Source organism: Hoyosella sp. YIM 151337, assembly GCF_026041215.1.
GTDB lineage: Bacteria > Actinomycetota > Actinomycetes > Mycobacteriales > Mycobacteriaceae > Hoyosella.
The window spans coordinates 1-52054 of sequence record NZ_JAPEIQ010000024.1 but is presented as its reverse complement, the minus strand read 5'-3'; the positions used below and the strand labels follow the sequence as shown (position 1 = coordinate 52054).

The following is a 52054-nucleotide window of genomic DNA, read 5'->3' as shown; positions in this document are numbered from 1 at the left end:
AACCAACCGAGGGGGTCAATTTTCAGTTGCCGAAAAGGGGTCAAGATTCAGCCGCCGTTGACAGCGGCGTGTGCCCCTCCCGGTCAGTACGTGCTGTAGCCGAGCGTTTCGGCGGCTCGTTCAATCAGTGACCACACCAGCGGATGAGACAGAGGCCTCGAAAAATCAGGTGCAGACGGTATCGCTGCTGCGGCCCGGTCGTACAGCACCGGCATGGATTCACCTGTCATCGTGGACGGCGCCCACAGCCCATCGAGGTCGTCCCACTGTTGGTGAATGGCACGAGACCAAGCCCGGCAGGTCGGCCGCGGGGCCGCCGTGAGCGCGTATGCGGCGTTGTTTCTGACTGCCCAGCTCTGCGTGAGATCAAGTAACTTCAGCGGCCGGACCGGCGTCCACGAAGTCAGGTAGGGCGCACCGGTCATGGTGTTGACCCTGCGGGTGGTCTGAAACACCTCCGCGACCGCGGTGCGCACACTGCATGCGGTGTACATGATGCCGAAACCAGGGTGGATTCCGCGTTGCGGCGGGTGCGGGTCATAGCGCGAGGTCACTACTGGACCGAATTCGCGAAACATGTTCCACGGCAGGACATGGGCTCCGCGGGTTCGGTGGATTCTCCACACTGGGTCGGCGTACTCGATGATGTCACCGTCGTTGCGGACTAGCGGCGTATGCGGTTCGCGAGGAACCTTCGGTTTTACCACCGATTCAAGTCTTCAATCATGCTGACGATGACGCTCGGGTCGCGGCCAGCAGCAAGCCACTGCGCTGGCGTGTGGCCATCGATAAATTCGTGCGGGCTGGTCATCATCGCGGCGATATCGAGGGGGTGCGCATCATCCGGGATCGCCGCAACGATCTCAGCCAGCCCTGGAAGTAAGGCGTTCCCAGCGAACTGCCAACTTGGAATGCGGAGCCGTGAACCCACTTTGAACGACCACAGGGCATCCTCGTGGATGCGGCGTGAAATCCCCGACGGGTCGACCCCTAGCTGCTGCGCTGCCTGCGTCCGGCTCAGGGAACTGGCAACGAGATCCTTAACAGAGCTGGCGACGGCGACGGCGTGCCGATGCTGTTCGTGTACGGGATCCCATTGCGCGAGCACCTCATTGGTGCCCTCACCAGCATGCTGGGTGAGATATTCCAGTTCGTGAGCGGAGAGCGGCGCGGAGCCGGGATGCTGAAGCGATCGCAGTGCTGCGTCGAGCTCGCCCGCCAAGTCTTGCTCCGTCAAACCCACGTTGTACCGGTCAAGCACATCCTTAATTGCCGACATCGGATCGCACCTCCAACTAACTTCTACGCACAGTATCGCACACAAGTGCGCTATGGTGCGAGAGCATGTGCGAAGGTAGCGTCGACGCACGAGAACCGCACCACGAGATAAAGTCGCTGGGTACGGTTGTGCGTATCCCGGAAGCTTGCCGAGGCCCGCTGGTCGAGGTAGGTCCAGAACAGTAGAACGAGGGTCTGTCCGTTCTAGTGTGGGACTGAGGATGGTCATCGCGCTGCAGGGTGGGTGGTTTCATAGTGATGACGCCGTGGATGCAGAGCGGCGAAATCGAACATCGCGCACTCGCCCTGGACCGCATATGAAGGTGCGTGCTTGCTGGTATTCGCGGATGCCGTGCGCGGGATATCGATTCAACACGCACAAAGAGACTGCCTGGAAAACGCACCTCTGCTGCCCAGAAAACCTGCAGGCCAGCTGGTGAAAAGCATCTCCCCCGCTTCTATTCAAGGCTCTTGAGTCTGAGAATTGATGATAATGCGGATTTATCATCAATTCCCGTGCACTGGTTAATCTTTCACGGTGACGACTGATTACTCCAGTGCTAATACGTCACGTGACGGATAAGGCTCTGCTGGGTCGGTCGATTGTCAGAGTCGAAAGCTACAGTCAGGCAAGATAATCCCCTACTGCCAGAGAGGGTGCCGGGCCTGCTCGTGACTACACTCGACCGGCCGCCAGCAGGCGGCGCAGCGCCTGATGTCCTGTCGGATGAAGCGACCTTCCGTGCTGAATACGGGGCGCGCATGCGGCAGGCGCTGCGTGCCCCAAACACCCACCGCGCCTACAACTCCGACCGCATGCACTTCGAGACCTGGTGCGAAGAACGAGGAATAACCGCGCTGCCCGCCGGAGAGCAAACCCTGATCGGCTACCTTCTGTATTGGGGCGATCCGGCCGTAACTCGTCACTGCGACGACGTGCTGTTGAGCCCAGTAACACTCGCCCGCCGAATCTCGGGCCTGAAAGCCTGGCACGCTGCGACCATGCAACCCTGGCCCCAATACCGCAGCGGTGAAGACAATCTCATCGCCTACACGCTCGACTACATCGCCCGCGCACAGAAGGCCACGCCAGTGCGTGCACGAGCACTCTCCCTCAAAAAACTCGACGCCGCCGCGCGCGCGTTACCCGCCACTCCCCTGGGCCGGCGCAACAAAGCCATCCTGCTCACGGGGTTCTACGGCGCGTTCCGCCGCTCCGAACTCATCAGCATTGATCTTGCCGACGTGACCTTCGATGACGACCACGACGACGGGATGATCCTTCACCTCCGCGCATCCAAGACGGACCAGAAGGGCTGCGGCAGGTATATTCCCATTAACTACCAAGCCAGTGACACGTGCCCCGTCATGGCGGTGAAACAGTGGCTGCAAATACGCGGCCAGCGGCCGGGACCCTTGTTTACGAATATCGGTGGAAGCCGGAACGGTAACCGTGCTGCCCGCCTCTCCCCCGCTACCATCACTCACATTGTCAAAAACGCAGTCCACGCGATCGGTGAAGACACCAGCACTTATAGCGCCCACTCGCTGCGCTCAGGATTCGTTACCACCGCGGCGATGAAGGGCGTCCCTGTCAGACTCATCCGTCAGCAGACCGGCCACGCGTCCTACGAAATGCTCGACCGCTACATCCATACCACCGCCAACCTCACCGACAACGCCACTCGCTACCTGCGGTAATCGTTAACCCAAGAGGCACATGCACGGGCATCAACCTGGTACTGCGCCCGTCGGCTGTGTGACCAATGTGCCGTGTCGAAGCACGCCCTGGAAACGCTCTCGTCAACCCGCCATGTCACCGACCGCAATTATCGTCAGAGACAAGGCACTGCTAGAGCGATGGAAAAGCACATGTAGTACGCCCTTTTGCGGCCAGCTGACAGACATTAGCTAAGCCAGCTGTTTTGGCCATATGCCGTCGCTGGATACGTTTGAGCAAGACGCCCTGCCACGGGCTGGCGTACGTCGCTAGCAATCCACCGATAATTGGGTCGGTACAGGGTAATAGGTACTTCGTCTAGGTAGGGGTTCTGTCGCGGCGCAAAAAAGGAAATGCGTCATACTTTCCCAAAGGACGTAGGCGAGACGATTAAAACGGTGCGTCACCGGTGCGTACAACGAGCCTGGAGAAGGGCGTAGAAAAGGTCTATAACGCGCCGCGTGAATGGTCGTGGGAACGACCAGGCACAAAGACGTAGTAACGCAAAAGGTCATAGTGGGTAGCAGGCGTTAAACAAGGCGGTGTAACTGAGTCGGTGCAGGGGCGGAACAACGGGCCTAGTAAGACCATACGTATACCCATGCGAGTGGGATTAGCAAGGACCATTTGATGCGCCCACGGCGAAGATGTACACCGGGGCCGGACATGCCCCTAAAACGGGTCACCTGGCGATACCATCCTACGACCGCTACTGCCGCAGATTTCAAATACCTTGCAGGACAGCATCAGAACCGTGTCACACGACGATATCTAAACCCGCGAGCAGTAGCCTCCAAGGTATGACCACACAGCCCTTGCGCAGTGTCCTTGTAGCGAACCAGAAAGGTGGCGTTGGGAAGACCTCCATCGTCACTTCGGTGGCGAGTATGGTGGCTGCGACTGGACGCCGCGTCCTTATTGTCGATGCTGATCAGCAGGCCAACGCCACTGTCTCCGACCTGGGCGTGGAAGGTGATGGTGGGGGAGCGCTGAGTATGGCGCTGCAATACGCCCATCCGTTGACGCCGCTGAAGGATGTGCGGCCTAATCTGGATCTGATTGCGGGTGGGACCGCGCTCGCGCTTGTTGGTGCTGCGGCGAACACGGCGGCGCATTCGGGTATCGATATGCGCGCCAACCTCCTTCAGGTGATGTCGGCTCTGCAGGAGCGAGAGAGCTATGACCTGGTGCTGGTTGACTCGGGTCCGGGGGATGCGCCGTTGCTGGATGCGCTGCTGGGCAGCTGTACGTATCTGGTGGTGCCCACTAAGGATGATGATGCCAGTCTGTCTGGTGTGGAGTTGCTGGCCCGTCGCTATTTGCGGGCGCGGCGGGACGGTGCGGCGATCGAGCTGCTCGGTGTGGTGCTGTTTGATGTGAATCCGCGGGCGACGGTGCGCAACAGGGACGCGATGAGCCAGATTGAGGATCTTCTGGAGGGAAGTAATGCGGAGCCGTTCCAGACGATGATCCGCTCGGATCGTGCTGCTGCGGTGGATCTGCGGACCAGGCATCTGACGCCGTCGGAGCTGGTTGCTGCCGCCGAGGAGCATCAGCGCACCCGGATTCAGCAGTTGCGCACGAAGATTGCGGGGGAGCGGCGCATGTGGTCTCGTGATCCGTCTGGTTTGGCGTCTGATTATCAGTTGCTGACTCGGGAGATCTTGCAGCGGATCGCGGAGCGGGAAACCGCTGCGGTTCCGGGTGGTGTGTCATGAGCAGCACTAAACGGCGTGGCGCGTTTGATCCGAATGCGCTTGGCGGGGATATTGATTCGCTGCTGCCGCAGAGTCCGCCGCGGCCGACACCGATACGGCCCGTGCAGCCCGGCCCGGCACCGGATGATCCTGCACCGACGGGCGTGAGTGCACCACCGGTACCGGCGGTCCGGTCGGCACGGTCTGCGCCGCCGGAAGCGGTGGTGGCGCCTGAGGTGTATCAGACACTGCGGAAGCTGACCATGCGGGAACGCCAGGAAAAACCGGACCGGGCACGCTCCTACGGTCAGGTTGTCCTCGACGCGGTCGAGGCCCACGCAGAGGATCTCGCCTCGCACTGGCGGGAAACCACAGCGGCCCCGGCTGCGAGCCGGTTGTTCCGGCGGGTTGACCCGTCCCAGCCGCGGCGGCGCCGGCACGCGAGTTCTCCGGCGCGGATACCGCTGGCCGGGATCATCCCCGAAGACCTCCGCCAACTCGACACCCTCGCGGCCGAGTGGGGAGCGGGCAGCCGCAGCGCACTCGTGGAAGAAGCCCTGCGCCGCTACCTCAAAATCAGCCACAAATAGCTGGTTATGCGCGTCGAGGAAATTCCGGATGAGACGCTCGGGTCTGCCAGTGAGATGCTGAGTGATGTTGTGGACAGGACACTGGACCGTCTTGCTGCCCGGGTAACAGGTAATCCCACACCGGGCAGCGAAGAGTGGTATGCGCAATGGCGCCACCGCAATACGGAGGATGGATTACGTAGCCGCAGAAGGCATCTCCTGGCGAGGATTGCCATCGCAAAACTCGCTGGGGTGAATTCGTCAGCGGATCTCGCCCAAGCGAGAGCCTGCGGCATACCGGAGCAAGCGATCAGTGCCGCTTGTGGCCGCACACACTGCGCTTCAGGCAAGCGTTCACAAGCTTCCCAGACCCGGCCGAAGACTAACTCTCAGCAACTCGCCATCTGGTAGCAGAATGAATCCCCGGGTGAACTTCAATTGCCGTCGCTGCCTCACAGTAGTGCGGGAGAAATTCGCGCTAACCGGCCTTGGCCTGAAGAGCGGGGTTTAGAACAGCCAGGGCATCTCGTCGTGCCCGAAGTCGTGGAAGTCGCCGAACTTCCCGGCATAGAACGCGAGTCCGGTGCCGTCGCGCCACTGGAGGTCGATGATCGAGCCGTAGAAGACACGGTGGTCTCCGATGTCGTGTGCGCTGTGCACGACGCAGTCGAAAATCGCGAGCGCGTCTTTGATGACAGGCAGTCCAGAGGGGCTAGTTACGAAGGGCATGCCCTCGAAGCGTGCACCGCCGCGGGTAGCGAATCGGCGAGCTATCGCTTCTTGGCGGGAGCTGAGAACAGAGACACTGAAGGCACCTGCATGCTCAACTGCATCCGTGGTGCGGCTGCCATGCGTGAGTGAGATCAGCAAGATCGGCGGGTCGAGGCTGATCGATCCGAGCGAGCTGATCGTCATTCCGCACGGTTCACCGGTGCCGTCGTCAGCGCTGACTACGGCTACGCCGGTGGTGAATCGGCCCATGCTGCTGCGCAAGTCCATCGGTGTGGGTGCAGCGAATTGTGGGTTTGCCATGATGGCCTACTTGCTGTGGTAGCGGACTTCGAAGGTAACGACGCCTTCGTCGGAGCGCCAGGGTCCGTGGGGCATCCCTGGTGGGCGGCAGGCATACTCACCTGCCCTGAAGGTCTTTCCGAGGGTGAGATCGACGAACGAACCCTCCAGGATGTAGACCTCTTCCCAGAAGTCGTGTTTCTGGACGCCCATGGGGGTGGAGTCTGCGCCTGGTTCGTAGCGCAGGATCCGGGTGGCGACGCCACTTTCGGGGTCCTTCGAAAGGATGCGTTCGGTGATCTTTGGGTCGTCACCGGGGCAAACGGTGTACTCGATGTCTGTGACGGGGAAGAATTCGTATTCAGGTTTAGCCATTAGTAATCCTTTCGGGTGTTGTTAGGTTCAGACGGTTTCGGGCTTGTACGAGTTGAGGAAGTCTTCGACGTCCTGTAGCGGGCCTTCGTAGCCGAAGTTTCGGTAGCTGTATGCGCCTTTGACGACGAATGGGGCTCCGGCATAGAACATTTCGTACTGCTGATGGCGTCCGGCGAACTCAGAGCCGATGATGTCCCAGGCGAGCTTGAAGAGTTTGACTCGCTCTTCAGACGCAACACCGGGCGATTGAACATAGCGCGCGATATCAGTTGAGGTGAGCGGGCTTTGCAGATCTTTGACACTGGCCGGTAGCTGCAATACGCCACCACCGACGAGGTCGCGGAGTATCGCGATGACACGGGGGTAAATCTCCGACTGCAAACCCATAGAGCCGTAAAGGGCCCGCTTACCTGGCAACCATTGTCCGGCGCTGTCGGGTTCCGCCATGTATTCCGCAGCGAGCACGGCGGATTCGACGCCGGCGACGAGCGCGGCGAGTTCACCAAGTTTTTCCTGAACGCTGGGGATCTTGTCGACCCCGTTGACCTGGGTTACGCGACGGGCCACTCCTGCGATGAACTTGAGCTTGGTAGCGAAGCGGATTTGCGCCTGCCAGTTACCCAGGACGTGACCACCAGTGTCGAAGAACTGGCGGCGAACCCCGTCGGTGTCTCGGTTGACGAACACCCGCTCCCACGGGATGAGGACGTCATCAAAGACCACGAGGGCGTCTGGCTCGTCGTATCGCGTGGTAAGCGGGTAGTCGAACGAGCTGGTCGCTGCTGGGGCGTACGGACGTCGGCAGTACAGTTTTACTCCCTCGGCTGCAGGCTTGACCACGAAGGAGATCGCGAAGTCACGGTCGTCGGGGCCGAGTGGCTTGATGCAGGACACGAAGATTTCGTCGGCGATCGCTCCGCCCGTGGCGAGCATCTGTGAGCCGCGCACGATGATGCCTTCGTCCGTTTCACGGACCACGCCGACTTGCAGGTAGTCGCCTTCCCAGCCGGACGCGGTCGTCGCACGGGACACCTGGGGCGGGATGATGGCGTATGACACGTACAGGTCTTCCCGCAGGATTCGCTGGTGGAAGTTGACCATGTTGGCAGAGAAGTCACGCTCGCCCCCGGCGAATACCTCGGGGTGCGCGGCAAACGATGCGAGGAACGTGCCGACATGGTCGGGGCTGCGGCCCACCCAGCCGTGCGTATGCCGGGCCCATTTTTCGATCGCTTCACGCCGCTCGCGCAGCTCGTCGAGTGAGCGCGGGATGCTAAACACCTTGTTTGCGGTCTCCCCTGTTTCTGGAGCGGTGTATTGCATACAGTTCGCCGGGTCCGCGGCGATGTCGTAAAGTTCGGCGATCGTTTTGATCACCGGCGCGAAGGCGGGGTGGGTGCTGACGTTGTCGACTTTCTCGCCGTCGATGAGTACTACCCGCCCGTCATTCAGGGCCTCTGTGTAATCGGATCCGGTGCGCATGTCATTCTCCTTCGGTGATGTATGAGTGGCTGATGGTGCGGCCGTCAGGGAGTGCGATCTCGAGATCCCAGCGGCGCCCTGGGGTGAACTTGCCGTTAAGTAGTGGCAGAGTTCCGGCGAACAGGATGAAATCCTCACCGTCGTCTCCGACGCGGGCCTCGCGGAGCTGCAGCAGATCTTGTGGGCTGCGCAGTCCGGCGAGTGTGCCGTCCTGGTAGAGCGTGCCGTCGACCCAGCTGCGTGCCCGGCACGCATCCCAATCAAAGGTGTTCCAATCTTCGATATTTATGATTGCGCGGCCGAGTGGTTTGGGACAGGCACGCTTCGAATCGCCGATGTCGATCGTTTCGAGCTGACGGTCGGTGTGGTCAGATCCCACACCCAGATAGAAGCTTCCGCCGGCGCGGATGATCACCGGCTCGACTTCGCCCGAGGTGTTCGGCTCGCCGATCGGTACATGTGAAGCGGTGGTCACTGATTGGGCGGAGACGGGGTAAAACATCGGCACCTGATCCGGTGGAGCGACGCCGATCGCGGCTAGTTCATCGATGTGATGCTGCACGGCTGCTTCGTCTCGCCCGGTGTAGCCAGCGATCAGCGCGTGTGCGTCGTGCAGCTTGACCGGGCCGTCGAGAGTCACTACTCCCAGACTGAGTGTACTGATGGTTGTTTGTGTCATGCGGGGACCTTTCGTGCATTGAGAATGGTGCTGTCAGGGAAGCTGTCTTCGAGTACCGGAAGTTCGGCGTGTGAGCGGTCGATGAGTGAGGGGTCGATTTCGGTGATCAGGACGGATTCCTCGGGGCCGGCTTCGGCGACCACGTTGCCGCTGGGGTCGAGGACCCGGCTGTTCCCGGCGAGTTCGACCCGGCCGTGGGTACCTGAGGCGTTACAAGCGATGACGAAAACCTGGTTATTGAGAGCGTGGGCGGATGTCAGCAAACGCCACTGCTCACGCCGCGCTGCGGGCCACGCCGCGGGGACGATCACGAGTTCTGCTCCGGCGTTGACGAGCTCGGGCCATAGATCTGGCGAGCGAAGGTCAGCGCGCATTGTGGCTGCAACTTCACCCATGGGCCTTGCTGCGGTGTGGAGCGGAAGTCCTGAGTCGAGGATCCGGGCTTCGAGTGTGTTGAAGCCGAATGAGTGGGTTTTGCTATAGAAATGGACGATCTGCCCGCGTGGATCTATCAGCACCGCTGTGTTGCGCAGCGTGCCATGGCCGGTATCTTCGATGATGCTGCCCGCGTGGATATAAGCTTCGCGGGCAGAAGCAATCCTTCTTAGCGTCTGGATCGTGGGGCCGTCGAATGTTTCTGCGGCGCTGCGGTACTGGCCGAAATGATGAAATCCGACTGTCCACAGTTCGGGCAGGACAATAAGGTCGGCGTGCGAATCCATCTCGCTAAGCGTTGTGCGGACACGCTCGACTCGATGTGCCGGGGTTTCGGTGTCCGGGCTGGATAGCTGGACTAGTGCGATCTTCATCGCGGTTCTCCGTGAGGTCAGATTTGCTGCTGGGTCATGGACCGCAGTGTGGTGGTCAAGTGCTGACGCACAGCCTCGGCTGCGCGCTGCGGGTCTTGCGTGCGGATCGCTTCCGCGATAGCGCGATGCTCAACGAGGACCTGCTGTTTGCGTGCTTTGTCACCGAGGATGATGCGCACACCCATGCGCATCTGCCGATCACGCAGCGAGCTGTAGAAGTCAGTCATCAGCGGGTTCCCGGCGGCACGGATGATAGTGGTGTGAAATTCAAGATCGAGAGCGATGAAATCGACTGGGTCGATATCTTGTTCCTGTTCCTCGAGCAGATGAAACAGCTTCTCCGGCACCATTCCAGGATCGGGTGTCACTTGGCTGACCGACCATTCCTCCACCACCTGCCGTGCCTGCATCACGGCCCGGACATCGCTGTCCGTCAGCGCCGGGATGTATGCACCTTTGTAGGGGATACGGCGAACGAACCCTTCCGCTTCGAGTCGCATCAGGGCTTCACGAACTGGGGTGCGTGAGAACCCTGATGACGCGGCTACCTGGGCTTCGGAAAGGAAAAGTTCCTCCTCGCGGGGCAAGGTGATGATCGTGTTCTTGAGCCACTCGTAAGCGAGTTCAGGTGCGGTCGCTCCAGCGGACTTGAGTGTCGACATGATCTTTGCCCTTCGTTGGGTTGGGGCAACGCCTGAGAGGCGTCGCCTTTTGGTGGCCGGTCATCACATGGGGCGCGGCGATGCTGCTGCTGCCGTGAGCTGGGGTTATTCTCTGCTCCTTCCGCCTCGTCGCGGAACCCCTCTGAATTCGTGTCGGCAGGTCACGGCTGCGCCTTCTCCCAGTGTGCGCAGTTTTTCAGCACGGGGAGCGTCTGGCGCACTGTGTCCACGCGCGCAGCATCGATGTCAGCGATGAGCAACTCGTTGCCGGTCCCTGCGGTGGCCAGATCGAGGCCCGCGGGATCGACGATCGCGGAAAGTCCGATGCCTGTGGGTGCGCCCGAGACTGGGTCCTGCCCGACGGTCAGCGGATCTGGCTGGTCGCAGGCCACCACGTGACATGTGGAGTCGAGGGCGCGCGCACGGACGAGCGTCGACCACTGGCGGGCTTTGTCAGGGCCTGCGCCCCAGGACGCCGGGATAACGACCGTTGTGGCACCTTCCCTGGCGTAGTACTGAAACAGCGTTGGAAATCGCAGGTCATAGCAGGTCGCGAGCCCGAGCCGGATGCCGTCGCACTCCACCATCTGCGGTTTCGATCCCGGCTCCACCGTGTCCGACTCGCGGAAGCCGAAGGCGTCATAGAGGTGGATCTTGTCGTAGGAGCTGTCCACTCCGCGCCCCACGGCCAGCAGGGTGTTGCGGACTCTGGGTCGGCTGGAGGCTGAGGCGCGTGCGGGGGTGAACATCCCGGCAATGATCAGCACTCCGTGGTATTCCGCGATCTCACGTACCTGCTGGGCCCACGGGCCTTGGGGAGACTCGGCGATGGGTGCCAGCGGGTTCCCGAACGCGCACTGCATCGCCTCGGGGAAGACTACGACGGCGGCGTCTTGGTCCGCCGCTCGGGCGGTATACGCGGAGATCAAGTCCAAGTTCCGCTGGGGGTCCCCAGTGCTGAGTACCTGCGCGGCAGCGATTCTCATTGCTCTTTCCCTTCTCGTGCGGCGCGCGAGCGCCCGAAGTCGTCGAACTCGAGAAGCAGCGATACCAGCAAGCCTCCAAGCAGCGCCCAGAATGGAGCCGATATGCCCAGGATGGTGACGTTGGCCAGCCCGATGATCATGGCCACCAGGGCGCCGAGCCGGAACGTCGTTGTCGCGAATGCTCCGCGGAAGGCCGTGAGCAGCACTCCCAGCATTGCCAGGCCCGCCAGGGCAGTAATGAGGGCACTGGGCAACGTGGTCACCATCGTCACCGCAACAGAGGCGAACAGGCCGAAGGTGACGAAGATTGATCCGTTGACCAAGACTGAGGCGTACCGGTCTTCACGTCGGCGCCCGGCCTCCGGCGAGCCGCAGATCGCCGTCATCGGTCCCGCAATGGACGCGTTGTGCCCCCCGAGCCAGGCCACCGCGAGACTCGCGGTACCGCTGATGACGGTGATGCTATTGACCGGCGGGCGGTAGCCTTCAGCGATGAGAACCCCCATGGACTGGATGTTCTCCGCCTGAATCACCAGAGCGAGCGGGATCCCTACTCCCAGCATGACGAACAAGTTCCATTCCGGCGCGGTCAGCTCCGGGGTTACCCACACAGCGCCCGTACCACCGGCGTCCATGCCGCCGGTGATCAGCACCGCCGCCACTCCGAAGACCAGCGCTCCCACCACGCCGGGCACCTGCCGGACAAAGCGGCTCAGCACGACGTAACCGATCAGCGCAGCCGCGACCACGATTGGCGCAGATGCCGTGGCATCGACCACGTTGACGGCGTAGCGGATCAGCACCCCGCCGATCATCGCCATGAGGATCGGCATCGGTATCCAGGCCACCAACGTCCGAACCCACCCCGTCAGCCCGAGCACGAGCACCAGCACACTGGCCACCAGATACGCCCCGATCATCTCCGCCAGGGAATAGGAATCCAGGCTAGAGACCACCAGAGCGGCCGCGGGGATGGACCACGCACCCACGATCGGTTGCTTGTAGTAGAGCCCCATGATGAAGGAGATCAAACCGCCAACCACATAAACTGCGGAAACCCAGGCGACTGTCTGGCCTGGCGTTAGCCCTGCACTATCAGCACCATCGACAATGATCAACGCAGGACCGGTACAGCCGAACACCGCCGAAACGATCCCGGCGCCTACGCTGGAAATGCTCAGGCTCCTGCGCAGCGAGCGGATGCTCTCGCGTGGCCCGGGGCCCCGCTCGATCAGCCGGTCGTCCTCCAGAACGCCTTCTGAAATGGTGTCTGAGCGATTCATCGTCATCGTGCAGTCACCGCCAAGTTGTTGAACTCAAGCCAAGTACCCATGAGCGATCTTCTCCTTCGCAATGGTGAAGTGATGAGCGATCACAGGAAGTCCTTCCTGATCAGCCACGAAGGGATACAGGGGCCTCGGTCCTTCGTGTTCTGCATCACTACCGCAATCGTAGACTGCTTGTATACAAGCTGTCTATGGGTTGCATCCAAATTGCTGTGGAAGGCGTAACTCGCATAGGGCTTTCAAACGTGTGGGTACACGCGAGCTGACAACTCCGCACCACCCTGCATCTGGACCGATGTCTGCGGCCGGCGGGTTGCTTCTGTTAAGGCGATTACCGGCCGGAGGGTTGCTAGATAAGCTCCCTGCCGCGCTTGAGTGGAAGTGATTGCCCTAGTCGAAGCGTGGTGCCTGCGACTTCTGAGGGAAGGGTGCGGCTCGTTACCTCCGTTCCTTGCAGGACCTGTTAAGGAAGCGGTATTTCGAGGGCGGTTTGCGGTGCCGAGTATGGGAGAGCGGCCGCTGCCTCATCGGCGAATGGGTTACTAAGGATTTCGTACTCTTATAGAGTACGATTGGCGTAGTGATACTGGGGGTGAGGTGTGGTGGCGGAGCGACGGCATGGTCTTCCGGCGGAGCTGGCGAGGTTTCCGCTGAGCACAATGCGTCCGCAGGACGCGGCATCCGTGTACGCGCATCCGCGGCCGCAAGTGGCGCGTCTTGTCCGTAACGGTGATCTGTATCAGCCTGCCCGGGGGTTCTATGTGGTGGTACCGCGCGACAGGGTGGACACAGCGTGGCACCCCGAGTTGGAGGCTGTTGCAGCAGGGATCGCCACCGCACAGTTCGGTGAGGGTGTCCCGGTTCTGATGGGTGTTTCCGCGGCACGCCTGCATGGTGCGATACCGAGGGCGCTGGCCACCGCCGTGGTGGCTGTCCCGCGGCAGCACAAATCAATTCGATTGATGGACCGGAGGGCTGTTATCCGGTTCGTGGCGCGGGACACGGAGAAGCTCGATGCAGAGCTGATGCGTACGGAGCTGGGCCCAGTTCTTGCTACCACGGCCGAGCAGACCCTGCTTGACCTCGCGCACCGGCCAGGACTCGGTGAAGCAACACATGACGTGCCAGCAGCGATCCGTTTTCTCTGGCAACGCAGCGACCCGCACACGCTCGACGAGATAGCTGCCAGCCAGCGCCTGAAAGCGGCTCTTACGCGGGCGGAGCAGATGGCGTCTCAGGGGTCTGTGCATGCTGCGCCGTGACGAGCTGGCGCAGGTCGCGGCACAGTTTGGGGTAGCCGATAGCCAGGTGGAACGTGACTATCTGATCTCGCTGATTCTTGCTCATCTCAGCGACATGTACGCAGACAGCCTGCTTTTCATTGGCGGTACGGCCCTATCACGCACGCATCTCCCGCAGGGCCGGCTGAGCGAGGACGTTGATCTGGTCGCACTGGGGAATCGCGGTCAACTCGCTCAGCAGATTCAGCGCACGCTTCCGCGCGCACTGCGGCGGGCCTACGGCTCGACGCAATGGTCACCAGGTCCCGCAGACGTGCGCGACACGCAAGTGGCCAGGCTCCAGGCAACAGGCACCACAGTCGGCGTGCGGGTCCAGCTTCTGAGCCGCACGGGTATTGCGGACTGGCCGACGGAACAACGGCAACTGCACCAGCGCTACACCAATGCTCCATCCGCTCAGCTGCGTGTGCCCACGCGCGCGGCTTTCGCCGCGTGGAAAACAGTCGCATGGTGTGACCGCCGCGCACCGCGTGATCTCTGGGATCTGTGGGCACTCAACAGGATGGGTGCCATAGACAGAGAGGCTGCTCATCTTTTCCGGAGCTATGGGCCGACAAACACGCTGCCAGCCCCATGGCGATTCGAGACCGCTCCCAGTGAGGATGAGTGGCAAACACAGCTGAGTCAGCAAACACAACTGGAAATAACGGCAGCACAGGCGTTGCGCGAGGTGCGCATCGCCTGGAGCGCGAGTGCTGATTAGGGAAGCAAGCCAGGAATGCGGGCGTGCGTACAGCAAGCGGGGGAGGAGCGCACCCCACCGGTCCAATGCGCCGCAGTTACCGCCCTGGCCGCCGAGTGCAGATCCTGTTCCTCAGCCAGCTTTCGCGCCGAAACCGGCCAGAGACAAGACAGCCCTCGCCGCACTAGCCGGTCACCGGGGCTTCCCGGAGGCCGGGGACCGCTTGGACCGGCGGGGTCAGATTCGTCAAGCAGAAACTAGCGCCTGACTACGGGTGGCATGGCCGGACGGCTGGCGAAGACGAGAACGTGGGTAAATGTCTACCGTGCCCGGCTGATCGACCCCGGGCTGATCCATCCCGCAGGTCACGGTCTTGCCCCGTTCACTGCGCCGTACATGCGTGACCGCGCGCAGGCGCACGAAGCCGCAGCACGGGTGAACCGCCACCAGAAGACGGCAACCAGGCACGCAGCTGATGGATCGTCCTGAGGCGCCCGCCCGCGACAACGTCACGCAACGTGACCTGAATCGTCGGCGCTGCGCAGCAGAACAGTAGTGACCCGGCGCAAAATGTGCGTTAGTATCCGTGAAGGGCTATTCGAATACTGTTTCAGCACAACATAATTCGATTTTTCGTGGATAACGGTGATTATTCATGATTAATTGGTAGGGTGGCGAGCATGGCCGAGCCCGCTTCCCCGCCCGCACACCAGGTGTCGCTGCGAGGGTGGGCGCGGCGGTTCCTCGACAGCATCGCCTCCGGCAAGCCCTCCCCGCACACCCTCGTCGCGTACCAGCGCGACCTGGACACGATTATCGAGCTGCTCGCCGCCGAAACCCACTGTCAGCCTGACCTTGTCGGTGTTGATGCGATTACCGTGACGGCGCTGCGCGGCGCGTTCGCCGCCTACGCCGTGCGGCGGTCCGCGGCGACGGTGCGGCGGACATGGTCGGCGTGGAACCGGTTCTGCGGCTTCCTGCTCACCGAGAACGTGATCCCGGGCAACCCGATGCAGGCCGTGAACCGCCCGAAGACCGCGAAGACCCTGCCGCGGTCCCTCCCCGACGAGGCGGTTGCCCGCCTCGTGTCCACGCTCGCGGAAAGCACGCAGGCCCGCGCGGATGACTGGCCCGAACGCGACTTCGCGATCATCGCCCTCACCCTGCTGTGCGGGCTGCGCTCCGCCGAACTGCTCGCGCTCGACATCCGCGACCACCAAATACATCCAGACGCTGTGGGTGAGTTGCGGATCCATGTGCGCGGCAAAGGCCGCAAAGACCGGATCGTGCACACCTCTCCCCCACTCACCGCGCTCCTCGAGGACTACCTCACCACCCGCACCATTAGGGTCGGCACCACCCGCAGAGCCTCAGCCGATGCGCCCGTGTGGGCGCGGTTCAAGGCCGGTGATCCGATGTTTGTGAACCTCACCGGACAACGCCTGACCCAGGGAACGCTGCAGTACCGGGTGCAGCGCGCCTACCGCCGCGCCGGCATCGAAGCCGAACGCACCGCCGGTGCCCTCACCCACGCCCTGCGGCACACCTTCGCCACCACCATGGCCCGCAACCCCACCATCACCGTGCATACGCTGGCGAAAATGCTCGGCCACGAATCCATCGCCACAACCCAGCGCTACACCGAAGCCGCCGGTACCATCACCCGCCACGCCGCCGCCACTAACCCCCACTACAAGCTGATGTGAGACGTGCGGAGAGGTCAGCGCCAGCAGCTCGTGGCCGTGCGCTATACCGGTGAAACCGTTCAGGCGGCAGGTGTCGTTGGGGCCGACTGAATGACGCTCCGGTGTCTTTGCAGCAGATAGCACACGGGCAAAACGCGACTGGAGATGACGCGCATGCAGGTCACATCCACTTTGTCGTAGCTCGGTGATCTAATGGATGCAGAGGTTGCGCAGCGTTCTGCACCGGGCTTTCTACTGCGGCCTCCGGAAAGAAGAAGGAGGCGCGTCATGACGTCGAACACCGACATACAGCAGGGCCGGCTCAGAACCCTCGCCGAGCGCCTGGAATCGTGGAAACGCGGCGACCGGGCCCGCGGCTGGGTGCACCGTGTCAGTGCTGCACGAATCCCGCCGATTCAGCAGACTCCCTGTGGATAACCGAAATAGCTCTCACCTGCCGAATTACATGGATGTCACCCCTCTGATAGTAGTATCGGAAGGAGAGTAAATCCCCGTAAGGGGGTGGTTACTCAGGGCACTTCGTGCCGACAAAAGCAGCTCAATACGAGCCGGGGCCGCGCTCAGGCCGATCCTGGCGCCCTCCAGCTGGCCCGAGGCTGCCTGAACCACCCGAAGATGCCTCCCTGGATTCGCCGTCACGGAAAATACGCCTGGGCCAGAGTGCTCGCTCCGTTCGCGGCCGCGCAGTGGGACGCCGACGACATCGCCGAAGCACTGCGCGACTACGCCATCGGGCACCACGTGCTGTCCAGCCCACGTAACGCGCTGGGATACCTCCGAAGCATTCTCAACACGTTCGAGCTGCCAGACCGCCCCGCCGCGATCATCCGCGCCGAAGCCGCCGCCCGCGACGCCGAACGCAGAGCCAAACAGGAACAACTGCGCGCCGAATGGGCCGCTCGCAGAGCCAGCGCGGCCGACGAAAATTCACCAGGCAGACTGGCCGCACGGCAGGTCATTAAGGAGATCCACAAGCGACCGAAACGGTGGCGCTAACGACGCGGCACCCTGCTTTTCCGGTATCCATCACGACGCCGCGCCAAGATCGAAGGGTGCGGAGCCGGTATGCCTGCGCCAGGCCATACCGGGGTTTTGCCGCAGCGTTCGGCGTGTGGGGTCAATACCCAAGCAGAGACTGGCGCCATTTCCATGCCAGGGCTAGCGCAGTGAGTAGTGCCTTGGCGAGCGCGCTTTGTGTGGAAAGCGGTGCGGGTTAGGTGACTTTGGTGGCGGTGTCGGCGATTTCTCCCACGAGTTTTTCGATAACGTCTTCGAGCATGGCCGCACCGATTGTGTCGGTGGTGTCGTTGCTGGTGACGAGCGCGACGTGGGTGCCGAGTGATTGCATATCGCTGAGGACGTCGTCGAGACTGGTGGTCGCGGTTACGCGGGTGATCTGCCGGATGTGTTCTGCGGGCAGGACGGTGTGGGTGTCGAGGTCGAGGATGTCTTTGATGTGGACGTATCCGGTGATGGTTCCGGTGCTGTCGGTGGTGGGGATGCGGGAGTAGCCGGTGGTGATGCAGGTTTGCTGCAGCTCGCCGATGCGGGTATCGATGGGGGTGGTGACGAGACTGTTGAGGGGAACCATGATTGAGGTGACGGTGTCCTCTGCGATCGCGACTGACCCTGCTAGCAGGGTATGGGTGCTTGGGTCGAGCAGTCCTTCGCGTTTGGCTTCGTCGATGATTCCGGCGACTTCGTCGGCGGTGAAGGCGGACGCGACTTCTTCGCGGGGTGTGACGCGGAGCAGGCGCAGGACGAGGTTCGCGATCGAGTTGATGACGATGAGCAGTGGTTTGAATAACAGCACGATCGCGTATAGAGGTGGGCCGAGCAGCAGTGCTGATCGTTCAGGACCGGCGATCGCGATGTTTTTGGGCACCATTTCCCCGATTGTCATGTGCAGTGACAGCACGATGGTCAGCGCGATCGCGAGCGCGATGGGGTGCAGCAGTGCGGAGGGGACACCGAGCGCTTCGAGGGGGACTTCGAGGGCGTAGGCGACAGCGGGTTCTGCGACGGCACCGAGACCGAGTGAGCACATGGTGATGCCGAGTTGCGCACCGGCCATCATGAGTGACACGCGTTCGAGGGCGCGCAGGGTGATCCGTGCGCGGCGGCTGCCCGCGGCGGCGCGGGGCTCGATCTGGGTGCGCCGCGCGGCGATGAGCGCGAACTCGGCTCCGACGAAAAAGGCGTTCCCCAGCAGCAGAGCGATACCGATGACCATTCCGGTGATATCAACCATGCTGGTTCTCCGCCCGCGAGCCGTGTGTTGTGGGGTGCGTAGCAGCGGTGTGTATCCGGCTGAGACGGACGCGGGCGATCCGCCGCCCGTCTGTCTGGGTTACGCGAATCCGCGCTGTGATGGGGGTGGGCATGCCGTCGCTGTCGCGTTCGGTGAGATCGGCCGCGCTGAGGTCGACGGTGTCACCGGGTTGGGCGAACCGGGCGAGTTGTTCGGTGATCAGACCGCCTAGGGTGTCACTGTGCTCAGCTTCGGGAAGCTCTATGCCGGTGATGTCGGCGGCCTCGTCGGGGCGGATCAGGCCGGGAAGCGACCATGAACCGTCCGCGAGGCGGCGGGGCCGCCCGCTGGGGCGGTCTTGCTCGTCGTCGATTTCTCCGAGGACTTCTTCGACGAGGTCTTCGAGGGTAACGATGCCTGCGGTTCCGCCGTATTCGTCGATGACCACAGCGAGTTGCAGTCCGCTGCGTAATTCCTCGAGCACACCGCCGAGCCCCATCGAGGCGGGGACCGCGCGGACACCGGTCATGATGTCGGCGGCAGTGACGCGCGACCGCTGCTGCGGGGGCACGGCGAGCGCGGATTTGAAATGCACGACACCGGCGATGTCGTCGACCGAGCGGCGCTGGACGGGGAACCGCGCGTGACCGGTCGCGGTCACCATTGCCAGGATGTCGTGCACCGGTGTGGTGGTATCGATGAAACTGACCCGCGGGCGCGGGGTCATCACATCGGCGGCAGTGCGCCGCGCGAAAGCCGAGGCCTCTTCCACACGCCGGGCGACCGCCTGGTCGAGCAGCCCTTGCTGCGCTGAGCGCACAGCAAGGGCGCCAAGTTCCTGAGCGGAGCGGGCCGAGGCGAGTTCCTCACGCGGCTCGATGCCCAGCGCGCGCACGATCCGGTTCGAGATGCCGTTAAGAACCATGATCAACGGTTTCGTGACGGCGGTGAAACCACGCTGAGCCCCGGCCACGGCGCGGGAGACCCGCCACGGCTCGGAGATCGCCCAGTTCTTCGGGACCAGTTCACCGAACACCATCTGGGTCACTGTGGCGATTATGAAGGCCGCACCCAGGGCCACACCGAGACTGGCCTGCTCGGGCACCCCAGTCCATGCGATCGGGCCGCGCAGCAGCGCGGCGATCGAGGGTTCGGCGATAAAACCGACCAGCAGACTGGTCGCGGTGATCCCGAGCTGCGCACCTGAAAGCTGGGTCGATAATGTTTGCAGCGCCTTCTGTACCGAGCGAGCGCGTTTGTCTCCGCCCGACGCGGCGACTCGCACAGTGGGCCGGTCGACTGTGACCAGGGCGAACTCGGCCGCGACGAACAAGGCATTCGCAGAAATCAGAACGATAACAAGCAAAACCAGAAGCCACTCCGTTACCACCGCGGCGCCTCCACGCACATCAGCAGCAACGGGCAGGGTCTGTCACCAGGATCATCCACACCCCGACTATAAACGACCACAGCAGTCCCCTCGTCCCGCACCAGTTTGTCTCCGTAGATCCGTGATGCTGCCCGCATTTATCCCGGGCGCAGCATTGGGACCTTCGGCCGGAACAGGCCCACACCGCTGGGCTGAGCCGGGCAGCTTATACGGGCATACCGGGCGGCCCGGCCCAGTGCTGCGAACGCCGCAGGACCGGATCTTGCGCCCCTGTCAAGCGGCGGCGTGCGGGCCACTGTGCTTGCGGGGGCTGACCTATGTGAGTGGAGTGGCTCTCCCGGGTTCCCCCGCCGCGTACCGGGGTGGCTGCTTGGCGGGGTGCGCCAAGGATGAGAAGTCTCTAATGCTGGGTTAATCGGGGTCCCATCGCTGGGGGTGAGAGTGGAAGGACGGCACATCACCTGATGGGAAAGGAAACATAGCGATGAGGTTCGCACGGATGAAAACACAAGGTGGGGCGGCAAAATCAGTGAATAGGACACGGCTCGCCGGTAGCGTCCGTACCGCCGGTTCCGGTGCTGCCGTGGTCATGGCGGCGGTGGTGCTGGCGGGGTGCGGGACGCAGGCGCCGCCGGTGGAGGGGGCGCATCTGGAGAATTCCCCGGGGGTGCCGGGGCTGATGCAGTCCAGCCCTGCGGGTGAGGGGCGTGAGGGCGGTGCTGAGACGCCTGGTCCGGGTGCCGACGGTGATGTGGTGGTCTCCGCGGGGGAGGCGGGTGCGGTTCTTGTACGTCTTGATGGGGACGTGCTCACGCTGATCGATGTGGTGCCGGAACCAGGCTGGGAGCAAGTCAAACTGGAGCAGGACCCAGGGGAGATCGAGGTGGATTTCGTGCGCGGCGCGGACACGGTGGAGGTGGAAATCGAGATTGATGACGGCCGTCTTGACATCGAGGTCGACACGAAAACCCCGGCCACGGACGGGGAACGCACCTATCCGCTGGAAGGGGCCGGTAGCGTCACCATCGACGTGCGTGCGGGGTTTGTATCACTGATCAGCGTCGATGTTGCGGACGGGTGGGTTGCCAGCGTGGATGAGGAGGAACTGCGCGAGGGTGAGGTTGAAATTGATCTGCGTAACAGCGCAACAGGACAGACCGTGGAGTTCGACGCGGAAGTCGATGATGGGCGCCTTGAGGTTGATCGCACCTACACAAGCCCGCTGCGCTGAGACGAGCCCGTGATGCGGGCACTGGTGATCGAGGACGAACCGCGCATTGCGTCGTTCATCGAGTTCGGTTTAACCGCGGAAGGCTTCACCGTCGAGGTGGCCGATAACGGCGCCGATGGGCTGTGCCTGGCCGAATCGGCCGGTTTCGATGTGATCGTGCTGGACCTGATGCTGCCGCGCGTCAGCGGTGAGGAAGTGCTGCACCGGCTGCGCGCAGGGGGCTCAACCGTGCCGGTGGTGGTGCTGACAGCGAAAGACGCCGTCCTTGACCGTGTCACCACTCTCAACGCCGGAGCCGATGACTACCTGGTCAAACCGTTCAGCTTCGCGGAACTGCTCGCCCGCATCCGGGCACGACTGCGCTCCGCACCCGCCGCCACGGACCCGACAGTGCTGACTGTGGGCAGGATCCGGATTGATCTGGCCCGGCGGCGCTGCTGGACCGGGGACCGCTCCGTCGAGCTGACGAACCGTGAGTTCCGGTTGCTGGAAGTGTTTATGCGCCATCCCGGGCACGTGCTCTCCCATGCGCAGCTGCTTGACCTGGCGTGGGGGTACGCGCACGACCCCGGCTCCAATATCGTCGAGGTTTACATCAGCTACCTGCGCAAAAAGGTCGGCGCGGACACCATCGAAACAGTCCGCGGCGGTGGCTACCGGTTCGTGGACCGCAGCGCGTGAACTCACTGCGCATCCGGTTGCCGCTGATCGCGGCCGCGATCCTCGCCAGCAGTCTCGCGCTTGCGGTGCTGCTCGCCTACCAGCTGCTCAGCCTGGTCGGTCAGCGTGATCTCGATCAGGCGCTGCAGCGCGAACTCAACCGCTTCACGCTCGCGCTCACCGAATACTCCGGAGAACACCGCGAACCAGACGGGGTGATCTCGGCGGAGACGCTGCGCAGCGCTGTCAATGACTACTACCGGCTCAACCCCGGCAGCGATACTTACCTCACCGTCGTCCGGCTCGGTAACTCAGTGTTCGTGTCCCCCGCGCCGCCCGCTAAACTGGCTGACCTCAGTGACCGGCTCGCGATACCCCCCAACGCGGGCACCGGATTCGAAACACTCGACAGCCAGGCCGGGACACTGCGAGCTGTGCAGGCACCCATCACCGTCAACGGTGAGACTGCCGGATCCGCGCAAGTGGTCGGTGCCCTCGATCCGATCTCTAACCAAACTTCCCAGTCGCTGGTCTGGCTGGTGATCGTCGCCGCGATCAGTCTGGTGACCGGCGGGACCGCCCTGTCAATCGTGATCGCCCGGACCCTCGCACCGCTGCGTGATCTCGCCGCGACCGCGCAGCAAACCGGCCAGCTCCACGACCTTAACGCACGCGTGCCGCAACCCACCCGCCACGACGAGATCGGCATCCTCGCCGAGGAATTCAACCGCATGCTTGACCGTCTGCAGGGCGCGGCGCAGGCACAAACCGACTTCATGGCACACGTCTCCCACGAGCTGCGCACACCCATCACGATCGCGCGCGGGCACACCGAAACCCTCGAGTACAGTCCCACCACCGATCCTCGCAGGATCCAGCACACTGCCGCTATCGTGCGCGAAGAAATCGACCGGATCGCCGGGCTCGTCGAGGACCTGTTCGCCCTCGCCCGCGCTGATCAGCCGAACTTCATCGCTCCCGAACCCGTCGCGCTGCCCCAGTTCTTCGGCGACCTCACCACCCGAACGGCAGGACTTCAGCTGACCGGAGTGAACATCCTCCCGCCTCCCGGACTCACTATCATCGCCGACCCCACCCGGCTGAGCCAGGCGATCCTCAACCTGCTGCGCAACGCCGCGATCCACACCCCCGACGGCACCTCAATCACCCTCACCGCCCACGCAGATGCTCATGTCGTGCAGTTCATAGTCACCGACAACGGACCCGGAATACCGCCCGCACTTCTCCGCGACATCACTGAGCCTTATGTGCGCGGGCCACGCCCGCCGCACCACGATTCCGCCGGACTCGGCCTCGCCGTGGTCAGCGAAATAGCCCGCGCCCACAACGGACAACTCCGCATTACCAGCACTCCAGCCGGAACCACCGCCACCCTCAGCCTTCCGCGACAGGCCACCGCGCCCAGCCCCGCGTGAACGCAGCCCAATGACCGCGTGCCCCCGGGCCAAAGCACCCGGGTCGCGGCAGCTGCCACGCAACCCCGCTGACGTGTCTTCGTTTCCGGCGCAACGCCCCCTCGTCACAAAAATGCGGTTGTCAGCCCGATAAGTACCAGTCAGGACAGGGACTCAAAGAAATTCTCAACTGCTCTAGCAGCACCGTAATCGGATCGGCAGGGCCGGGGACGGTGATCTCAGTCGGTCCGGCGAGGTAGACGAAACTGTCCAGGTCGTGGTCATCCTCAAGACATCCGCCGAATGCGCTGTAGGTCCCGCCGGGGATATCGGTGAACTCGGCGACCCCGCGCGGCCGTCCGCCCCGATTGGTAGGTGGATGTGGCCGAACGGCTCGCCGTCTTTGGTGAGGAAACCGCCGCACGTGTTGGCCCGAAACTCCCGAACGTGTCCCAGGGCGACAAGTAAGCGGGAGGTGAATTGGCCTCTGGTGATGTTGGAGGCAAATACACTCGCGGGGTGTGCAGCATGAATGGTCGACTGAAGATCTGATCGCCTCGTGGACGCTGGTTGGCGAGGACTGGGAGCTGGTCGGAAATAAGGCCGGGCTTACGCGGCTTGGATTCGCCCTGTTGTTGAAGTTCTTCGAAATCGAATCCAGGTTTCCGCAGGTCAAGAATGAAGTTCCTTCCGAAGCTGTCGTCTATGTTGCCCGGCAGGGCGGAGTCGATCCCGAGGAATTCGATCGCTACGACTGGGATGGCCGGGCAATCGAACGGCATCGGATGCAGATCCGTGCCGCGTTCGGGTTCCGGATGTTCACCCGAGCGGACGAGGACAAGCTTGCGGGCTGGCTCACTCGTGAGGTATGCCCGGTTGAGCTACGTGATGACCAGTTGCGTCAGGCGCTGCTGGTGCGCTGCCGAGCCGAGCGGCTGGAACCGCCCGGCAGGGTGGACCGATCATCGGTACCGCCCGCACTGCCTTTGAGCAGGCATTTTGCGACAGCACCGTCGCCCGGCTCGGCGAAATGCCTGCCCAGCGGCTCGAAGACCTCGCCGACGATGACCTGCTGGTCGAGCTGAAGGCCGATCCCGGTCAGGTCAGCCTGGAATCACTGCTCAAGGAGATCGGCAAACTCACCGCGATCAGTGGACTGGGGCTGCCGCCGGGCTTGTTCGCCGATGCGTCGGACAAGCTGGTGCAAGCGTGGCGGGCACGCGCGACCCGCTCCTATCCGTCGGATTTGCGGGCGATGACGCGACCGGTGCGGTTAACGCTGCTGGCGGCGCTGTGCTGGACCCGCTCGGGTGAGATGACCGATGCACTCGTGGACCTGTTGATCGGACTGGTCCACAAAATCAACACCCGCGCCGACCGCCGGGTAGAGCAGGAATTGACCGACGACCTGCGCCGGGTCCGGGGCAAGGAGGCGATCCTGTTCCGCCTGGCGGAGGCGGCGGTCGCGCACCCCGACGAGACGGTGCGTGAGGCGCTGTTCCCGGTGGTCGGTGAGAAGACGCTGCAGGAACTGGTCCGCGAGGCCAAGGCGAATCAGCAGGCGTTTCAGGCCCGGGTGCGCACGGTGTTGCGCAGTTCGTACTCCACCTATTACCGGCGGATGCTGCCACCACTGCTGGCCGCACTCGAATTCCGGTGCTCCAACACCGCCTACCGCCCGGTCATGGACGCGGTCGATCTCCTCGCGCGATACGCCAGTACGGACGGCAAACACCGTTTCTGCGCTGACACCGAGCGGGTTCCGCTCGATGGTGTGGTGCCCAAAGCGTGGCGCGATGCCGTCATCGACGAACGCGGCCGCGTCGAACGCATCCCGTACGAACTATGCGTGCTCATCGCTTTGCGGGATGGGTTGCGGCGCAGGGAGATCTACGTCCATGGCGGCAACCGGTGGCGTAACCCCGACGATGACCTGCCCGGTGATTTCGACACCGCCCGCGAGGTCCATTACTCGGTGCTGCGCCAACCCTTGGACCCGGCCGCATTCGTCAGCGACCTCCGTCGGCGCATGAGCGAGGCGCTGCAACGCCTGGACCAAGCCCTGACCGACGGCAGTTCCGGTGTCACGATCACCAGCCGCCGCGGCGAACCATGGATCACCGTCCCCAGGCTGGAAGCGCTGCCCGAGCCGGAAAACCTCGGCAAGATCAAGGCCGAGGTCATCCGCCGCTGGGGCACTCTTGACCTGCTTAATGTCCTCAAAGACAGCGACTACCTCGCGGAGTTCACCAGCGAGTTCACCTCCGTCGCCTCCCGCGAAGTCATCGATCGCGACACCCTGCGACGACGCCTGCTGCTGTGCCTGTTCGCGTTGGGTACGAACATGGGTATCCGGGCGATCGTCGCCACCGGCGAACACGACGATACGGAGGCCGCGTTGCGGCACGTCAGGCGGCATTTCATCACCCGCGACAACCTGCGCCGCGCGATCGCGAAAGTCGTCAACGCGACGTTCGGCGCGCGGGACCCGCGCTGGTGGGGCACCGGAACCGCGTGTGCATCGGATTCGAAGAAGTTCGGGTCCTGAGTCGAACCTGATGACTGAATGGCATCAACGCTACGGCGGACCCGGGGTGATGATCTACTGGCACGTCGAACGCCGCTCCACCTGCATCTACAGCCAGCTCAAATCCTGCTCTTCCAGCGAGGTGGCGGCGATGATCGAAGGGCTGTTGCGGCACTGCACCGACGCCGACGTTGAAACCAACTATGTGGACACCCACGGTGCCTCGGTCGTGGGGTTCGCGTTCACCGAGCTGCTCGGCTTCCGGCTGCTACCTCGGTTGAAGAACATCGGCGCGATCCGCTTGTACCGCCCCGACGACACCACCGCCTACACCCCGCAGCTCGGTCCTGTGTTGACCCGGCCCATCCGCTGGGAGCTGATCACCCAGCAGTACGACCAGATGATCAAATACGCCACCGCGCTGCGCCTGGGCACCGCCGAGAGCGAGTCGATCTTGCGACGGTTCACCCGAGGCGGCCCGAAGCACCCCACCTATCAGGCGTTAGAGGAACTTGGCCGTGCAGTCAGGACGATCTTTGCCTGCGACTATCTCGCTTCGCCAGCGTTGCGGCGGGAAATTCACGGCGGGCTGCAGGTCGTCGAGCAGTGGAACTCCGGCAACACCGTCATCTTCTACGGCAAAGACGGCGACCTCACCGGCCCCGATCGTGAGCACGCCGAAGTCTCCATGCTCGCCCTACACCTGCTGCAATCGGCGCTGGTCCACATCAACACGCTCCTGCTGCAAACCGTCCTGGAGATACCCCAGTTCCATGACCTGATCGGCGAGCACGAACAGCGGGCACTCACCCCGCTGTTCTGGTCCAACATCAACCCCTACGGGCGGTTCCGGCTCGACATGGCCACCCGCTTAGACCTCACCATGCAGGCAGAGCCAGTGCTCTAACCTGCGCTGGCGGGCCGTCTTTTCGCCCCGAGCGGACCGCGAACGGGATTAGGGTTGTCTGCAACCAGGCCAGGAGCAGTGATGGAGCAGGACAAACCGATCACCGTCCCCGAATCTCTTCGCTACCGCGACGGTCAATACGCATTCGAACGGTTCGGTGGAGCGTCGATTGCGACGATTCCCGCGCGATCGGTCCGACGGTTTGCGCGAGCGCTTCGGTCGATCCACCGACCGTGGTTTGCGGTGTGGATGCCGGTAGGCGTCGCTGAACTCACGACCACCGGGCGCAGATCAGGGATGGCCCGCTCGACGTTCATTCGCGCCTACCGGGACGGCGAGAAGGCATACCTGGTCTCGATCACAGGCGACCATGCATTGTGGCTCAAGAACATCCGGGCAAACCCAACCGTCACCCTCCGATTCGGACGAACCGCGTTCACGGGAATCGCTCGCGACCCACATGATGAAGAAGAGCTCGAGGCCATTCGGCGAGCGTTCTGCCAGACGCACCCGTTCGACTACCCAGAGAACATGTTCCATCGCAAAGGTTTTCCCACCCGAACAAAGATCATCGAGCTCCATCGGGCCTGGCTCGAAGGTGGGACACCACTCGTCGTAGACCTGGCATGAACGCGTCCCGTTAGAGGTTCGGCCACCGGACGCTCCAGAACGGGACATTTCCGCCCGATATTCCCCGCTCACCCAGCCTGCGGCCCGTCCCGTAAGACCCGCCCGATAAATCGCCCGGTCAAGGGATGGCAAACGCTACAGTCACCGGTGTGCTGATCGGCTATGCCCGAGTGTTCACCGACGAACAAGACCTCGCCGCCCAACGAGATGCGCTGACCGCCATGGGCGTTCCCGATGAGCGCATCTATGTTGACCACGGCCTGACCGGCAGCAACCGTGACCGCCCCGGCCTACGGGAAGCACTCGCCGCCTGCCGCGACGGCGACACCCTCGTCGTCACCAAGCTCGACCGACTCGCCCGATCCCTGCCCGACGCCCGCGACATCGTCGCCGACCTCACCAACCGAGGCATCAAACTCAACATCGGCGGCTCCCTGCACGACCCCGCCGCCCCAATCGGGAGCTGTTCAATGTCCTAGCCATGATCGCCGAGTTCGAAGCCGACCTCATCCGCATGCGCACCCGCGAAGGCATGAGAGTCGCCAAAGCAAAAGGGCGGCTGCGCGGTAAACAGCCCAAACTCAAACCCAAGCAGGAAACACACCTGATCGAGCTACACGCCGCCGGCCAGCACACCACCACCGAGCTGGCCGAACTCTTCGGCGTCGCCCGCTCCACCGTCTACCGCATCATCCAGCGGGCAGCTACCAACCCGTAAAACAGCCGTCGCCGCTACTTGTCGCCCTTGGACACGTTCGGGAGCTCGGGGCCGTGTAGGGCGGGGCGGTGATGCCGGATTGCACGTTCTCGAGAGTGACTGTCCCGGTATGGCCGGTGACGGCGATTGTTCCGGGCCCGGTGAGTTCCGCAGCGGCGAGAGCGGATGCGGTTGCCAGCAGGCACACGGTTGCGCCGGTAACAACAGCAGCCCGGGCATGGGGCGCAGAGCACATACGGCCATGCGATGCCCTTTCCGTGGGCGCACGCCCGCAGCGACACCGTGCGCGTCAGAATTTTACCCCCGGCAGGCTTGTCAACGGCAGGCGCGTTCTCGCCCTGGGCCGTGATGGTTTCACGGCTCCTGCAAGGTTTCTGATCATGAGGCCCGGTCGTTGTGAAGATCGGGCACGCGTAATGCGAGCAGGCCAGGGGCAGGCAGCGTCAGGTGATGAGTTTTTGCAGGTGAGATGATGTTTACGTATGCGTTGAGTGGGTGCTGAATGCGAGTTGTGCGAGGTGATCGGAGGCGTCGATGATCAACGTATGGATTACCTCGGATATGCGGAGTTCCTTCCCGGCGAGTACCGCCGTGAATCGCTGATCGCTCCGGTACCGACGTGGTGGTCGTGGCGCGGCAAACGTGTTCACGTCGCCCGCGCTGACTGCCCGGACGCGGACGTGCGGGTGCTGGCCATCCACGGGGCGGGCGGCCACTCAGGTTTGTTGTGGCCATTCGCCGCGCTCGCCGCGCGGGAGGGTGTAGAGGTGATGGCCGTGGATTTGCCGCTCTACGGCGACACCGCCGATCCGGATCCGGGATCGGTGAGATACCCTGATTGGATCGACCTGTTGTGTGACTTCGTGCTCGCGGAAAAGGCATCCGATGACCGGCCGCTGGTTGTGTTCGGCGCCAGTATGGGCGGGATGCTGGCCTACGAGGTTGCTGCCCGGACTGGCGCTGTCGCCCATGTGGTCGCGACGTGTCTTCTCGACCCCGAGGATCCCGCTGCCCGCGGCGCGGCCGCGCGCTGGCCGTTTATGGGGCGGGCCGCGCCGGGCGTGCTGCGTGTGATCGAACCGTTGCTTGGCCGTGTCCGGATACCAATCCGCTGGGCGGTGGACATGAAAAACATGAGCCTTAACCCCGCTTTGTCGCAAGCATGCGCCACCGACCCCAAGGGCGGGGGCGTGTCAGTGCCAATCGGCTTCCTCAACAGTTTTCTCGGGTTCCGGCACACGCCCCCGGAAACATTTTGTGCCGCACCGCTGACACTGGTACATCCAGCGATGGATCGCTGGACACCGGCTGAACTGAGCATCCGGTTCCTTGAACGGATCCCCGATCGCACACAATTGGTTCTGCTCGGCAACTGCGGTCACTTCCCGATCGAGGAGCCGGGCTTGTCCCAGCTCGCGGCTACCTTGCGGTCGCTGCTCGCGACACTGCCCGGCCCGGCGAAGTGAGCAGTATTCCTAGGTGAGTTTCCGGATGAGTGACATTACCTGCTCGGCTGTGATCGGGTGCCGCGCTGGAACCCGGTGCACCTGCGCGTCTACGGCATGGACCAGTGTCCGAGCGGTCAGGGACACATCGGCGCCGCCGCGGCCGCAGCGCTCGAGGTGATACCCGATCTCGTCAACGAGATAGTCCTCGAATGCGCGCATCACGGCGAGGTCCTGAGGCAGGCGCGCGGCGACCCGGTGCAAGAGGGCATGCAAAGCGGGCCGCTGGCTATGCAGATCGACAATCACCTCGACGATCGCGCGCATCGTTTCCTCGAACGGTGGCCTGGTTTCACGGAGCGTCGCGAACACGTGGCCGAGTTGCTCCCCGCCTGTCACGAGGTGCCGCACGGCCAGCTCACGAAGCATCGCGTGCTTGTTCGGGAAATACTGGTATAGCGTGCCGATGGACACCCCGGCACGCTCGGCGATCCGGTTGGTCGTCGCGGTCAGCCCTTCACGGTTAAACATTTGCGCCGCAGCTTCGAGCAGCACGCTCACCGTGTCCCTCGAGCGCCCCTGCCTCGGGTACTTGCGGACCCTATCGCCCAGTGACAGCTGCATACACGCCAGTCTCTCAAAACCTCCGCCAAGAAACTGGCCATTGTGGATGACCCGGGCGTCCCGGGTGGACGTCCCTTAATGGTCCAGGCAAGGTCCTGGGCAGGAGGAAGCCCCTCGAGGGCCTGTCCGGGGTCCGCATCCACGCGTGCTGCTGTCTGGGGAGAGGGCTTGGGTGGTTACCAGCGAGGCACTGTGGGTAGGAAAAGAGCAGTGCATTGCTAGAGGCGGTGCACTAGGCTTTGCTGGTTAAGCAGTCAGCCAGCAAAGCCGCCCGAAGTGGGGCCAACCCCAGAAGACGGCGCGGTGAACACGGCTGTCGTGCATGCCCGGTTGTTTACGTGTCTGAGCGCCGGCTGGTGATGGTTTTCGCGATCTCGATGAGTTTGATGTTCATGTCCTGAGAAGTACGCTTGAGCAGGTCGAATGCATCGCTGGCACTGATGCCCTGGCGGTACATCAGAATCCCTTTCGCCTGCCCGATCACGTCACGGCTGGCGAGTGCCTGCTGGAGCTGCCGCTCACGCAGCTGGTGATACGTCACGGCGCTGGTATGGGCGAGCGCGAGCGCGGCGTGCGCAGCGAGGATCAGCACCTGGTACCTGTCGTCTTCGGACAGGCCATCCGGCTGCGTGGAGTACACGTTAAGCGCGCCCGGTGGTGACACGCTGCGCCGGTCCGGTGTCAGTGTCACCGCGAGCAGCGACTGCACACCCAGGCGTGCCGCGACGGGGCCGAACCGCGGCCACCGGTCATCGGTGCTGAGCCGGGCGCTATAGGCAAACCCCGGCCCCGGCTCGCGGGCACATTCCACGCACGGTCCCTCGCCATACCGGTACTGCACCTGGTCCAGCTCGGCGCACACATCACTCGTCGCGACGGGAGTGAAATAGTTCCCTTTTTCATCGCGCAGGGTGACACTCACGAAATCTGCACCCGCGACCAGCAGTTTCGCGGCGAACGTGACGTGCTCAATGACCTCTGCAGCCGTGTCCGACTGCTTCAGCAGCGCCTGCGTCAAACCGCTGAACACCTCAAACAGGTCCTCAAACCGCTCCAATGCCTGTTCCTGTCCTCAACTCGCGCCAGCCCCGGCGGCAATCAGTGGTGGCCTCTGCCGGAATCATCGAAGAACCCCGCGGTCAAACGATATAGCCGCCTGCGTTCCCCCGCGGCAATGTCTGAGAGGGAACGCAGGGGCTGGCGTGAACCTATACTTCCATCCAGACGCCAGCCGTCAAGCTTCTGCAGCGTGGGGTGCCCGCACCAGTTCTGAACCAGCCAAGCAGGTGCGGGCGCAGAAGCACGACCTGGCCAGGTCTGTGCTAGCCGTGTGTGTCACGATTCTCGTCCCCCGGGAGGGCGAACTCATACACGATCTCCAGCTGGGTTTCTTCCCGCCTGCGCAGGTACCCGTGTTCCTCCAGGCACGCGCACCCGGCAGCTATCCGCTCCGGGTCAAGCCCCCGGCTGGGCGCAACGTCAGGGTTCGCGTCATCAAGCCGCAGCCAGGCTGCAACTGCCAGCCACCGTCGGCAGCTGGCATCCTCCATCACCGCGAGCAGCCATTTCAGACAGTCACAACCCGCCACATTCACACCACCGGCACCAACAGAGGTCAAACCGGACAGGACCGCCAGGATACGCCCATAACCAGGCCCACCGCATACTGCCGCCACGGGTTGGTGACGAGCAGAAGAGGCCGTCAGCAACTGGCGGAACTCCGGGGCTGATCCGGGCAGCATCAGCCTGCCCACGATGCGGCCGATCGCACAGCTGCAGGCTGTGCGCCGATCAGGCTGTCGCCGGGATTGTTCGACGGGTCGCACCCAAGATCCTCGAGCGGGCGTGAGGCGGTATACCCACAATAAACGCGGCCTGACCCTGCTGATCTTGGGAACACATCCAGCCCTACGGGAGGTGAAGCAGAACGTGAGCGGCCGATTCACCCGCAACGGCTGATCAGGCAGCAAGTGGCGCCAGATGACGTTGTGTCTGCGCGCGAGGTGACGGCCCACTATTACAAGCAATCAACCCCGTGACGCTTCACCAATCAGTTTCCCATTAGGTGGTGTGCGTAGGGGGCAGAGAGATTACCGCAGATAAATAGGCCATTGTCTGCGGTAACGCCTTAGCGCGACTTTCTCGTCACTGGACCCGCATGTCAATGTCGTCCCAGAACCCCGACCGGGATGGAACGTCTTCATGTCTGCGGATCGATCCGGCGGGTTTCCGGCAAGCGGAGGACACGCTTTCGGGACGCTTGCGCTGCCGCAGGCCTTGATGAGTCCCTTCCTGGCGCCAGGCTGACGAAGGTGTCCCGATGAGTTCCGCCTGTGGGCCTGGTCCAAACAGATGGACCGCAATCACTGCAATCATCAGCGCGGGAGGAATCGGATGGGCAAGTGGCTCGGGGGCCAGCCTGATCAGGCTGCGCGGCGGCTACTGCCTGAACGAAGACCTGGGCCAGCTGGCCAGGCGGATTTTCGTTTTCATTCGCAGCTGAACAAATAAAGGAAATGCTTATGCGCACGATCGTCAACGCCACGTATATGACTCTCGATGGTGACATCACCAACATGCAGAACTGGCATTTTAGCTATTTCAGCGACAAGGCCGCAGCCGCCACCCGGGAACAGCTATTCGACAGCGACGCCCTCATTATGGGGCGGAAGACATACGAGGGTTTCGCCCCCGCGTGGATGTCCCGCGCAGGTGCTGACGACTTCTCCGACCGGATGAACTCGATCGAGAAGTACGTCGTGTCCACCACACTTACCGACCCCGAGTGGCCTAACACCACTGTGATCAGTCAGGACGTCGTGGCGAGGCTCCGGCAACTGAAGAACAAACCGGGACAGCAGCTCCTCCAGTACGGCTTCGGGCCCGTTACCCGGCTGCTGCTCGACAACGGTCTGCTCGACGAACTTCGGATCTGGCTGCATCCTGTTCTCTCGGGCGCAGCATCTGCCGAAGATCTTCTCTATCGCGATATGGACCAGACGGCGTTCTCACTCAACGGCACCGAGGTGCATGAAAATGGGCTCGTGATTCTGTGCTACGCGCCGGTCCGGGCCTAGCGGCGGTCTCTCCGAACTGGAGATGCATCATGCACCGAATCCGCGCTCCCTGGATCTCAAAGCTGATTCGGTACCGTGTGCACGCACTGCTATTGAGCAGGAAGCCTCAAACCAGAGATGACGGCCGCTTACGCTGCCAATCCCGTCCAGACGGTTCAGTGCCCGGCCGCTTCCGGCGCTGGTTGCATAATCGGGCTTGAGGATGATCCCGCAGCTTTTAGGGCTAGCGGTGGTGACGCCGCAGGTTTGGGCGATCTCGGCCATGGTGAACTGGCCTGGCGTCGTACATGCGCTGGGTTTTTCCGATCAGCGTGGGATCATTTGGCTTGCGCCCGCCCTTACGTCCGCGGGCACGCGCAGCAGCCAACCCTGCCGGTGCGTTCCTTGATCAGTGCAGCCTTGTATTCGGCCATCAGGGCGAACATGCCGAATTTGCCGTGCGCGATGATGGTGTCGACAATCCCATTGGTCAGCGAGCGCACCCCGACGCCCCGGCCTGCAGGGTGGTCACTTGTCGATGAGGTCGCGCAGGTTGCGGCCGAGTCGGTCGATCTTCCAGATGGTGGCGCCAGGACGCAGAGCATCCAGGCAGGCGTTCCATTCGGGCCGCCCGGCCTTGGGTGCCGGTCGCTCACCGAACTTCTGTTCGCTCACCGAACTGCTGTACGAATCGAGACCGCGCTCAGGTGTGCTGCCTATCCTCAACCCCAATAATGCCCGGCAGTCCGGCCAATCTGATCTGTAGGCTGCTTCGAATCATAGACGTGAACGACGCCCGGAAGCTGAGCAGTTCGCCAGCCTTGGCGCTTTTCAGCCTTGATGAGAAGGATGTGGGCGATGCCGGAGCATAAACACGTTCGGGCAGTTGTCCCGGCCGGCGATATGGAACAGAGACCGGCGGACGTGCTTCTCGCGCGGTCTGGCCTTGGAGATGAAGAGGCGTTCGCGCAGCTGTACGACCTCATTGCCCCCGCGGTTTTCGGTCTTGTCCGCCGGATCGTACGGGATTATGCGCAGTCAGAGGAAGTGACCCAAGACGTTCTGATTGAACTTTGGCGCACCGCTCCGCGTTATGACCCGGATCGCGGCAGTGCAATGACGTGGGTTCTTACTCTTACGCATCGGCGAGCGGTTGATCGCGTTCGCTCGGCGCAAGCTTCAGCAGACCGCGAGCGGAAGGCGAGTTACGTCACCGAAGGGCGCGGTTTTGACGAGGTTAGCGAGCAGGCCAACGCGAATATGGAGCGTCATCAGGTGCAGCGCTGTTTGGAATCGCTGACTGCATTGCAGCGTGAATCCGTCATGCTTGCGTTCTATCAGGGTTACACCTATCCAGAAGTCGCTGCTCTGCTGAAGGCGCCGTTAGGGACGATCAAAACCAGAATGAGGGACGGCTTGATCCGGTTGCGCGATTGCTTGGGGGTGTCGCGGTGAAGGTTGACTACCATTCCCTGACCGGCGCGTACGTACTGAATTCGCTGCCACCGCTCGAACATGACCGATTCGAAGCGCATCTCAAGAATTGTCCTACCTGCAAGGAGGAGGTCGCAGAGCTCCAGCAGACCATTGGCCGCGTGGGGAGCGCCTCAGCGGCCACGCCGCCGAAGCATTTGCGCGAACGCGTGCTCGACGCGGTGGCACAGACACGGCAGCAGCCGCCACAAGTCACTCCACGACTCCGGCACCGAAACTTGATCCCAGCAATTACCGGAATTGCGGCAGCAGCGAGTTTGATCATCGCCGCGATGCTCGGGATTCAGCTTAGTCAAACCACTGCGCAGCTCATGGAAGAGCGGCAAGCCCGGGAGGTACTAGCGCAGCGTTATCATGATTTCGCCGAACTGGTTACGGCTGACGATGCGCGGCTGGTCACAAGCACGATGGTTAGTGGCGGCCGTGTTACGGCAGTAGTGGCCCACAGTCACAACGCTGCGCTTTTCGTCACGCATGAGCTTCCCCCGCTGCCCGAGGAACTTGATTACCAGCTTTGGGTAATAGGCCCCGACGGCACACATTCTCCCGGTGTCGTAGAGGCTGAAGGCGCGATACTGGCGCAGGGAGTGGACCGCAACAGTCAGCTGGCCGTCACCATCGAGCCGGCCGGTGGTTCACCGGAGGGCACCACGGATCCGGTAGTCGTATTGCCGGTTGACTGACTGGGTTCCCGTACCGTCCCAGCCTTGGTACCTCACCAATCTGGTGTAGCTGGCGCTGCGAATACCTCAGGTACATAGCGGGGTGAGAGGACCAAGTCCGATGGAACCAGAGCACCAGTTTGACCGGAAGCCCGTGCATACCGCGTTCGCGTGTGTGGTCGCGGTCGGAGCCGCAGTGGGCTTCGGTCACCTTGCGGCCGGAATCATTGAGCCGCACGCATCTCCCCTTCTCGCTGTGGGTAGTGCGGTCATCGATGTCACTCCAGCACCTCTGAAAGAATTCGCGATACGGCAGTTCGGAGAAGACGACAAAGTTGTGCTCCTCTCAGCGATCGGCGCCCTGCTGGTGCTGCTCGCCGCGTTCGCCGGAATCGCGGCACGCAGAAGCATGCTGCCCGGGATGCTCCTTATCGTCGCTCTCGGCAGTCTCAGCAGCATTGCCGTAGTTTCTCGCCCAACGTTCACGCCGGTCTGGCTGACACCCACAGCGATCAGCATCATCGCTGGTGTCGCAGCATTCTGGTGGCTTCACCGAACTGCGGTCGTCGTCACCGTGCCGCCCCGCAGAGAACAAGCACTCACGCGCAAGACGTGGGATATTCCCGGTGTCGGGCGACGAACATTTCTCGTCTCTTCGGCGATCATCGCAGTGAGCGCGGGTGCCGCAGGGGTCGGTGGACGGCTAGCCGAGCAGCGGGCTGGTGTGCAGAATGAACGCGCAGCACTGAAAATTGCCCCGGACAGACCCGCACCGCCTATCCCCGCAAATGCAGATTTCCTAACTGACGGCACGCCACCCTTCATCACTGCGAACAGTGACTTCTATCGCGTCGATACGGCCCTGACGCTGCCGCAACTGCGTGCAGACACGTGGCGCCTGCGAATTCATGGGATGGTCGAGAGGGAAATTACGCTGACCTACGACGATCTGCTCGCCCGTGAACTCATCGAGAAGACGATCACTCTTGTATGCGTCTCCAATGAGGTCGGTGGACCGTACATTTCCACGGCGAACTTTATTGGTGTCCAGCTGGCAGGAATCCTGCGCGAGGCCGGGTTAGACCCCCGGGCTGACCAGCTTGCGACGACGAGTTCAGATGGCTGGACGTGTGGCACACCCGTAGAAACCGTGATGGCCGACGGCAGCAACGCACTGATTGCGATAGGAATGAATGGCGAACCACTACCAATCGCTCATGGCTTCCCCGTCCGGATGGTGGTACCGGGGCTATACGGATACGTGTCAGCGACGAAGTGGCTTGTCGATATGGAGGTCACCACTTTCGCCGCATTCACCCCCTACTGGGTTCGGCGAGATTGGGCAGAGCGCGCGCCAGTTAAAACTATGTCTCGCATTGACAGACCACGATCCTTCGCGCGTGTGCCGCGGGGCCGCTACACCGCCGCTGGAATAGCCTGGGCACAGCACACCGGCATCGATCGCGTGGAAGTCCGAGTCGACGGCGGCCCCTGGCGTGACGCCGATCTAAGCCGTGAAGTCAACGTTGATACCTGGCGCATGTGGCGTATCGAACTCGACCTGCCACCGGGTGACCACCGCATCGAATGCCGCGCGACCGACCGCAACGGATACACCCAGACCGAAGAACGCGTGCCCCCGATTCCCGACGGAGCCACCGGCTGGCACACCGTCGCCTTCAGCGCCACCGACTGATACCGGGTTCAGAAATTTTCTTCGTCCGGGCAATCCTCTCCTAGTGGCGCTCCGAATCAGAAGTGAGGCGCGAAAGTTCCGCGCCACTGATGAAGGAGTGAATGAAACATGCGCGTCAAACGAAACCTTGCCTTTCTGTCTGCCTCTGCTGCCGTTGCACTCACCGTTTCGGCCTGCGGCGGTGACGCTCACAACGGCATGACCACCGACGGGCACGATGCCCAACAGACACAAGCGGGTGTCACCACTGTCGACGATGTCTTCGGCGAGGCGTGCGGCGCTATCCCGCAAGACCCATCAGATCCCGGTTCTCTTGATGGAATGGTCGCAGATCCTGTGGCTACCGCGGCGAGTAACAACCCGCTGCTTCAGACCCTCGTCACCGCTGTCACAGAAGCTGGACTCGTCGACACGCTGAACGACACGTCAGCTGAATACACCGTCTTCGCGCCAACCAACGACGCATTCGACGCACTCGGCGAAGATACCCTCAACGCCGTTCTCGCAGATCAGGAACAGCTAACATCGATCCTGACCTACCACGTAATCCCCGAACGCCACGATCGTGACGCGATCATCGACGCCGGCGAGCTCGAAACAATCCAGGGCGAAACCCTGACCATCGAGGGCTCCGGTGACCAACTCACCGTCAACGATGCGCGCGTGCTATGCGGAAACATTCCTACCGCAAACGCCACCGTCTTCGTGATAGACACCGTGCTCATGCCACCCCAAGACTGACAACACGAAAGTTTGACCATCGGGCGAGGGTTGGTCTCGTTCTGGCCTCCATGATATGATCTGGTCTCCGGGTGTCGTTGCTCGTGCGACTGTTGCCGCAGAGCTGATACTCGCCGAAGCAGCCCGATGCCTGGAATCGTCCGCTCCCCCAACCTCACCTTTCTCCGGATCCTTCTGTCACCGTACTGCAAGAGGCACACGACCGCGTAAGAAAACAGTGGGCTCGAGTACAGGTTCGGGTCCGTTTTCCAAATTTCGTACGAATCGTTGGTTCCGGCCGGTCACGTCGAGGTAGCCCCGAGACAGCTTGTCCTCGGCACACAGCGTGTCACCGAAGAACTTTGCCTTCGTCCTCCGGTGAAGTACGAGCATGCCGGGCCAGCGGGTTTGCACCGCGTGGTTGCGTAGAAGATTTCAGCGTTCACGCGGTCCTGGCCAGCGTCGCGCTCGGTAGAACTCATAGGAGAACAATCCGCGGACGCGGAGTGGCGCAGGGTTGCGCTAGGCCCACGCGGCCCGGTCACTGGTGAGATCCGGGGCAGCGGTGGCGATCATCGTGTCGATCCGGTGGTGCTGTTGACGGTTCGCAGAACAATCTCATCGCCTACACGCTCGACTGCATCGCCCGAGTGTCTGCCCCGCGGTCGTTGCTGGCTACTGTTTAAGACGTTTTCTTGGACGTGACCCGGCGGCGGGCGGGAAGGAGGAAGCCAAGCGCGATCATCCCTAGCCCGAGCCCGAGGTGCAACCAATTGTCTGCGTCATTGACTGGTATGAAGTTGGCATCACTTGTGTGGTCAATAAGAAGTCCGTAAATCCAGAGGAGGAGGTACACGGCGCCGCCGCCGATGAGGAAGAGTTTCGCTGGGGTGATGGCTCGCGCCATCACTACACCAGCGACACCAAACAGCAGATGTACGAGATTGTGCAGCACGGAAACCTGGAAGACCCCCAGCAACATCGCCCCGGATTCATGCCCGGCGAAGGTAATCGCATCAAAATTGGCCGTCACGCCCGGTATGAAGCCGAGCACGCCAACAAGCAAGAACACGGCGCCGATTATGAGAGCGCCTGCCTGAAGAGGTGTCGCGATCATAGAGGTACGTGGGCTGCTGTTCATCATTTTCTTCTCCTGTCATCAACTTTCATGCGGAAAGTAAAAACCAAAACCTTTGTGGCATTATCCGAAATTCTGGCCAAAAGACTGCTTTTTAAGCAGTGGTAAGTTCCTTCGGAGGTTTTAAACTCCGTCTATGATAAGCCGCGACGAGCTTACTTCTGACTCTCTCTTTCAGCGGCTTTTGTGTGTCTTTTCTAACTACTCAACGATGATTGTTCCCGTCATTCTTGGGTGATAAAAGCAGACATAACCGTACGTGCCTTTCTCGGTGAACGTCCGCGAGTAGGTGTCTCCGGATCGTAAGTCGCCAGATTTGATGCCATCGGTGAAGTCAACGGTGTGGAGGGAATTTTCCCGCTGCACCCACGTAACAGCGGTGCCTGAAGGCACCGTCAATGTATCTGGGCTGAAGGCGAACGCGTCGATCTCGATGGTGACCTGGCGCGCAACCGGGGTCTTGGGGCTTCCCTGTGCCTGCTTTTGCGCGCCCGGTGAGGGTGATTGACCGCTCTCGCGGTCGATTTCCGGACTGGCCGCGGTGTCTGCAGGTGGGGACGGCGTCTCGTTGTGCCCGCCGCATGCGGTCGCGGCAAGCGCGGTTGTGAGCATGAGAGCGGGCAGGGCTCTGTGGTGAATGTTCATGTGCTGTCGCGTTTTCTATGTGGCGAGTTCCGCGAACGCGATGATGTTGTCGCGGTAGCTACGCTGCTGGTGATTAAAATCGCCGCCACAGGTGATGAGCCGTAACTCCGGTTTCCCGGCCGGCATCCATACCTCATGGGTGGGAAATTGGTTCTTCGGGTGTTGCTCGATGCGGGTTACCCGAAATGTCAGGCGCTCGCCCGACTGTGTGGTGACGTAGATTTCGTCGCCAGCGTTTAGCTCATGCAAGCGGTGAAAGACATCGGGCCCGGTTTCGGAATCGACATGACCTAACAGGGCGGCCGGTCCTGGGTTACCTGGCACGGTTCCCTGTTCGAACCAGCTGATGTCGCCATAATTCGGTACCTCAAGTGTCCGATCCTGGTTGAGTCCTGTGCGGGTAAGGCTGCTTTCAATGCCGATACGCGGAATTGAGACTCGTTCAGGCGGTTCCGCGGCACGCTGATCCCGGGTGGACCGGAACTCACGAACCCCATCGAGCCTCAGGGACGGTCGGTGCAGTTCAACGCTGGTTTCGCCCGCCGCAGGAGCTGCGCCGTTTGGTTCAGCAACGCTTCCGCATCCCACAAGCAGCATCAAAGCTGCCACAATCAGAATGACATTCCGGAACACGATCTACCGCTTCCCCTAATAGGCAGGTGAGCCACGCGGGCCCGGGCGTGAAGGAGTGGTAACCGCATCCGGGCCCGCGTGACGATCTAGTGGTTCTTACCCGGCGGTTCCGCCGCCACCGGTTTCCACGCCACCTTCGGGCATGGTCTCTCCCATGTGCGCAACGATGCCCGCGGCGAGCACCTCTGCGGTCATGTACATGTGGTTGTAGGCGTTGTACGCGTTGGAGAACGCCTCGCTGTAGTTGCCGGCATGGAACGCGTCAACCTGCGTGATCAGGTCGTTGACGTGCTCCTGCAACGCTGCAGCGACGTCATCGGCGGGCAGGTTGCCGTTCGATGCGGTGTCAAGGAACTGGGAGAAGTCCTGGCGGTATTGCTCAAGACGTGCTTGCGCGTCCTGCTGGCCCTGTTCATCGCCTTCGGCGAGCGCCACCGTGTACTGGACGAAGAAGTCGATGTGATCAGCCCACATCTCCATGAACGCCTGGCCGCCTTCTTCACCGAACACGCTTACGATGGATGCGGTCAAGTCTTGCGTGTTGGCATTCAGCGCTCCTGCGAGAGCCTCGAAATCAGGCTGCCCGCTCACTCCGGACCGCATAGCCTGCACGGCCAGCTGGGCATGCTCGCCCAGTTGCTGGCCCAGCTGTGATCGCAGACCAATTGCTGAGTTCTCGAGGGGCCCATCGATACCGGGCTGAGTCGCCACTATTGCGCCAGCGAGCCCGCGCGCAGTGCCGAACATGTGCGCGTAGGCCTCACGAGTCTGGGAGGCCGCTGTAGTCCAGTCCTGGGCGGCATACGCATCAATTTGCGTAATGAGCTGGTTGACGTGCATCTGCAACAGTTCTGCGACGTCGTTAGCAGGGAGTTGTCCCTCAGTTGCCGATTCAAGGAACCCACCGAAATCGGCACGGTACTGATCGAGACGCTGCAAGGCCTCATCCTGGGCTTGCTGATCATCTTCTGCCACACCGACGGTGTACTGCACGAAGAAGTCGATGTGGTCACTCCACAGCTGATTAAACCTCTCAGCGCCCTCATCCCCGTAAACGAGCCTGATCGATTCAGTGAGGTCCTCTGTATTCTGATTCAGCGACACTGCCGCCGCATCGAAGTGTTCCTGACCAGTGACACCCGCGCGCATCGCCTCAACAGCAAGCAGCGCGTGCTGACCAAGCTGACGTTCCAGGATGATGCGCAGCTCTTCCGCGTTAACCTGCGAATTCTGCGTAAGCACAATCCCGGGCGGACCCGAATGCTGACTCAGCCCGGCAGACCCCACGACAGCCAGGCCGCCCGCCGACAGCAACCCAGCCACCGCAAACGCCGTCAAATGATATCCAACAGTTCGGCGCATGATGAATCCTTCCGTCGAAACAGCACCTTCACTGTTGATTCGCGACCGGCAGCACCGCGGATTGGTGAGTCGCGGAGAGACTACGCAAACAGTGCCGCGTGCATTCGTAAAGCCGACCTAAACAGATGCGGCTGCGCGGGGTCTGCTCCGAAAATGGGCGCGGACCGCCATGAGGGCCCTTGTGTGAGCCGCCATAGACGTGGCAGCAATACTCCGCCCGCCCGACTGGACCAACTACGCAGCCGGACGTCAGCCGCAGAGCCGGATAACCGATGACAGCCAAAATATTCGGACAGTTCCACTTGTGACTGTGCTGTTATGTGTGTCCAGCGATTTCCGTACCCACAGTCTGCGCAAGACACCGGACTCTGGGTGCCCGCATACCTGAATACCGTGTAGACCGGATAACCATCGGCGGAGCGCAGGGACGGGCATGCCACATCAATCCGCAGATAATGCGCGTTCTGTGCCATCCAGTGCTTTAGAGGGAGATGCTCGCCTGAACAATCTTGTCTGGACATGCGCGCCCGGCTCGGCAAGGAGCGTGCGCAGCCACTGGCCCAGCCCAGGCCGGTGAGCCCGTTCGGCTGCAACGAGTCGCAACCGTGTGCAGAGCCGTCGAGGATGTGGAGCCCAGCGCCTATGGGTGCTGGCTGAGCGCGACTGTTAGCCCGGATGAATTCATCTGCTGATTGTCGCGCCAGCCAACCGCGCCGTGTATTCCTCGCGGAGCTTCCCCGCCTGTGCATCGCGCGAGTTCTGGGTGCCGTCCAGCAGTTCTGTGAAGAAGTGGTCGAGGTGGATGTGCCAGGCGGCAAGAAGGTCAGGGAGCAAGCGAGTGTCGTGCACCATATGGGTGAGAATGACGCGATGCCCTTCATCGGCTTCTGCAGTGAATTTCCAGCGAACTGTGTCAGCACCGGGGCAATCTAACTCCAGGATGAGGGGCGCGGTCGCCGCTATCACTCGCCCTGGCGTCAGATCGTGACAGACTGCCCTGGCTGGCGCGATGTCACCCTCCGTGATGTTCTGCGCGCCCGTGAGCAACTCCCACGCTGATTCGATCGGTCGCCACACGAGGTCACGGTCGAACACGATCGTGGAACTATGGCCATCAGCAGATTCTGTGACAGTGCCGTATCCGAGCCCAAATCGCTCGATGTAGGACTCGATCACGGTGAGCATCTCGCCGGCAGGTGCGGGTTGCTCGCCATTAGCGATTGTCACGAGGGCGTCGAGGCAGGTGTCCCAACCGGCGGCGTTGCGCGCGGCAGCTCTAACACCGCCGTGTGCGGCGTTGATCGTGTGTATGAGGGTGAGCGTGCATCCGTGGGGATGTTCGATCAGTTCAAACCGGAGAACGTCGCCGTCCCAGCTGAAGGCAAACACCCTGAGCTGGTCGAACACGATGACATGCCCGGTACCCGCATCCTCACCGTCCATGGTGAACCTCAGTGGCTCGCCCGGCGTGAGGGCGTCGCTAACGCGCGCAGGGAACCACCGCTCAAGGTGATCGGGGTCTGTGATTGCACGCCAGACCTTCTCAACCGGCTGGTCAAGGTGGCGAGTGAAGGTGAGAACGGCCTTGCCGCTGGCAGTGTCCAGAGTTGCCCACTCAGTGGTCATGGTCATATCCTTCGCCATCAGGCATCGCGTCAAGATGCTGCTCAAGCTTGTCGAGGTGCGCTTCCCAGAGACGGCGATAAGGCACGAGCCACGAGTCGAGTTCGGCGAGCGGACCTGGTGTAAGCCGATACAGCCGCCGCTGGGCGACTTGCCGCACAGCGACGAGACCGGCATCCCTGAGTACCCTCAAGTGCTTCGATGCCGACGGCTGACTGATGTCGAGCGTATCGACGACCTCCGACACGGGCCTCTCCCCAGTCCGCAGGACATCAAGGATCTCGCGGCGCCGTGGTTCAGCAATCACCTCGAAGACAGATTCCACCTAAGTAGTATAACCATGCAGTTATATGCTTGCAAAAGAATATAATCACACACCTTACTAACTAGTTCCAGCTGAGGCAGGTTTGCTGCTGTTCGGGAATGGGCCGTCTACCGAACACCCAAACACTGCCCGCACCCGACACGGCGTTTCCCCAGGAAGCGGTGTTCGGAAACCCGTTCATTTTCGAGTAGTGTCCCAACGAGTTGTGGAACACGTTTACTGAACGATCGAAGGGGCTCTGGGGTGGCGCTGGTTGGTCTGGTGCGGGTGAGCACGAGCAAACAGGAAACTCAGCGCCAGCACGATGATCTCGACCCGATCTGTGTGAAGGTGTTCGAGGAAAAGATCAGCGGCGCACTGAAAATCGCGGACCGGCCGGGTTTGCGGGCCGCGCTTGAGTACATGCGCCCCGGTGACATGCTCACCGTTCAGGAGGCCGACCGGCTTGGCCGTAACCTGCTTGAGGGTTTGATCGTGCTGAACGATCTGTTTGAGCAGGGTGTGGCGGTGAAGATCCTGGCGGGGATCGCTGCGGGTGAGCATGTCGAGCGCAGTCTGATTCTCGACCTGGCGCTCGCGCTGGCAGAAGACCGCCGCCGCGATATTGCCCGCAAAACCCGCAACGGCCTGGAGTCCGCGGCACGGCGCGGACGCAAAGGGGGCCGGCCACGGGTGGTCGATGAGGACAAACGCCGCGCCATCCTGGCCCGCCGCGCGGAGGGGCAGTCGCTGCGCGAGATCGCCCGCGGCGTCGGCGTCAGCCTCGCAGTAGTCCACAGCGAAGTGAAAGCCACCGAGCAAACGAGGACAGAAGTACCGTAGACGACCCGTTAGCTCCCGAAGCTTGGCCTGAGCCGCAAGGCAGCGATTGGTTGGTGAGTGGCCGGGCGCTGATCTGGCTTACGGGTCGGCTCATGCGCCAGGAACTAAGAGTCAGCGGATCTATAAACGTGTTCTGGTTTTGATTCCACCGAATTCCAGGTGCGATTTGTCTCGGTTTCGCATCATGCTCGCGCGTGTTCGCAACGGTATGGGATTGGCCCGATTAAGTGGTGCTGTTCAGTCATCATCTGCGCCATGCGCGGACTAAGCAGGGGGAATGAGGTTGTGGCGGTGAGGAACCGGGCCAGGCGGAGCAAGACGCGAATTGCGCAAGTGGCGGCATTGATGTGCGTGGTGATCGCGGCGGGAAGTGTTGCCGCTGGAGCGGACCCCGTGGAGCCTGGACCTGTCCAGCCAACGATCCAGGTTCCAGAAGCACCAGCCACTCCTAGTACACCTGCTGTGCCCACCGAGCCCGAGCCTGACACGAGCGACAAAGGGCAGGTCCCGCCGTCGGTGGTCGCGTCGCAGGGCATGGCCTTCCCCCAGCGCCAGGACAATACCCTCGCGAGCAAGATCGAACATGAGCCTGATAGTGCTCCGGAAAAGGGGCGGGAGCGCGCCCTGGAGAATATTCCGACCGAGCGTTTGCGCTCCTTACCACGCGGACAGAAACCACGGTCGGAAATTCAGGAGATCCCGGGTGGGTTCAGCAAAGCCGAGGCGGACCGCGCGGAGCGGCTCGAACTCGAGCTCGCGGCGATCGATGAGACCCCGAGATCTCCGTCCGGGATTCAGGCCACCGGGTCAGGCCCTGGTTGCCAGGTGTATTGGCCGTCGCCGCATCTCGTGTGCGGGGCGATCAAAGACAAGTACAACGCGATGGGCGGTCCTGGGTCCTGGCTGTCGTGGCCGAATTCTCCTGAGTACGTGAATCCCGATGGCATCGGGGCGCGTAGTCAATTCCTCAACGGTTCGATCTACTGGTCTCCGTCGACCGGGGCGCACCCAGTATCAATCCTGTATATGACCAAGTGGGAACAGTTTGGCTGGGAGACGGGCTGGCTCGGCTACCCCACTGCCAGCGAAATAGGCCACGGTCCTCTCGGATCCCAGCAAGAGTTCCAGGGCGCGGGCCTGTTCTGGTCCCAGCCCGCCGGAGTTTACGCTGTCGGGGGTGCAATCCGCGCCAAATACGATGCGGCAGGCGGCCCAGGAGGATTCCTCGGCTACCCCACAAGTGACGAACTCACTCCACCTGACGGTGTCGGGAGGTTCAACACGTTCAAGAACCACCTGACAAACCTTAACGGATCTATCTACTGGCATCCCCAACACGGAGCGCACCCTGTTTCCGGACCAATTTTCGCCCAATGGGCCTCTGCCGGTTACGAGGCCAGCCAGTTCGGATACCCGACTGCCGACCAGATGAACTTGGAAGGTATCGCTGCGGAGCAGCAGTTTCAAAACAGCAAGATCTACACGCCGGGTGTCAGCTTCCCTGTCGGCCAATCGGGGGTGTCTCTGACACTCGGTGTCCCCTCGGCCGGGCCGATGTCAGCCGCCGCGCTCCCAGATGGGGTGAGATTCAGCGGCGCTGGGTTCGAGATGACGTTCCAGAAGAACTCAGGAGGAAACTTAAATATCGACTACCTTCGGACCACTTCCCAAGCACCGTCAGAATTCAAGCTGCTAGTCGGACTACCCGCAGGATATTCCGCCACAATCGATGCCTATGACATAAGTGTAAAATCTCCAGGCGGAACGCTCGTTGGCAAAATCACCCTTCCGATGTCGTTCGACGGCAGCGGACAGGAAGTCAGCACGTTCACGAGCCTTCAAGGAAATCAGGTGAGTGTCAACCTCGGGTCCTCGCCTTCACTGCCGATTCGTTCGTTCCTCCGCACGGCAGACTTGCCGTATCCCGCTCCAGCAGGCTACGAGAACCTTAGCCCGCAAGAGCGACAGGTATGCCGGGACGACCTTCCAGAATGCTGGAACGTCCGAAATGCTGCTTCCGATGCTCAGCAGGTTTCTTATAGGGAGTACCCCGACTGGCGCACGCGTGGCGAGCAGGATAATAGGGTCGACGCAGTGAGGCATTGTGCTTGGCTCGCTTACATGACGCAGCGCGCCGATGAGGACTTCGCGAGGCGTATGGGGAATGCTCACGAACTAGCGACTCCAAACGCACCTCTCGCTGCGGCGATGGACGAGTACAACAACGAAACCGGCGTTCATGTGGGACTCCGTGAGGAGCACAGTGAGACTGGGATCGAAATCACCTGTCGGGAGTACGGACGGGAGGCGCGTCAAGTCTCGTCGGTTACAGATGTGGGCACGAACGTGTACAAGAATGACCTAGTCTTCATTCACGAGTAGGGCCAGCATTTCCATTGTGGTTTCGCCAAGGCTGCGATTTTAGACAGCAGCATCTAAAACAAGACCTGGGGGCTCCCAACAAATGTTTGCGAGCCCCCAGGCCATGTGAGCGCCCGACTGTTTAGACACAAACGTAACTAGGGTGGGGTTATGGGAAAAGCGGTCGAGAAGGCGCGGACACGGATGACGGGCATATCTCTGCAAAAGGTAGCCATCAGTGCCGCGACTGGAGTGGGCCTGGCGCTGCTGGTTCTGGCGTGGGGACACTGGTGGCCGTCCGGAAACAGTTGGTACCTGACCGCTGCGCTGGGGGTGTTGCTAGTGGTGGCTGCGGGTGTGGTGTGGATGTTCGGTTCGATCATCGTCCTGTCACGGCGCCGTCAAATTGTCTGGTGGATGCTAGCCTGGCCGCTCGTCACTGTGCTAGGTGTAACCTTCGCCTTCCTCGTTCGTCCCGAGTTTGAGGATGCTCGCCCGGAGTTTGAGGAGGTCGCCGAGCAGCTTCTCGCAACTCCTGGCCCTACCGCCATGTACGACTTGAAGATCGGGCGGTTCGACATCCTTCGTGCTGACGATGCTCCCGATGGAACTGTCTACTTTGCCGACCGCCGCGAGACGATGTTCAACACCGAGCAAGGCTGGCTGTACTCCCCTGGTGGAATGCCGACGGCCCGTGGTGACCGACTGACGATCGAGCATCTCGGAGGCCCGTGGCACCGCTACAAGATGGCTTCTCCGTAGCAATCGCGTGTGCGTAAATCCTCATTGCTAACTAGGCGAGCTTCGACTTTATGCCTCGGGCCGATCTTGACACAAGCGAAGTTGTGGGGATCTAGATCTCGGTCCGAGGGTGCATCCGCAAATGCTCGCGCTACTTTTATCCAGCGCTGAGCTTCCTCCCGCAGCGTGCGGGCGGCTCCTTCTTCGGAACGCAATCGCGGTCTCCCTCTTTTCGTCTCCGGGTTTCCCCGCGCATGGTCTGAGCTTCACGCTCTACTTCCTCTGCGTCATAATGGATCTGTTCAGCGATCTGTGCGAAGAGCTCCGAAAGCAGTTCGGAGCGAGGAGCTGCCTGCTGTACAAAGGCGACCGCGCGCGCCAGCTGCTCTGTCTCCTACGCCTCAGCATTCCATACACAGAGAGGTCCACCTGTGGTCCTTGTCTGTCCCTTCTTCCTTCCTGACTGCCGAGGAATCTCATTGCGCCGCCCCAGCAGCTGAGGTCGAGGTCGGGTGGTACGCGGAATGGCGGAATGCTCGAGCGTCACATCGTTTACCAGGGTCTCGATGTGAGATCTGATTTCCCGCCGACGATGGTTGAGTGTCGCTTGCCAGGGTGATGGGACCACCTCGTTGCCACGAGCATGGGACCACCCGTGAGTGTTCATTGAGCATCGGCCTCGCTTTCTGCGCTGTCAACTGTGGTGTGTCCGGGGCGGGTGCGTTGCCGGTAGGACGGGCCCTCGATGACGAGGGTGTGCGCCGCGGATGTGAGCCGGTCGACGGCGGATTGAGCCAGTAGCGCATCGGTGGTCATCGACAGCCACTCCGAGGGCTCACGATTCGAACTGACGATCGTCGACTTGCGTTTATGGCGCTCGACCACAAGCTCGTAGAAGTCGTTGGTTTCGGTTGCATCGAGCGGCCGCAACGCAAAGTCGTCGAGGATCAGCACATCGACGGCGGTTATCCGCCGCATCTCCGCGTCGAGGGAATTGTCGAGACGGGCGGCGCGGAGCCGGGCGAACAGTTTGTCGGCGCGGGCGCAGAGCACGCTGTGCCGTTGCCGGATCGCGATGTGGCCCAATGCGGTGGCCAGGTGTGTTTTGCCGACACCAACGGCGCCAAGGACCAGCACACCGTGGCCGGCCTCGGCGAACCGCAGCGAGACCAGGTCCGACAGCAGTGCCCGGTCGTAGTGCAGGTCCTCGAGAGCGTTCCAGGTGTCGATTCGCATGTTCGGATCCAGCCCGGCCTTGGCCGAACGCAGTGCTGCCGAGCGTGATTCGCGGCGTGATACTTCGTCGGCCAACAGCAGTTCCAGGAAGGCGAGGTGACTGAGCCGATGCTGGCGGGCCAGCACTAAACGTTGCGGCAGGGTGTCTTTCAGTGCTCCGAGTTGAGGGTTTTGAGGATCGCGATCAGGTCGGCGCCGATCGGATCGACCGGGCCGGTGGTTGTGGTCATCGAGTGTCCTTCCGGTTGGTGTCGGCATTGCCACCGGGGAGCACGGTTAGGCGTCTGGTCCCCTCGCCGGGGCCCGGCCCACCCAACTCAGGCACGAACTGGACGAACTGTTCGCCCGTGAAGGGTTGAGCCTTCCCCGGAACATTATCGAGTGTTCGACAATCCTGACTCTTCGTCCGATCCTGATCAGCACCGATGCCATCGCACCCCTTCCGATGCTCATCGGTGCGTGGGATGACCAGCTCGCGATGCTGTCCACCGTCATCGCCACCGTGCCGCGATCGATCGGCCTCACGATGCCTTCCGATCGATCACTGAGCGCAAGCGCGCGGAGTATGATCAACGTTCTCATCGACACAGCGAAGGTGATTGCCCGCGACAACGCGCTCGACCTCACTTGAACGCCGCCGTTTCCGTCTCGGAAGTGTCTAACCGCTTCGCGCGTCATTATCGCTACCCCACCAACCCTCGCCGGTGGATTGCGATATCAGCCAGCGCTTCCGGGTGATCTCAGAAGATTGCAGCCACAGACATGCTTAGCCGAACGATTCGTGGGTGAATGCCATGCCGCACTGGAACGAGACCAAGTGGCACTACCCTGCCAGCCACCTCCTGAAAGCCGACGTCCGTGCCGCGTTTGAAGATCTGATTTCCCTGAAGCAGGACTACGCGCAGGCGTTCCACGGCTTCGAGTACCGCCTCGGCCTCATCCAGCAGTCACAACAGGATGTCCCCGGCGCATACCGAGCTCTCGCCGGAGAGTGCGTTAGTGAGCGTTCCTGGTCCTGGGATGATTCCCCGGTTCCGGCCGTTGAGGTCGAATTCCGGAAAGCAATGGAGAGGAATCGTCACCGGGCGTGGGCCCACTACCTGGGCGGGGCCGATAGGTTCAACCAGGCACTCCTCGATCACCGCGAGGTGCTGAGACCGTACCGAAACCGTTTATGAGCCTCCTCAGGAACCACGGTGATGTACCAGTGCTGTGCGGCTGGTTCAGCAACTTGCTCAAGGAGCACCATGAGGTGTCCCCACGCTAATTGCGCAGCAGTTTGCTGCGCAATTGGTCCGGGAAACGTGGCAGCAAGTCTGCGCATGTATTCGAGGTTGCGGCGGGAGAACCCGCGAGTGTGCGGGAACTCGGCCGCGAGGTCGTTCGCCAGGCGGGAGATGACTTTGCTGCCCCAGCCTTGTTCGTTCTGGCGCTCCAGGATTGTGCGGCCGATCCGCCAGTACAGCACGATCATCTCCGTAGTGATCTTGCGTGCTGTCTGAATCCGCGCTCCCCGCACCTCCGTTTTGATCTGTTCGAGCAACTCTGTGTAAGCCGCGGGTTCGACGTCGCGCTGCGGCGGACTCATGCGACACTCCCAGTCACCAGAGCGGAGGCTGCGCAAACGGCGCAGGTGACGGTGATGTGCGAGAGGTGTAACAACACCGAACCCTTCACGGAAGCAGGTTTACTGGAGATCAATTGGCTAAGCAAAGCGGCGAGCGTCGACCGAGGGGCGACACGCCTCGGAGTCACTCGCAAGGCGCTCATCAAGGTCTGGATCGCCGAGAAACTCGACCACGGCGATCCCACCGCAGTCTGACAGCATCGGCCTCGGGTGACGCTCAAGTGCTGGACAGACGTTCCGATGACGTCGAGGTAGCGTCCGTCGCGGATCGCGATGGCCGGTGATTGCTCATCCAGCCGGGGGTTGGCGCCGATGAACCAGGCTCGTGCGGTGTCGGGGCCGTCCGCTTGTGTGATCGCTTCCCAGGCGCGGAGCGCGATGAGCAGCCGTTCCTGTTGCATGCGGGCGGCGGTGCGTACCGGCTTTGCCCAGCGGTAGGGAAGCTTACGGTCCCGGACCTCAGCTAGCAGCGCCACGAGTGCCGGACCCAGAGCATCGATTAGCCGTTGCGCCACGCTGTGGGCGGGGAGTTTCGTGACTTCCGCGTGGATCGTTTCGGTGTCCCGAGTCTTCATGCATCCACTCCCCCTGTGCGTACTCACGGTGCTACTCAAACGCACCTTAAAATGCCACCCTATTGCGACTCACGGTTCTTAATTCGTAGTGGCTTCGCTCGATCGCGTGTCTGCGCAGACACCTTAAGAGCACGAGAGTGGATGCCACAGCTTGAAATAGCAGACCACTAGTGCAGCAACCTACGTACTGGCATCACAGAGGCTACTGACTGGTAGTCAGATGAGATATGTTTCTGTATACTGGTGTACAGACTATGACAGGGAAGAATCAAGGGGCCTGTTGAGCGGAACCAGCGACATCTATGGCAGTGACTTCACAGACGATGACAATCCAGATCTGAACCCGGAACTCCAGCTGCTCAGTGCACTGCTGTGGGCGCCGCCGCGTGACGCGGCTACTGCTGCCGGGATGCTGGAAGAAGCCGATTTCTATCGCCCGTTGCATGGGCAAATGTTTTCCATCATTGCTGGTCTGGCATGCGCGGGCAGCGACCACCGGGCGCCCAGCGTGCTCGCGCACCTCAGTGCCGGGGAACAGATCGCAGGCGATGACAGACGCAGCCTCATCCGCCTTCTGACACGCGCTGCAACCGGCGGTGCTGACCCGCTGCATCTGTCACAACTCGTGTACGTCATCGCTTCGGAAGCCCACCGGCGCGCGTACTACTCCGCGGCCAGCCAGCTGCGGCAGGCCGCAGAGAGTGCCGCCGAAGCTGAGCTTTTCCCGCTGCTGCTCACGCTCGGCCGCGCGCACCGCAGCCACGAGAACAGAATGAAACGCATCCGCCAATGGGCCGGGAGAAACCAGTGACACGACGCGAAGCCATCGATGCCAGCATCGCGGCACTCCAGCCCGCAAAAGACATCAAACTCCTCGCTCAAGCCGGAATCTCCGCACTGTCGAGCTGTGACGCTGACGAAGGTACCGTGTTCTCGGCAAGTGTCTGGCACGAGGCCATTGATGCCGCGACACTCGCCCCCCTGGACGCGGTGCAGGCTGAGGAAGTACGGGCCGAGGTGCACCGGATCATTAGGGCGCGTGAGCATGCTCTCGACCAGCTGCACGTTCGCTGGCCACACGACCCGGAGCTGCGCGCTCTCGCCATCCGTGCCATCACAGAGGTCGACAGAGGAAACGTCACCATCGAGCAGCTCGCGGCCGTCCGCCATGCCGCACAGCGCGCCGAAGCCGAAGCGTTCGCTGCGCTCGCAGGCGGCCTCATCGCCCGCAGCGCCCGCTGCAGCGAACTCGAACTCTCCCGGCAAGCCGGGATCACCCGCACGACACTGCGGCGCT

At 62.1% G+C, this 52054-nt stretch carries 53 protein-coding genes and 3 pseudogenes; 30 read left to right on the top strand and 26 right to left on the bottom strand.

Features of this window, described 5'->3' with window-relative positions; all coding sequences use genetic code 11:
* Positions 1-83 precede the first annotated feature (83 nt).
* Complete coding sequence (locus tag ONR57_RS12580) at positions 84-707, bottom strand: RES family NAD+ phosphorylase (protein ID WP_265123823.1); 624 nt, start codon at positions 705-707, stop codon at positions 84-86.
* Positions 701-1279 (bottom strand): helix-turn-helix domain-containing protein, encoded by a 579-nt coding sequence (locus ONR57_RS12575; RefSeq protein ID WP_265123822.1) that lies wholly within the window; start codon positions 1277-1279, stop codon positions 701-703. Before ONR57_RS12575 ends, ONR57_RS12580 begins: the two co-directional genes overlap by 7 nt.
* Positions 1280-1950: 671 nt before the next feature.
* Here ONR57_RS12575 and ONR57_RS12570 point away from each other — a divergent pair.
* From ONR57_RS12570 to ONR57_RS12560, 3 genes are all read left to right on the top strand, one after another.
* A complete protein-coding gene (locus ONR57_RS12570; RefSeq protein WP_265123821.1) occupies positions 1951-2979 on the top strand; it encodes a site-specific integrase in 1029 nt (342 codons plus the stop codon).
* Between the two features lie 819 nt (positions 2980-3798).
* Entirely contained in the window at positions 3799-4716 is a 918-nt protein-coding gene (locus ONR57_RS12565; RefSeq protein WP_265123820.1) for a ParA family protein, read from the top strand.
* Positions 4713-5285 carry a CopG family ribbon-helix-helix protein gene (locus ONR57_RS12560; protein WP_265123819.1) on the top strand — a complete coding sequence of 191 codons (573 nt, stop codon included), beginning with the start codon at positions 4713-4715 and terminating at the stop codon, positions 5283-5285. Before ONR57_RS12565 ends, ONR57_RS12560 begins: the two co-directional genes overlap by 4 nt.
* A 486-nt stretch (positions 5286-5771) precedes the next feature.
* On the opposite strand, the gene ONR57_RS12555 is transcribed toward ONR57_RS12560, so the two are convergent.
* The 8 genes from ONR57_RS12555 to ONR57_RS12520 all read right to left on the bottom strand — a co-directional run bounded on the left by ONR57_RS12555 (position 5772) and on the right by ONR57_RS12520 (position 12557).
* A complete protein-coding gene (locus ONR57_RS12555) occupies positions 5772-6296 on the bottom strand; it encodes a flavin reductase family protein (RefSeq protein WP_265123817.1) in 525 nt (174 codons plus the stop codon).
* A gap of 6 nt (positions 6297-6302) precedes the next feature.
* On the bottom strand, positions 6303-6650 hold the full coding sequence (locus ONR57_RS12550) for a cupin domain-containing protein (RefSeq protein ID WP_265123816.1): 348 nt from the start codon (positions 6648-6650) through the stop codon (positions 6303-6305).
* A 27-nt stretch (positions 6651-6677) separates the two neighbouring features.
* Complete coding sequence (locus ONR57_RS12545; protein ID WP_265123815.1) at positions 6678-8132, bottom strand: 4-hydroxyphenylacetate 3-hydroxylase family protein; 1455 nt, start codon at positions 8130-8132, stop codon at positions 6678-6680.
* A gap of 1 nt (position 8133) precedes the next feature.
* Entirely contained in the window at positions 8134-8811 is a 678-nt protein-coding gene (locus tag ONR57_RS12540) for a DUF2848 domain-containing protein (protein ID WP_265123813.1), read from the bottom strand.
* Positions 8808-9620, bottom strand: coding sequence for a nitrilase-related carbon-nitrogen hydrolase (locus ONR57_RS12535; RefSeq protein ID WP_265123811.1), 813 nt, complete (start codon positions 9618-9620; stop codon positions 8808-8810). Before ONR57_RS12535 ends, ONR57_RS12540 begins: the two co-directional genes overlap by 4 nt.
* 17 nt (positions 9621-9637) lie before the next feature.
* Entirely contained in the window at positions 9638-10282 is a 645-nt protein-coding gene (locus tag ONR57_RS12530) for a GntR family transcriptional regulator (protein ID WP_265123810.1), read from the bottom strand.
* Between the two features lie 161 nt (positions 10283-10443).
* A complete protein-coding gene (locus ONR57_RS12525) occupies positions 10444-11268 on the bottom strand; it encodes a carbon-nitrogen hydrolase family protein (protein ID WP_265123809.1) in 825 nt (274 codons plus the stop codon).
* Complete coding sequence (locus ONR57_RS12520; RefSeq protein ID WP_265123808.1) at positions 11265-12557, bottom strand: benzoate/H(+) symporter BenE family transporter; 1293 nt, start codon at positions 12555-12557, stop codon at positions 11265-11267. The genes ONR57_RS12525 and ONR57_RS12520 overlap by 4 nt, the downstream gene beginning before the upstream one ends.
* 599 nt (positions 12558-13156) lie before the next feature.
* Between ONR57_RS12520 and ONR57_RS12515 the strand changes: the two genes are divergently transcribed.
* From ONR57_RS12515 to ONR57_RS12490, 6 genes are all read left to right on the top strand, one after another.
* On the top strand, positions 13157-13816 hold the full coding sequence (locus tag ONR57_RS12515) for a type IV toxin-antitoxin system AbiEi family antitoxin (RefSeq protein WP_265123807.1): 660 nt from the start codon (positions 13157-13159) through the stop codon (positions 13814-13816).
* Positions 13803-14558, top strand: a complete 756-nt coding sequence (locus tag ONR57_RS12510; RefSeq protein WP_265123806.1) for a nucleotidyl transferase AbiEii/AbiGii toxin family protein — start codon at positions 13803-13805, stop codon at positions 14556-14558. The genes ONR57_RS12515 and ONR57_RS12510 overlap by 14 nt, the downstream gene beginning before the upstream one ends.
* Positions 14559-14816: 258 nt before the next feature.
* On the top strand, positions 14817-15026 hold the full coding sequence (locus ONR57_RS12505; RefSeq protein WP_265123805.1) for a hypothetical protein: 210 nt from the start codon (positions 14817-14819) through the stop codon (positions 15024-15026).
* 191 nt (positions 15027-15217) lie between these two features.
* On the top strand, positions 15218-16243 hold the full coding sequence (locus ONR57_RS12500; protein ID WP_265123804.1) for a tyrosine-type recombinase/integrase: 1026 nt from the start codon (positions 15218-15220) through the stop codon (positions 16241-16243).
* Positions 16244-16510: 267 nt separating this feature from the next.
* Entirely contained in the window at positions 16511-16660 is a 150-nt protein-coding gene (locus tag ONR57_RS12495; RefSeq protein WP_265123803.1) for a hypothetical protein, read from the top strand.
* 198 nt (positions 16661-16858) lie between these two features.
* Positions 16859-17239, top strand: coding sequence for a hypothetical protein (locus ONR57_RS12490; RefSeq protein WP_265123802.1), 381 nt, complete (start codon positions 16859-16861; stop codon positions 17237-17239).
* A 217-nt stretch (positions 17240-17456) separates the two neighbouring features.
* Here ONR57_RS12490 and ONR57_RS12485 read toward each other — a convergent pair whose 3' ends face one another.
* Both ONR57_RS12485 and ONR57_RS12480 read right to left on the bottom strand, forming a co-directional pair.
* Positions 17457-18494 carry a hemolysin family protein gene (locus tag ONR57_RS12485; protein ID WP_265123801.1) on the bottom strand — a complete coding sequence of 346 codons (1038 nt, stop codon included), beginning with the start codon at positions 18492-18494 and terminating at the stop codon, positions 17457-17459.
* A complete protein-coding gene (locus ONR57_RS12480) occupies positions 18487-19884 on the bottom strand; it encodes a hemolysin family protein (protein ID WP_265123800.1) in 1398 nt (465 codons plus the stop codon). The genes ONR57_RS12485 and ONR57_RS12480 overlap by 8 nt, the downstream gene beginning before the upstream one ends.
* 529 nt (positions 19885-20413) lie before the next feature.
* On the opposite strand from ONR57_RS12480, the gene ONR57_RS12475 reads away from it, so the two are divergent.
* The 9 genes and pseudogenes from ONR57_RS12475 (at position 20414) to ONR57_RS12435 (ending at position 29438) form a co-directional block, all read left to right on the top strand.
* Complete coding sequence (locus tag ONR57_RS12475) at positions 20414-21115, top strand: hypothetical protein (protein ID WP_265123799.1); 702 nt, start codon at positions 20414-20416, stop codon at positions 21113-21115.
* Between the two features lie 12 nt (positions 21116-21127).
* Entirely contained in the window at positions 21128-21796 is a 669-nt protein-coding gene (locus ONR57_RS12470; protein WP_279347759.1) for a response regulator transcription factor, read from the top strand.
* Positions 21793-23211 carry a HAMP domain-containing sensor histidine kinase gene (locus ONR57_RS12465; protein WP_265123797.1) on the top strand — a complete coding sequence of 473 codons (1419 nt, stop codon included), beginning with the start codon at positions 21793-21795 and terminating at the stop codon, positions 23209-23211. The genes ONR57_RS12470 and ONR57_RS12465 overlap by 4 nt, the downstream gene beginning before the upstream one ends.
* A 500-nt stretch (positions 23212-23711) precedes the next feature.
* Complete coding sequence (locus tag ONR57_RS12460; protein WP_265123795.1) at positions 23712-24275, top strand: DUF4158 domain-containing protein; 564 nt, start codon at positions 23712-23714, stop codon at positions 24273-24275.
* Positions 24221-25738 (top strand): Tn3 family transposase, encoded by a 1518-nt coding sequence (locus ONR57_RS12455; protein ID WP_265123793.1) that lies wholly within the window; start codon positions 24221-24223, stop codon positions 25736-25738. The genes ONR57_RS12460 and ONR57_RS12455 overlap by 55 nt, the downstream gene beginning before the upstream one ends.
* A 10-nt stretch (positions 25739-25748) precedes the next feature.
* Positions 25749-26624: a transposase gene (locus tag ONR57_RS12450; protein WP_265123791.1), complete on the top strand. Its 876-nt coding sequence runs from the start codon at positions 25749-25751 to the stop codon at positions 26622-26624.
* Positions 26625-26705: 81 nt separating this feature from the next.
* Positions 26706-27254 (top strand): nitroreductase family deazaflavin-dependent oxidoreductase, encoded by a 549-nt coding sequence (locus tag ONR57_RS12445; protein ID WP_265123790.1) that lies wholly within the window; start codon positions 26706-26708, stop codon positions 27252-27254.
* A gap of 125 nt (positions 27255-27379) precedes the next feature.
* Positions 27380-27972: pseudogene (locus ONR57_RS12440) on the top strand (recombinase family protein).
* 545 nt (positions 27973-28517) lie between these two features.
* Positions 28518-29438 (top strand): alpha/beta hydrolase, encoded by a 921-nt coding sequence (locus ONR57_RS12435; RefSeq protein ID WP_265123789.1) that lies wholly within the window; start codon positions 28518-28520, stop codon positions 29436-29438.
* A gap of 9 nt (positions 29439-29447) precedes the next feature.
* Here ONR57_RS12435 and ONR57_RS12430 read toward each other — a convergent pair whose 3' ends face one another.
* From ONR57_RS12430 to ONR57_RS12420, 3 genes are all read right to left on the bottom strand, one after another.
* Positions 29448-30041 (bottom strand): TetR/AcrR family transcriptional regulator, encoded by a 594-nt coding sequence (locus ONR57_RS12430; protein ID WP_265123788.1) that lies wholly within the window; start codon positions 30039-30041, stop codon positions 29448-29450.
* Positions 30042-30375: 334 nt separating this feature from the next.
* Entirely contained in the window at positions 30376-31098 is a 723-nt protein-coding gene (locus tag ONR57_RS12425; RefSeq protein ID WP_265123787.1) for an ANTAR domain-containing protein, read from the bottom strand.
* 265 nt (positions 31099-31363) lie between these two features.
* Positions 31364-31867, bottom strand: coding sequence for a hypothetical protein (locus ONR57_RS12420; RefSeq protein WP_265123785.1), 504 nt, complete (start codon positions 31865-31867; stop codon positions 31364-31366).
* A 696-nt stretch (positions 31868-32563) separates the two neighbouring features.
* Between ONR57_RS12420 and ONR57_RS12415 the strand changes: the two genes are divergently transcribed.
* Entirely contained in the window at positions 32564-33118 is a 555-nt protein-coding gene (locus tag ONR57_RS12415) for a dihydrofolate reductase family protein (protein ID WP_265123783.1), read from the top strand.
* A 338-nt stretch (positions 33119-33456) separates the two neighbouring features.
* Here ONR57_RS12415 and ONR57_RS12410 read toward each other — a convergent pair whose 3' ends face one another.
* Complete coding sequence (locus ONR57_RS12410) at positions 33457-33600, bottom strand: hypothetical protein (protein ID WP_265123782.1); 144 nt, start codon at positions 33598-33600, stop codon at positions 33457-33459.
* A gap of 25 nt (positions 33601-33625) precedes the next feature.
* Complete coding sequence (locus tag ONR57_RS12405; RefSeq protein ID WP_265123781.1) at positions 33626-33772, bottom strand: recombinase family protein; 147 nt, start codon at positions 33770-33772, stop codon at positions 33626-33628.
* A gap of 183 nt (positions 33773-33955) precedes the next feature.
* On the opposite strand from ONR57_RS12405, the gene sigK reads away from it, so the two are divergent.
* From sigK to ONR57_RS12385, 4 genes are all read left to right on the top strand, one after another.
* Entirely contained in the window at positions 33956-34552 is a 597-nt protein-coding gene (sigK, locus tag ONR57_RS12400) for an ECF RNA polymerase sigma factor SigK (RefSeq protein WP_265123780.1), read from the top strand.
* Positions 34549-35274 (top strand): anti-sigma factor, encoded by a 726-nt coding sequence (locus tag ONR57_RS12395; RefSeq protein ID WP_265123779.1) that lies wholly within the window; start codon positions 34549-34551, stop codon positions 35272-35274. The genes sigK and ONR57_RS12395 overlap by 4 nt, the downstream gene beginning before the upstream one ends.
* Positions 35275-35374: 100 nt before the next feature.
* On the top strand, positions 35375-36949 hold the full coding sequence (locus ONR57_RS12390) for a molybdopterin-dependent oxidoreductase (protein ID WP_265123778.1): 1575 nt from the start codon (positions 35375-35377) through the stop codon (positions 36947-36949).
* A gap of 108 nt (positions 36950-37057) precedes the next feature.
* Positions 37058-37690, top strand: coding sequence for a fasciclin domain-containing protein (locus tag ONR57_RS12385; protein WP_265123777.1), 633 nt, complete (start codon positions 37058-37060; stop codon positions 37688-37690).
* A gap of 661 nt (positions 37691-38351) precedes the next feature.
* On the opposite strand, the gene ONR57_RS12380 is transcribed toward ONR57_RS12385, so the two are convergent.
* From ONR57_RS12380 to ONR57_RS12355, 6 genes are all read right to left on the bottom strand, one after another.
* Complete coding sequence (locus ONR57_RS12380; RefSeq protein ID WP_265123824.1) at positions 38352-38786, bottom strand: DUF4383 domain-containing protein; 435 nt, start codon at positions 38784-38786, stop codon at positions 38352-38354.
* A 222-nt stretch (positions 38787-39008) separates the two neighbouring features.
* The gene (locus ONR57_RS12375; RefSeq protein ID WP_265123776.1) at positions 39009-39452 is read right to left on the bottom strand and encodes a plastocyanin/azurin family copper-binding protein; all 444 of its coding nucleotides are present in this window, start codon (positions 39450-39452) and stop codon (positions 39009-39011) included.
* Between the two features lie 15 nt (positions 39453-39467).
* Positions 39468-40085: a class F sortase gene (locus ONR57_RS12370; protein ID WP_265123775.1), complete on the bottom strand. Its 618-nt coding sequence runs from the start codon at positions 40083-40085 to the stop codon at positions 39468-39470.
* A gap of 96 nt (positions 40086-40181) precedes the next feature.
* Positions 40182-41447: a hypothetical protein gene (locus tag ONR57_RS12365; RefSeq protein ID WP_265123774.1), complete on the bottom strand. Its 1266-nt coding sequence runs from the start codon at positions 41445-41447 to the stop codon at positions 40182-40184.
* A gap of 681 nt (positions 41448-42128) precedes the next feature.
* On the bottom strand, positions 42129-43073 hold the full coding sequence (locus tag ONR57_RS12360) for an SRPBCC family protein (RefSeq protein WP_265123772.1): 945 nt from the start codon (positions 43071-43073) through the stop codon (positions 42129-42131).
* Positions 43063-43395 (bottom strand): helix-turn-helix transcriptional regulator, encoded by a 333-nt coding sequence (locus tag ONR57_RS12355; RefSeq protein WP_265123770.1) that lies wholly within the window; start codon positions 43393-43395, stop codon positions 43063-43065. The genes ONR57_RS12360 and ONR57_RS12355 overlap by 11 nt, the downstream gene beginning before the upstream one ends.
* A gap of 243 nt (positions 43396-43638) precedes the next feature.
* Here ONR57_RS12355 and ONR57_RS12350 point away from each other — a divergent pair, with 243 nt between their 5' ends.
* From ONR57_RS12350 to ONR57_RS12340, 3 genes are all read left to right on the top strand, one after another.
* Positions 43639-44217 carry a recombinase family protein gene (locus ONR57_RS12350; protein ID WP_265123769.1) on the top strand — a complete coding sequence of 193 codons (579 nt, stop codon included), beginning with the start codon at positions 43639-43641 and terminating at the stop codon, positions 44215-44217.
* A gap of 285 nt (positions 44218-44502) precedes the next feature.
* Entirely contained in the window at positions 44503-46599 is a 2097-nt protein-coding gene (locus tag ONR57_RS12345; protein WP_265123768.1) for an LGFP repeat-containing protein, read from the top strand.
* A 150-nt stretch (positions 46600-46749) separates the two neighbouring features.
* Positions 46750-47340, top strand: a complete 591-nt coding sequence (locus ONR57_RS12340; RefSeq protein ID WP_265123767.1) for a hypothetical protein — start codon at positions 46750-46752, stop codon at positions 47338-47340.
* A gap of 642 nt (positions 47341-47982) precedes the next feature.
* On the opposite strand, the pseudogene ONR57_RS12335 reads toward ONR57_RS12340, so the two are convergent.
* Positions 47983-48785, bottom strand: a pseudogene (locus ONR57_RS12335) (ATP-binding protein).
* Positions 48786-48874: 89 nt separating this feature from the next.
* On the opposite strand from ONR57_RS12335, the pseudogene ONR57_RS12330 reads away from it, so the two are divergent.
* A pseudogene (locus ONR57_RS12330) lies at positions 48875-49186 on the top strand (LysR family transcriptional regulator); the annotation flags it as partial.
* 163 nt (positions 49187-49349) lie between these two features.
* Complete coding sequence (locus tag ONR57_RS12325) at positions 49350-49733, top strand: hypothetical protein (RefSeq protein WP_265123764.1); 384 nt, start codon at positions 49350-49352, stop codon at positions 49731-49733.
* Here ONR57_RS12325 and ONR57_RS12320 read toward each other — a convergent pair.
* Entirely contained in the window at positions 49694-50143 is a 450-nt protein-coding gene (locus ONR57_RS12320; RefSeq protein ID WP_265123763.1) for a DUF1016 N-terminal domain-containing protein, read from the bottom strand. The genes ONR57_RS12325 and ONR57_RS12320 overlap by 40 nt on opposite strands.
* The gene (locus ONR57_RS12315) at positions 50140-50757 is read right to left on the bottom strand and encodes a hypothetical protein (RefSeq protein WP_265123762.1); all 618 of its coding nucleotides are present in this window, start codon (positions 50755-50757) and stop codon (positions 50140-50142) included. Before ONR57_RS12315 ends, ONR57_RS12320 begins: the two co-directional genes overlap by 4 nt.
* A 280-nt stretch (positions 50758-51037) precedes the next feature.
* Here ONR57_RS12315 and ONR57_RS12310 point away from each other — a divergent pair, with 280 nt between their 5' ends.
* Positions 51038-51568 carry a DnaB-like helicase N-terminal domain-containing protein gene (locus tag ONR57_RS12310; RefSeq protein WP_265123761.1) on the top strand — a complete coding sequence of 177 codons (531 nt, stop codon included), beginning with the start codon at positions 51038-51040 and terminating at the stop codon, positions 51566-51568.
* Positions 51565-52054 (top strand): hypothetical protein (locus ONR57_RS12305; protein ID WP_265123760.1); only part of this gene is annotated, 490 nt, incomplete at its 3' end. The genes ONR57_RS12310 and ONR57_RS12305, both read left to right, overlap by 4 nt.

Bases quoted from the DNA above. Each gene is read 5' to 3' on its own strand.
- ONR57_RS12320 (WP_265123763.1), bottom strand. From the start codon at position 50,143: ATGAGTCCGCCGCAGCGCGACGTCGAACCCGCGGCTTACACAGAGTTG.
- ONR57_RS12550 (WP_265123816.1), bottom strand. From the start codon at position 6,650: ATGGCTAAACCTGAATACGAATTCTTCCCCGTCACAGACATCGAGTAC.
- ONR57_RS12340 (WP_265123767.1), top strand. From the start codon at position 46,750: ATGGGAAAAGCGGTCGAGAAGGCGCGGACACGGATGACGGGCATATCT.
- ONR57_RS12445 (WP_265123790.1), top strand. From the start codon at position 26,706: ATGGAGCAGGACAAACCGATCACCGTCCCCGAATCTCTTCGCTACCGC.
- ONR57_RS12455 (WP_265123793.1), top strand. From the start codon at position 24,221: ATGCCTGCCCAGCGGCTCGAAGACCTCGCCGACGATGACCTGCTGGTC.
- ONR57_RS12560 (WP_265123819.1), top strand. From the start codon at position 4,713: ATGAGCAGCACTAAACGGCGTGGCGCGTTTGATCCGAATGCGCTTGGC.
- ONR57_RS12430 (WP_265123788.1), bottom strand. From the start codon at position 30,041: ATGCAGCTGTCACTGGGCGATAGGGTCCGCAAGTACCCGAGGCAGGGG.
- ONR57_RS12505 (WP_265123805.1), top strand. From the start codon at position 14,817: ATGGCCGGACGGCTGGCGAAGACGAGAACGTGGGTAAATGTCTACCGT.
- ONR57_RS12565 (WP_265123820.1), top strand. From the start codon at position 3,799: ATGACCACACAGCCCTTGCGCAGTGTCCTTGTAGCGAACCAGAAAGGT.
- ONR57_RS12380 (WP_265123824.1), bottom strand. From the start codon at position 38,786: ATGATCGCGACACCTCTTCAGGCAGGCGCTCTCATAATCGGCGCCGTG.
- ONR57_RS12540 (WP_265123813.1), bottom strand. From the start codon at position 8,811: ATGACACAAACAACCATCAGTACACTCAGTCTGGGAGTAGTGACTCTC.
- ONR57_RS12375 (WP_265123776.1), bottom strand. From the start codon at position 39,452: ATGAACATTCACCACAGAGCCCTGCCCGCTCTCATGCTCACAACCGCG.
- ONR57_RS12520 (WP_265123808.1), bottom strand. From the start codon at position 12,557: ATGACGATGAATCGCTCAGACACCATTTCAGAAGGCGTTCTGGAGGAC.
- ONR57_RS12360 (WP_265123772.1), bottom strand. From the start codon at position 43,073: ATGACCACTGAGTGGGCAACTCTGGACACTGCCAGCGGCAAGGCCGTT.
- ONR57_RS12495 (WP_265123803.1), top strand. From the start codon at position 16,511: ATGACGTCGAACACCGACATACAGCAGGGCCGGCTCAGAACCCTCGCC.
- sigK (WP_265123780.1), top strand. From the start codon at position 33,956: ATGCCGGAGCATAAACACGTTCGGGCAGTTGTCCCGGCCGGCGATATG.
- ONR57_RS12415 (WP_265123783.1), top strand. From the start codon at position 32,564: ATGCGCACGATCGTCAACGCCACGTATATGACTCTCGATGGTGACATC.
- ONR57_RS12575 (WP_265123822.1), bottom strand. From the start codon at position 1,279: ATGTCGGCAATTAAGGATGTGCTTGACCGGTACAACGTGGGTTTGACG.
- ONR57_RS12535 (WP_265123811.1), bottom strand. From the start codon at position 9,620: ATGAAGATCGCACTAGTCCAGCTATCCAGCCCGGACACCGAAACCCCG.
- ONR57_RS12470 (WP_279347759.1), top strand. From the start codon at position 21,128: ATGCGGGCACTGGTGATCGAGGACGAACCGCGCATTGCGTCGTTCATC.
- ONR57_RS12555 (WP_265123817.1), bottom strand. From the start codon at position 6,296: ATGGCAAACCCACAATTCGCTGCACCCACACCGATGGACTTGCGCAGC.
- ONR57_RS12450 (WP_265123791.1), top strand. From the start codon at position 25,749: ATGACTGAATGGCATCAACGCTACGGCGGACCCGGGGTGATGATCTAC.
- ONR57_RS12385 (WP_265123777.1), top strand. From the start codon at position 37,058: ATGCGCGTCAAACGAAACCTTGCCTTTCTGTCTGCCTCTGCTGCCGTT.
- ONR57_RS12325 (WP_265123764.1), top strand. From the start codon at position 49,350: ATGCCGCACTGGAACGAGACCAAGTGGCACTACCCTGCCAGCCACCTC.
- ONR57_RS12545 (WP_265123815.1), bottom strand. From the start codon at position 8,132: ATGCGCACCGGATCCGATTACACAGAGGCCCTGAATGACGGGCGGGTA.
- ONR57_RS12500 (WP_265123804.1), top strand. From the start codon at position 15,218: ATGGCCGAGCCCGCTTCCCCGCCCGCACACCAGGTGTCGCTGCGAGGG.
- ONR57_RS12390 (WP_265123778.1), top strand. From the start codon at position 35,375: ATGGAACCAGAGCACCAGTTTGACCGGAAGCCCGTGCATACCGCGTTC.
- ONR57_RS12485 (WP_265123801.1), bottom strand. From the start codon at position 18,494: ATGGTTGATATCACCGGAATGGTCATCGGTATCGCTCTGCTGCTGGGG.
- ONR57_RS12510 (WP_265123806.1), top strand. From the start codon at position 13,803: ATGCTGCGCCGTGACGAGCTGGCGCAGGTCGCGGCACAGTTTGGGGTA.
- ONR57_RS12490 (WP_265123802.1), top strand. From the start codon at position 16,859: ATGCCTCCCTGGATTCGCCGTCACGGAAAATACGCCTGGGCCAGAGTG.
- ONR57_RS12365 (WP_265123774.1), bottom strand. From the start codon at position 41,447: ATGCGCCGAACTGTTGGATATCATTTGACGGCGTTTGCGGTGGCTGGG.
- ONR57_RS12525 (WP_265123809.1), bottom strand. From the start codon at position 11,268: ATGAGAATCGCTGCCGCGCAGGTACTCAGCACTGGGGACCCCCAGCGG.
- ONR57_RS12435 (WP_265123789.1), top strand. From the start codon at position 28,518: ATGGATTACCTCGGATATGCGGAGTTCCTTCCCGGCGAGTACCGCCGT.
- ONR57_RS12315 (WP_265123762.1), bottom strand. From the start codon at position 50,757: ATGAAGACTCGGGACACCGAAACGATCCACGCGGAAGTCACGAAACTC.
- ONR57_RS12530 (WP_265123810.1), bottom strand. From the start codon at position 10,282: ATGTCGACACTCAAGTCCGCTGGAGCGACCGCACCTGAACTCGCTTAC.